At 67.1% G+C, this 56,396-nt stretch carries 51 protein-coding genes, 1 tRNA gene, 3 pseudogenes and 1 other annotated feature (1 of these 56 running past the window's edge); of the genes and pseudogenes, 21 read left to right on the top strand and 34 right to left on the bottom strand.

Annotation, left to right across the window (positions count from 1 at the left end; genetic code table 11):
- The 5 genes from DK26_RS09275 to DK26_RS09255 all read left to right on the top strand — a co-directional run.
- Positions 1–203: the final stretch of a chemotaxis protein CheA gene (locus tag DK26_RS09275; RefSeq protein WP_066470977.1), read on the top strand. 2,392 nt of this gene lie to the left of the window's left edge; the window shows 203 of its 2,595 coding nt (coding positions 2,393–2,595); its start codon lies beyond the left edge, outside the window; the stop codon is at positions 201–203.
- A complete protein-coding gene (locus DK26_RS09270; protein WP_066470974.1) occupies positions 200–700 on the top strand; it encodes a chemotaxis protein CheW in 501 nt (166 codons plus the stop codon). The genes DK26_RS09275 and DK26_RS09270 overlap by 4 nt, the downstream gene beginning before the upstream one ends.
- A 27-nt stretch (positions 701–727) precedes the next feature.
- On the top strand, positions 728–1,093 hold the full coding sequence (locus DK26_RS09265; protein ID WP_066470969.1) for a response regulator: 366 nt from the start codon (positions 728–730) through the stop codon (positions 1,091–1,093).
- Between the two features lie 111 nt (positions 1,094–1,204).
- Positions 1,205–2,272 (top strand): chemotaxis-specific protein-glutamate methyltransferase CheB, encoded by a 1,068-nt coding sequence (gene cheB, locus DK26_RS09260; RefSeq protein ID WP_248309919.1) that lies wholly within the window; start codon positions 1,205–1,207, stop codon positions 2,270–2,272.
- Positions 2,269–3,153 (top strand): protein-glutamate O-methyltransferase CheR, encoded by an 885-nt coding sequence (locus DK26_RS09255; RefSeq protein ID WP_066470964.1) that lies wholly within the window; start codon positions 2,269–2,271, stop codon positions 3,151–3,153. Before cheB ends, DK26_RS09255 begins: the two co-directional genes overlap by 4 nt.
- 172 nt (positions 3,154–3,325) lie before the next feature.
- On the opposite strand, the gene ctrA is transcribed toward DK26_RS09255, so the two are convergent.
- Positions 3,326–4,027, bottom strand: a complete 702-nt coding sequence (gene ctrA, locus DK26_RS09250) for a response regulator transcription factor CtrA (protein WP_066470963.1) — start codon at positions 4,025–4,027, stop codon at positions 3,326–3,328.
- A gap of 345 nt (positions 4,028–4,372) precedes the next feature.
- On the opposite strand from ctrA, the gene fliI reads away from it, so the two are divergent.
- Positions 4,373–5,713, top strand: coding sequence for a flagellar protein export ATPase FliI (gene fliI / locus DK26_RS09245; protein ID WP_066470962.1), 1,341 nt, complete (start codon positions 4,373–4,375; stop codon positions 5,711–5,713).
- A gap of 12 nt (positions 5,714–5,725) precedes the next feature.
- On the opposite strand, the gene DK26_RS09240 is transcribed toward fliI, so the two are convergent.
- Together DK26_RS09240 and DK26_RS09235 are read right to left on the bottom strand one after the other, a co-directional pair.
- Entirely contained in the window at positions 5,726–6,310 is a 585-nt protein-coding gene (locus DK26_RS09240) for a TlpA disulfide reductase family protein (protein WP_066470960.1), read from the bottom strand.
- Positions 6,311–6,455: 145 nt separating this feature from the next.
- Positions 6,456–7,658, bottom strand: coding sequence for an MFS transporter (locus tag DK26_RS09235; RefSeq protein ID WP_184231654.1), 1,203 nt, complete (start codon positions 7,656–7,658; stop codon positions 6,456–6,458).
- Positions 7,659–7,893: 235 nt separating this feature from the next.
- Between DK26_RS09235 and fliJ the strand changes: the two genes are divergently transcribed.
- Complete coding sequence (gene fliJ / locus DK26_RS09230) at positions 7,894–8,307, top strand: flagellar export protein FliJ (protein ID WP_066470947.1); 414 nt, start codon at positions 7,894–7,896, stop codon at positions 8,305–8,307.
- Between the two features lie 13 nt (positions 8,308–8,320).
- Here the strand turns inward: fliJ and DK26_RS09225 are convergent, their stop codons facing one another.
- Positions 8,321–8,935 carry a GNAT family N-acetyltransferase gene (locus DK26_RS09225; protein ID WP_066472524.1) on the bottom strand — a complete coding sequence of 205 codons (615 nt, stop codon included), beginning with the start codon at positions 8,933–8,935 and terminating at the stop codon, positions 8,321–8,323.
- A gap of 167 nt (positions 8,936–9,102) precedes the next feature.
- Between DK26_RS09225 and DK26_RS09220 the strand changes: the two genes are divergently transcribed.
- Together DK26_RS09220 and DK26_RS09215 are read left to right on the top strand one after the other, a co-directional pair.
- The gene (locus DK26_RS09220; RefSeq protein WP_066470945.1) at positions 9,103–9,477 is read left to right on the top strand and encodes a DUF305 domain-containing protein; all 375 of its coding nucleotides are present in this window, start codon (positions 9,103–9,105) and stop codon (positions 9,475–9,477) included.
- Between the two features lie 105 nt (positions 9,478–9,582).
- On the top strand, positions 9,583–10,743 hold the full coding sequence (locus DK26_RS09215) for a YbhN family protein (RefSeq protein WP_248309918.1): 1,161 nt from the start codon (positions 9,583–9,585) through the stop codon (positions 10,741–10,743).
- A 19-nt stretch (positions 10,744–10,762) separates the two neighbouring features.
- On the opposite strand, the gene DK26_RS09210 is transcribed toward DK26_RS09215, so the two are convergent.
- Complete coding sequence (locus DK26_RS09210) at positions 10,763–11,650, bottom strand: EamA family transporter (protein ID WP_066470943.1); 888 nt, start codon at positions 11,648–11,650, stop codon at positions 10,763–10,765.
- 151 nt (positions 11,651–11,801) lie between these two features.
- Here DK26_RS09210 and DK26_RS09205 point away from each other — a divergent pair, with 151 nt between their 5' ends.
- Positions 11,802–12,356, top strand: coding sequence for an XRE family transcriptional regulator (locus DK26_RS09205; RefSeq protein WP_198162316.1), 555 nt, complete (start codon positions 11,802–11,804; stop codon positions 12,354–12,356).
- Between the two features lie 43 nt (positions 12,357–12,399).
- Here the strand turns inward: DK26_RS09205 and flhA are convergent, their stop codons facing one another.
- Positions 12,400–14,523, bottom strand: coding sequence for a flagellar biosynthesis protein FlhA (flhA, locus tag DK26_RS09200; RefSeq protein ID WP_066470942.1), 2,124 nt, complete (start codon positions 14,521–14,523; stop codon positions 12,400–12,402).
- A gap of 225 nt (positions 14,524–14,748) precedes the next feature.
- On the opposite strand from flhA, the gene DK26_RS09195 reads away from it, so the two are divergent.
- From DK26_RS09195 to DK26_RS09185, 3 genes are all read left to right on the top strand, one after another.
- Positions 14,749–15,090, top strand: coding sequence for a hypothetical protein (locus DK26_RS09195; protein ID WP_066470941.1), 342 nt, complete (start codon positions 14,749–14,751; stop codon positions 15,088–15,090).
- Between the two features lie 78 nt (positions 15,091–15,168).
- Positions 15,169–16,602 carry an MFS transporter gene (locus tag DK26_RS09190; RefSeq protein WP_066470938.1) on the top strand — a complete coding sequence of 478 codons (1,434 nt, stop codon included), beginning with the start codon at positions 15,169–15,171 and terminating at the stop codon, positions 16,600–16,602.
- 201 nt (positions 16,603–16,803) lie between these two features.
- Positions 16,804–17,124: a hypothetical protein gene (locus tag DK26_RS09185; protein WP_157089598.1), complete on the top strand. Its 321-nt coding sequence runs from the start codon at positions 16,804–16,806 to the stop codon at positions 17,122–17,124.
- A 54-nt stretch (positions 17,125–17,178) separates the two neighbouring features.
- Here DK26_RS09185 and DK26_RS09180 read toward each other — a convergent pair whose 3' ends face one another.
- The 8 genes from DK26_RS09180 to DK26_RS09145 form a co-directional block, all read right to left on the bottom strand.
- Positions 17,179–18,543, bottom strand: a complete 1,365-nt coding sequence (locus DK26_RS09180; protein ID WP_066470935.1) for a sigma-54 dependent transcriptional regulator — start codon at positions 18,541–18,543, stop codon at positions 17,179–17,181.
- 44 nt (positions 18,544–18,587) lie between these two features.
- Positions 18,588–18,938 (bottom strand): flagellar motor switch protein FliN, encoded by a 351-nt coding sequence (gene fliN, locus DK26_RS09175; protein WP_066470932.1) that lies wholly within the window; start codon positions 18,936–18,938, stop codon positions 18,588–18,590.
- A gap of 5 nt (positions 18,939–18,943) precedes the next feature.
- A complete protein-coding gene (locus DK26_RS09170) occupies positions 18,944–19,546 on the bottom strand; it encodes a FliH/SctL family protein (RefSeq protein ID WP_066470929.1) in 603 nt (200 codons plus the stop codon).
- The gene (gene fliG, locus DK26_RS09165; RefSeq protein ID WP_248309943.1) at positions 19,546–20,535 is read right to left on the bottom strand and encodes a flagellar motor switch protein FliG; all 990 of its coding nucleotides are present in this window, start codon (positions 20,533–20,535) and stop codon (positions 19,546–19,548) included. Before fliG ends, DK26_RS09170 begins: the two co-directional genes overlap by 1 nt.
- A 104-nt stretch (positions 20,536–20,639) precedes the next feature.
- Entirely contained in the window at positions 20,640–22,271 is a 1,632-nt protein-coding gene (gene fliF, locus DK26_RS09160) for a flagellar basal-body MS-ring/collar protein FliF (protein WP_066472518.1), read from the bottom strand.
- Positions 22,272–22,525: 254 nt separating this feature from the next.
- Complete coding sequence (locus DK26_RS09155) at positions 22,526–22,801, bottom strand: DUF1153 domain-containing protein (RefSeq protein ID WP_038359348.1); 276 nt, start codon at positions 22,799–22,801, stop codon at positions 22,526–22,528.
- 103 nt (positions 22,802–22,904) lie between these two features.
- Complete coding sequence (locus DK26_RS09150; protein WP_066470924.1) at positions 22,905–23,585, bottom strand: flagellar hook capping FlgD N-terminal domain-containing protein; 681 nt, start codon at positions 23,583–23,585, stop codon at positions 22,905–22,907.
- A gap of 15 nt (positions 23,586–23,600) precedes the next feature.
- Positions 23,601–25,160 (bottom strand): flagellar hook-length control protein FliK, encoded by a 1,560-nt coding sequence (locus DK26_RS09145; protein WP_157089597.1) that lies wholly within the window; start codon positions 25,158–25,160, stop codon positions 23,601–23,603.
- Positions 25,161–25,412: 252 nt separating this feature from the next.
- Here DK26_RS09145 and mnmA point away from each other — a divergent pair, with 252 nt between their 5' ends.
- The 3 genes from mnmA (at position 25,413) to DK26_RS09130 (ending at position 27,392) form a co-directional block, all read left to right on the top strand.
- Positions 25,413–26,597, top strand: a complete 1,185-nt coding sequence (gene mnmA / locus DK26_RS09140; RefSeq protein WP_066470920.1) for a tRNA 2-thiouridine(34) synthase MnmA — start codon at positions 25,413–25,415, stop codon at positions 26,595–26,597.
- Positions 26,594–27,223 (top strand): class I SAM-dependent methyltransferase, encoded by a 630-nt coding sequence (locus tag DK26_RS09135; RefSeq protein WP_066470918.1) that lies wholly within the window; start codon positions 26,594–26,596, stop codon positions 27,221–27,223. The genes mnmA and DK26_RS09135 overlap by 4 nt, the downstream gene beginning before the upstream one ends.
- Before the next feature lie 92 nt (positions 27,224–27,315).
- A tRNA-Met gene (locus DK26_RS09130) sits at positions 27,316–27,392 on the top strand.
- A gap of 419 nt (positions 27,393–27,811) precedes the next feature.
- Here DK26_RS09130 and DK26_RS09125 read toward each other — a convergent pair.
- Entirely contained in the window at positions 27,812–28,507 is a 696-nt protein-coding gene (locus tag DK26_RS09125) for a response regulator transcription factor (protein ID WP_066470915.1), read from the bottom strand.
- Complete coding sequence (locus tag DK26_RS09120) at positions 28,504–29,952, bottom strand: HAMP domain-containing sensor histidine kinase (RefSeq protein ID WP_066470912.1); 1,449 nt, start codon at positions 29,950–29,952, stop codon at positions 28,504–28,506. The genes DK26_RS09125 and DK26_RS09120 overlap by 4 nt, the downstream gene beginning before the upstream one ends.
- A gap of 90 nt (positions 29,953–30,042) precedes the next feature.
- Here DK26_RS09120 and DK26_RS28940 point away from each other — a divergent pair, with 90 nt between their 5' ends.
- The 3 genes and pseudogenes from DK26_RS28940 to DK26_RS28930 all read left to right on the top strand — a co-directional run.
- Positions 30,043–30,819 (top strand): hypothetical protein, encoded by a 777-nt coding sequence (locus DK26_RS28940; RefSeq protein WP_157089596.1) that lies wholly within the window; start codon positions 30,043–30,045, stop codon positions 30,817–30,819.
- A gap of 210 nt (positions 30,820–31,029) precedes the next feature.
- Positions 31,030–34,632 (top strand): autotransporter outer membrane beta-barrel domain-containing protein, encoded by a 3,603-nt coding sequence (locus DK26_RS29825; RefSeq protein ID WP_282568025.1) that lies wholly within the window; start codon positions 31,030–31,032, stop codon positions 34,630–34,632.
- Positions 34,633–34,690: 58 nt separating this feature from the next.
- Positions 34,691–34,821: pseudogene (locus tag DK26_RS28930) on the top strand (IS3 family transposase); the annotation flags it as partial.
- Positions 34,732–34,829 (top strand) — a sequence feature (AL1L pseudoknot). (Overlaps the previous pseudogene by 90 nt.)
- A 254-nt stretch (positions 34,830–35,083) precedes the next feature.
- Here the strand turns inward: DK26_RS28930 and DK26_RS09110 are convergent.
- Positions 35,084–35,323, bottom strand: a complete 240-nt coding sequence (locus DK26_RS09110) for a hypothetical protein (RefSeq protein WP_066470906.1) — start codon at positions 35,321–35,323, stop codon at positions 35,084–35,086.
- A 136-nt stretch (positions 35,324–35,459) separates the two neighbouring features.
- Positions 35,460–35,996 (bottom strand): hypothetical protein, encoded by a 537-nt coding sequence (locus DK26_RS29630; RefSeq protein ID WP_248309953.1) that lies wholly within the window; start codon positions 35,994–35,996, stop codon positions 35,460–35,462.
- On the opposite strand from DK26_RS29630, the gene DK26_RS29625 reads away from it, so the two are divergent.
- On the top strand, positions 35,901–36,659 hold the full coding sequence (locus tag DK26_RS29625) for an ATP-binding cassette domain-containing protein (protein WP_248309941.1): 759 nt from the start codon (positions 35,901–35,903) through the stop codon (positions 36,657–36,659). The two genes, DK26_RS29630 and DK26_RS29625, sit on opposite strands and share 96 nt — an antisense overlap.
- A 377-nt stretch (positions 36,660–37,036) precedes the next feature.
- On the opposite strand, the gene DK26_RS09095 is transcribed toward DK26_RS29625, so the two are convergent.
- The 9 genes and pseudogenes from DK26_RS09095 to DK26_RS09060 form a co-directional block, all read right to left on the bottom strand.
- Positions 37,037–37,525 (bottom strand): L-2-amino-thiazoline-4-carboxylic acid hydrolase, encoded by a 489-nt coding sequence (locus tag DK26_RS09095; RefSeq protein ID WP_066470900.1) that lies wholly within the window; start codon positions 37,523–37,525, stop codon positions 37,037–37,039.
- 297 nt (positions 37,526–37,822) lie between these two features.
- Positions 37,823–38,319: pseudogene (locus DK26_RS09090) on the bottom strand (RES family NAD+ phosphorylase).
- A gap of 8 nt (positions 38,320–38,327) precedes the next feature.
- A pseudogene (locus DK26_RS28495) lies at positions 38,328–38,456 on the bottom strand (antitoxin Xre/MbcA/ParS toxin-binding domain-containing protein); the annotation flags it as partial.
- Positions 38,457–38,620: 164 nt separating this feature from the next.
- Positions 38,621–39,025: a hypothetical protein gene (locus DK26_RS09085; protein WP_248309917.1), complete on the bottom strand. Its 405-nt coding sequence runs from the start codon at positions 39,023–39,025 to the stop codon at positions 38,621–38,623.
- 11 nt (positions 39,026–39,036) lie between these two features.
- On the bottom strand, positions 39,037–41,226 hold the full coding sequence (locus tag DK26_RS09080; protein WP_184231656.1) for a TonB-dependent receptor: 2,190 nt from the start codon (positions 41,224–41,226) through the stop codon (positions 39,037–39,039).
- 20 nt (positions 41,227–41,246) lie between these two features.
- Entirely contained in the window at positions 41,247–42,491 is a 1,245-nt protein-coding gene (locus DK26_RS09075; protein WP_066470896.1) for an MFS transporter, read from the bottom strand.
- A complete protein-coding gene (locus tag DK26_RS09070) occupies positions 42,491–44,221 on the bottom strand; it encodes an ABC transporter ATP-binding protein (RefSeq protein WP_066470894.1) in 1,731 nt (576 codons plus the stop codon). The genes DK26_RS09075 and DK26_RS09070 overlap by 1 nt, the downstream gene beginning before the upstream one ends.
- Positions 44,218–46,077, bottom strand: a complete 1,860-nt coding sequence (locus tag DK26_RS09065) for an ABC transporter ATP-binding protein (protein WP_066470892.1) — start codon at positions 46,075–46,077, stop codon at positions 44,218–44,220. Before DK26_RS09065 ends, DK26_RS09070 begins: the two co-directional genes overlap by 4 nt.
- A gap of 120 nt (positions 46,078–46,197) precedes the next feature.
- A complete protein-coding gene (locus tag DK26_RS09060; RefSeq protein ID WP_066470886.1) occupies positions 46,198–47,202 on the bottom strand; it encodes an AraC family transcriptional regulator in 1,005 nt (334 codons plus the stop codon).
- Positions 47,203–47,546: 344 nt separating this feature from the next.
- On the opposite strand from DK26_RS09060, the gene DK26_RS09055 reads away from it, so the two are divergent.
- Positions 47,547–48,425: a LysR substrate-binding domain-containing protein gene (locus DK26_RS09055; protein ID WP_083533101.1), complete on the top strand. Its 879-nt coding sequence runs from the start codon at positions 47,547–47,549 to the stop codon at positions 48,423–48,425.
- Between the two features lie 3 nt (positions 48,426–48,428).
- Here DK26_RS09055 and DK26_RS09050 read toward each other — a convergent pair whose 3' ends face one another.
- From DK26_RS09050 to DK26_RS09020, 7 genes are all read right to left on the bottom strand, one after another.
- Entirely contained in the window at positions 48,429–49,274 is an 846-nt protein-coding gene (locus DK26_RS09050) for an EamA family transporter (protein WP_066470882.1), read from the bottom strand.
- A complete protein-coding gene (locus DK26_RS09045) occupies positions 49,271–50,026 on the bottom strand; it encodes a metallophosphoesterase family protein (RefSeq protein WP_066470880.1) in 756 nt (251 codons plus the stop codon). The genes DK26_RS09050 and DK26_RS09045 overlap by 4 nt, the downstream gene beginning before the upstream one ends.
- Before the next feature lie 53 nt (positions 50,027–50,079).
- Positions 50,080–50,625: an RNA pyrophosphohydrolase gene (locus DK26_RS09040; protein ID WP_248309916.1), complete on the bottom strand. Its 546-nt coding sequence runs from the start codon at positions 50,623–50,625 to the stop codon at positions 50,080–50,082.
- A gap of 18 nt (positions 50,626–50,643) precedes the next feature.
- The gene (locus tag DK26_RS09035) at positions 50,644–52,308 is read right to left on the bottom strand and encodes a Na/Pi cotransporter family protein (RefSeq protein ID WP_248309915.1); all 1,665 of its coding nucleotides are present in this window, start codon (positions 52,306–52,308) and stop codon (positions 50,644–50,646) included.
- 22 nt (positions 52,309–52,330) lie between these two features.
- Positions 52,331–54,046, bottom strand: coding sequence for a putative 2-aminoethylphosphonate ABC transporter permease subunit (locus DK26_RS09030; protein ID WP_066470875.1), 1,716 nt, complete (start codon positions 54,044–54,046; stop codon positions 52,331–52,333).
- Complete coding sequence (locus DK26_RS09025) at positions 54,043–55,137, bottom strand: putative 2-aminoethylphosphonate ABC transporter ATP-binding protein (RefSeq protein WP_083533100.1); 1,095 nt, start codon at positions 55,135–55,137, stop codon at positions 54,043–54,045. The genes DK26_RS09030 and DK26_RS09025 overlap by 4 nt, the downstream gene beginning before the upstream one ends.
- A gap of 112 nt (positions 55,138–55,249) precedes the next feature.
- Positions 55,250–56,269, bottom strand: a complete 1,020-nt coding sequence (locus DK26_RS09020) for a putative 2-aminoethylphosphonate ABC transporter substrate-binding protein (protein WP_066470872.1) — start codon at positions 56,267–56,269, stop codon at positions 55,250–55,252.
- Between the last annotated feature and the right edge of the window lie 127 nt (positions 56,270–56,396).

The following is a 56,396-nucleotide window of genomic DNA, read 5'->3' as shown; positions in this document are numbered from 1 at the left end:
CTGCCAGCCTCGCGCTCGCCGCGCGGCTACGCGCCGAGCCGAGACATGCCGGCCTGCGGATCATCGGACTGTCGACCTTGCCGACTCCCGAATTGCATCTCGCGGCGGCGCAGGCCCGTTTCGACGAGGTTGTCACCAAATTCGATCGCCGGGCGTTGATCGCGGAACTGGCCGAGTGCCGGGCACAGAGGCAAGCGGCATGAGCACGGCGATCTCCAGGGACGATACCGACGGATCCGGCTTCGAGGACTCGCTCGACTACGTCACCGTCTTCATCGGTGAGCAACTGCTCGGCCTGCCGATCGGCCGCGTCCAGGACGTCTTCATCGCTACCCGCATCACGCCGGTGCCGCTGGCGCCGCGCGAGATCGTCGGCCTCCTGAACCTGCGTGGCCGCATCGTCACCGCGATCAGCATGCGCGAGCGCATGGGCCAGCCTTCCGTCCCCGCCTCGCCCGACGGCGGCGATTGCGAGCTCGTCTCCGTCGGCATCGACCAGGGCGGCGAGGCCTTCGCGCTCATCGTCGACAAGGTCGGTGAGGTGATGCGCCTCGAACGTTCGACCTTCGAACCCGTACCGATTCACCTCGACCGCAGCTGGGCGGGTCTCGCCAAGGGCGTACACCGGCTCGAAGATCGCTTGTTGGTCGTCCTCGACGTCGATGCCATCCTCAGAATCGAATTGCCGGCCGCCGCTTGAGCAGCTGCGCCTCTCTGGAGAACCGAAATGAAGTATTGCCTCGTGGTCGATGACTCCGCCGTCATCCGCAAGGTCGCCCGCCGGATCCTCGAGGGCCTGCAGTTCCGCATCGCCGAAGCCGAGGACGGCGCTCGCGCGATCGACGCCTGCCGCGGCGAGATGCCCGACGCGGTGCTGCTCGACTGGAACATGCCGATCATGGACGGTTACGACTTCCTGAGGAACCTCCGGCAGATGCCTGGCGGCAAGCGCCCCAAGGTCGTGTTCTGCACCACCGAGAACGACATCGCCCACATCGCCCGCGCCATGCATGCCGGCGCTGACGAGTACATCATGAAGCCGTTCGACAAGGAGATCGTCGCTTCGAAGTTCCATCAGGTCGGGCTGCTCTGACCTGATGTGTCCGCGGCTCGTTGCCGGACGCTGCGAGCCCGTTTCGAACAAGCGTTTTCAATGCTGACCGCGAGCCCGATGCCCCAGCCCAGCGCACGGCCGAGTACCGTGATGATCGTCGACGACTCCGTCGTCGTGCGCGGGCTGTTCGCGCGCTGGCTCGGCGAAAGCGGCAAGTTCAACGTCGTCGCCGTCGCCGGCGACGGCGAGATGGCGATCGAGCATGCCGCCCGCTATCACCCGGACATCGTCGTGCTCGATATCGACATGCCCGGCCTCGACGGCGTCGCCGCCCTGCCCCGCCTCGTCAAGGAGAGCCCCGGCAGCGCCGTCCTGATGACGACGACGCTGACCGAGCGCAATGCCCGCCTCGCCTTGCAATGCATGACGATGGGCGCCGTCGATGTCTTGCCGAAACCGGAAAGCCGCAGCGGCCTGACCCTGTCCCTCGATTTCCGCAGCGAGTTCCTCGGCAAGCTCACCAGCATCGAGCAGTCGCGCGGCCGGCACGCTCTGGTGGAAGCCGAGCCGTCCATGCCGCACACCCCGCCCCCGGTCGGCGTGGTCGATCTCAAGCCCCTCGTCTCGGTCGTGCCGCGCTATCTGGTGATCGGCGCCTCAACCGGCGGCCCCCGTGCCGTGGCCCGCGTGCTGGCAGATCTCGGCGAGGCCGTGCACAATCTGACCACGCTGGTCGTTCAGCACATGCCGCCGCTGTTTACCGCCTCCTTCGCCGACCAGATCGCGACCCAGATCGGAGTTCCCGCACGCGAGCCCTATGATGGCGAGCGGCTGGCGCGCGGCACCGTCTACATCGCGCCCGGCGGGCGTCATCTCGGCATCGAGCGCAAGCTCGGCCATATCGTCGCCAATGTCAGCGACGGGCCGCCGGTGCGCTTCTGCCGCCCGGCGGTGGACGTGCTGTTCAACGAGGCCGCCCGTCATCTCGGCCCCGCCGCGCTCGCCCTGGTGATGACCGGCATGGGCAGCGACGGCACGGAGGGCGCCGCTGCGCTGCGGCGCGCCGGCGCCGCCGTCATCGCCCAGGACGAGGCATCGAGCACCATCTGGGGCATGCCGGGCTCCGTCGTCCGCGCCCGCCATGCCAGCGCCGTCATCTCCCTCGGCAGCATCGGCCCGGCCATCCGCGCCCTCGTCGGCGGAGGCCATGGCGCATGACGGAGCAAGACTTCGACTTCCTGCGCGTCCTGCTCCAGGTCCGTTCCGGCCTGCATCTCCGCGCCGAGAAGGGCTATCTCGTCGAAAGCCGGCTCGGCATGCTCTGCCGGCGGCGCGGCATCGAGAGCATCACTGCGCTCGTCGCGAGCTTGCGCCGCGAGCCCGGCCGCGAGCTGGAGAACGCCGTCGTCGAAGCGATGACGACCAACGAAACCCTTTTCTTCCGGGACAAGACGCCTTTCGACCTGTTCCGGGACGTCATCCTGCCCGAGAAGCTCGCCGCCAATTCCCAGAGCCGGCAGCTGCGCATCTGGTGCGCCGCCGTCTCGAGCGGACAGGAGGCGTATTCGCTGGCGATGATCCTCGACGAGGCGGCCCCGCGCCTCGCCGGCTGGAAGATCGAGATCCTCGGCACCGACATCTCGACCGAGGTGCTCGAGAAGGCTCGCCAGGGTCTCTACAGCCAGTTCGAGGTCCAGCGCGGCCTGCCGATCCAGCTCCTGCTCAAATACTTCCGCCAGGAAGGCGACAAGTGGCGCGTCGATGACCGCATTCGCGCCATGGTCGAGCTCAGGCAGCACAATCTACTGGAATCGAGTGCCCATCTCGGCCAGTTCGACGTCATCTTCTGCCGCAACGTTCTGATCTATTTCGACGTGCCGACCAAGGCGCGTGTAATGGCGGCGCTCTCCCAGCGGCTTTCGCCGAACGGCGCCTTCGTCCTCGGCGCGGCCGAGACGGTGATCGGCATCACGACAACGCTGGTGCCCGACCCTGTCCATCGTGGACTTTACCGCGACGCCGCGAGCCGGGCGACGCAACGACCGGAGACCGCCAGCCCGGCGGCACCTCCCGCGCGCAACTTCGTCCCGCTGAGCTGAAGCGGCCTGCGCCGCGCAGACAACATCCCATCGATGCGACGAACCTCGTCGCGCTAGGCGCCAAAACAAAAACCCCGCCTCTCGGCGGGGTCCCCGTTCACCTGTCGTGTACATCCGACGATCAGGCGACTTAGCTTTAGCGTGCCGGTGATGACACGCTGATGACGAAACCTCAGGCCGGGATGCGTTCCTCGGCTTCGGACGGCTCGCGCAGCACATAGCCGCGTCCCCAGACCGTCTCGATGTAGTTCTTGCCGTCAGACGCGTTCGCCAGCTTCTTGCGCAGCTTGCAGATGAACACGTCGATGATCTTGAGCTCGGGCTCGTCCATGCCGCCATAGAGATGGTTGAGGAACATCTCCTTGGTGAGCGTCGTGCCCTTGCGGAGCGAGAGCAGCTCCAGCATCTGGTATTCCTTGCCCGTCAGGTGAACGCGCTGGGCATCGACCTCGACGGTCTTGGTGTCGAGATTGACGACGAGGTCGCCGGTCGTGATCACCGACTGGGCATGGCCCTTCGAGCGGCGGACGATGGCGTGGATGCGCGCGACCAGCTCGTCCTTGTGGAACGGCTTGGTCAGGTAGTCGTCGGCGCCGAAGCCGAGGCCCTTCACCTTGTCCTCGATGCCGGCGAGGCCGGAGAGGATCAGGATCGGGGTCTTGACCTTGGCGACGCGTAAGGACCGCAGGACCTCGTAGCCGGACATGTCGGGCAGATTGAGGTCCAGCAGGATAATGTCGTAATCGTAGAGCTTGCCGAGATCGACGCCCTCTTCGCCCAGGTCCGTCGTGTAGACGTTGAAGCTCTCTGACTTCAGCATCAGCTCGATGCTTTGGGCGGTTGCGCTATCGTCTTCGATCAGCAGAACCCGCATGTCACGTCCCCAATTTCGCCCCGAGGCCAGCGATCCGAATTGACTCCGTCCCGAACCCCCACGGCCCTGGACGACGAAAGCTTGCCTGATGAAACGCCACGCGACACGCTACGGGGAAATGGTTAACAAACCCTGATTCCCGGGCGCAAGCGCTTCTTCGGAGAAAGCTAACGATCCTTGTCGAGGTGAGTCGAATTTGACACGGATCAGTCTGGCTTCAGCCGCGAAAGCGCCCTTCGCGGAAGCTCGCCCCGAGGATTTGCCCGAAAACGGCACCTCCCAGCGGCATAGCTTCGAAACGCAGTGTTAATCACAGAGGTAAATGAAAGGTTGACGGCAGGCATCATGAGCGGCGCGCAACGCGATCCCGAACGGCTTTCCCACCTCGCCGCGATCATCGGCGGCATCGAGGGCACGACCGTCTATGGCCGGGTCACCGCCGTGCGCGGCCTGATGGTCGAGGTTTCCGGGCCGATCTCGGCGATGAGCCTCGGCGGGCGCGTCGGTATCGAGATCGCGGCCGGCACGCGGATTCCTTGCGAAGTCATCGGCTTTTCCGGCGACAAGGCCCTGGTCATGCCCTTTGGCGGGCTCGACGGCGTCCGGCGCGGCTGCCCCGCCTATGTCGAGCGCACGGTGCCTGGGCTGCGTCCGACATCCGCCTGGCTCGGCCGCGTCGTCGATGCGCTCGGCCGGCCTGTGGATGGCGGCCCGCCCCTGCCGCTAGGCGAAAGGACGATCCCCTTCCGCAACGACCCGCCGCCGGCCCATGCCAGGCGCCGCGTCGGCCCGCCGCTAGATCTCGGCGTGCGGGCGCTCAACACCTTCCTGACCTGCTGTCTTGGCCAGCGCATGGGCATCTTCGCCGGCTCCGGCGTCGGCAAATCGGTGCTGCTCTCGATGCTGGCGCGCTATGCGCGCGCCGACGTCAACATCATCGGCCTCGTCGGCGAGCGCGGTCGTGAGGTCCAGGAATTCCTTCAGGACGATCTCGGGCCGGACGGGCTCGCCCGCTCGGTCGTCGTCGTCGCGACCTCGGACGAGCCGGCGCTGATGCGCAAGCAGGCGGCGTTGACGACGCTGGCGCTGGCCGAGTTCTTCCGCGACCAGGATCTGCAGGTGATGTGCCTGATGGACTCGGTCACCCGCTTCGCCATGGCGATGCGCGAGATCGGCCTCGCCGCCGGCGAGCCGCCGACCACCAAGGGCTATACGCCCACCGTCTTCGCCGAATTGCCGCGCCTGCTCGAACGCGCTGGCCCGGGCACCGGCGACGGCGCGATCACCGGCCTGTTCACGGTTCTGGTCGATGGCGGCGACCATGACGAACCGGTCGCCGACGCCGTGCGCGGCATTCTCGACGGCCATATCGTGATGGAACGCGGCATCGCCGAACGTGGCCGCTATCCGGCGGTGAACGTGCTGAAATCGGTGTCGCGCACCATGCCGCGCTCCTGCGACCCCGCCTACTATCCGGTCGTGCAGAAGGCCCGTGCCACGCTCGCGACCTATGCCGACATGGAGGAGCTGATTCGCCTCGGCGCCTATCGCCAGGGCGCCTCCGCCGAGGTCGACGAGGCGATCCGCCTCAACCCCGAGCTCGAAGCCTTCCTGAAGCAGGCCAAGGACGAGGCGACGGGGCTCGGCGACGGCTATGCGAGGCTCGCTCGCATCATGGGAATGTGAAGCCTCGTCTCATCATGCCCTGGCGAAATAGCCGAGCAGCGCCTGTGCCTGCGGCGAGGACCAGTCGGCCTCCCCGAGCAGATAGCCGCGCACCCCGCCGTTGGGATCGACGGCGTAGGTGATCGGCTGGCCTTCGGCGAGCGAGAACGGCGACTCGCTACCGTCCTCGCGCTGCGCCGAAAGCCGTTTCCCGCCATGGTCGAGGAAGACCGGAAGCTGCTTGACACCGAGCCGGGCGAGATAGGCCCGAACATACGCCGGCTCGCGCTCGTCCGTGGCTATCGTCAACAGGTCGACACCGTCCTGCCGGAGCTGCGCCAGCTGGCGCTCGAAGCGCGGCAGCTCGACCCGGCAGACCGGGCACCAGGTCGCCCAGAGATAGATCAAGGTGACCTTCCCGCTTGTCGGGTTCGCCAGCGCCGGCTTGCCGTCGAGCCGGGCCAGCTTCAACGCCGTCATGGTAACGATCGGATCGAGCTCCCGAAACTGATAGCGCGAGGTGCGAAAGACCGGCGGGCGCTCGCCAGCGAACGCCGGGATGGCGAGGCCTCCCAGCAAGGTCTGCAAAGCGAGGCGACGGGTCGGAGACGTAGGCATGGGGCTGGGAATTCTCATTCTGGATGGCGCGCATCGCACCAGCGACGGCGCGCTCGCCCGGGGAACCAGACGACTGCGCTCGCACCGTTCCCGCGCTAGCATGGCGAGCCCAAGGCACGGACCGCGGCATTTGCGCCCGCCGGGGTCAGGCCCTCAGCCGGCGCACAAGCGCGAACATCGCCAGCAAAGCCATGAACTGGATCGCCGCCGACATGTAGAGCGTTCCGGAAGGGCCGATCCGCTCGATCATCAGCGCGAACAGTACCGGCGACGCCGCGAAGGTCAGGTTCTGTGGAACCGCCAGGCGCCCGAGCATGCTGCCGAAGCCGTGCCGGCCGAACAGTGCCAGCGGCAAGGTCGCACGCGCGACCGCAATCACCCCCATCGCGGCGTTGAACAGCAGGATAAAGGCGACTGCGACCGGGGCCGATCCAGGGGCGAGTGCCATCAGCAGGCAGGACAGCGGTCCGAGTGCGAGCCCGCCGAGCGCGACGCGCTCGACCGGCAGCCTGTGGCCTGCAACTGCATCGATGGCCCGCGCGACCAGCGTCGCCGGGCCGCTGAGCGTCGCGATCGCCACCGCCGTCGCATTGCTGAGCCCGGCCTCCTGCATCAGGCCGATCACATGCAGCGGCAGCCCCCAGGAAACCAGGCCGCTGGCGGAGAAGCTCAGTGCCATCAGCCAGAAGGTGGCGCGCCGCGCCGATGGCGGAACCCGGCCTTCATCGGCTTTCACCTGCCCTGGCTCCGCCGTCTCGCTCGCCGGCTTCATCCGATAGCGCGGAATGGCGAGATGGATCGGCAGGACGACAAAGAGCTGGATCGCCGCAAAGATTAAAAGGCAGACGCGCCAGCCATAGGCCGCCGCGAGCGCCGCCGTCAGCGGCCAGAACACGCTGGAGGCGAGCCCGGTCACCAGCATCATCAGGCCGATGACCCGGCGCGTGCGCTCGCCCATCAATTGCGCGACCGTGACATTGCCGGTGTTGGCGAGTTGCATCGCATGGCCGATGCCGATGACAAACCAGGTCGCGAGATAGCTCACCGGCCCCTGCGCCTGCGAGAGCAGCGCGAGCCCGATCGCGGCGATCACCGCGCCGACACACATCGCCTGTCGCGTGCCGCGCTGGTCGAGATGGCGCCCGAGGGCTGGCGAGAGCGCAGCGCCAGTGACCAAGAGGATGGTCACGCCGCTGAACACCACCGCCGGGCCCAGGCCAAGATCGCGGTCGAGATAGGCCGCCAGCACCGAGGGCGAATAGTATATCGATCCCCAGCCGATGATCCGGGTGAGGGCAAGGCCCGCGAGCAGCGGCCCATGTTGGGGAAGGCGGAAGGGGCGAGGCAAGACGATGGTCCGGCAGCGCTTTTGCTGCTGATTCTTGATGTCACCGAGAATAGGCGAGGCCACGCCCTGTCGGCAGGCTCCATGGCGCAGATGCAACATGCGTCAAATGCGGCCATTGCCGGTAAGGAACGGTCAACCTCCTTGCGCCATTGTCCTTTTCGTCTCGCGTAAGTCGTTCGGGTGCCGCGCCGAGGGGTCGGCGCACCACCATGCGTAATCAGGAGTAAGAGCCGACATGAAGTCGCGAGAGACCCTTTTGCGTCTCAAACGGTTCCAGGTGGACGAAAAGCGCCGCCGCGTGAGCCAGATCGAGATGATGATCGCAGAGTTTCACCGCATGGCGGGCGATCTGGATCGCGAGATCCAGAACGAGGAAAGCCGCGCCGGCATCTCGGATCCCGCCCATTTCGCCTACCCGACCTATGCCAAGGCAGCGCTCGGCCGCCGGGACAATCTGCGCCAGTCGGCCGACAACCTGCAGGGCCAGCTCGAAGAGGCCAAGGGCGAGCTGCAGGAGGCCTTCGAGGAGATGAAGAAGGTCGAGATCCTCGAGGACCGCGAGCGCGCCACCGAGCGTGCCGCCGACGCTGCGCGCGATCAGGCGATGATGGACTCGATCGGCCTGCGCTCCTCGCGCCCCGGTATGTGAACCCACAGCCGCATCATTCGATCACCGGATGATGCGGCACGGCAGCTCGCGGCATGTGGCCCGCGAGCCTTGGATCGTCGACCACCTCGACGCTGCGCTTGAACGCCTTGAAGCCGGAGCGCTGGTAGAATTCCGGCGCGCCCTGATGGTCGAGCGTGCAGGTGTGCACCCAGAAGCGCCCGATCGGCCAGGCCCAGGCCAGTTCCAGAGCCCGGTTCATCAGCCAGCGCCCAGCGCCCTTGCCGAGCACGCTTTCCTCCAGGCCGAAAAAGGCGAGCTCCCCCTCGCCCGCCTCGCGGAAATCCAGCTCCAGCAATCCGACATCCCGCCCATCCAAGCGCACGACGAAGCAGAGCACCGCCGCGTCGCCGAGGATCGCCTCGCTATGGGCTGCCGGCTTGACCAGGCGGCTGAACCACATCCAGCGCTCGCCCAGCACGCGGTACATGGCGAGATAGCGCGCCGTGTCGGCCGCGCCGATCGGCTCCAGCGTCAACTCCTCGGTTCCCGGCGGGTCCTGCCTCGCTGGCGGCGCCGCGGTCATTTCGAGCGAGGTGACGATGGCGGCGACCTTGCCCGGCGGCAGGTCGGTGACGCCGTTGAGGCTGATGGAAAGGGTCTCGGACATGGGGCTCCGCCGGACGATGCCGGGCTCGATTCGCTTCGCCGCGATCATGACATGATCCCGGCCCAACTGGACCGGGCCGGCTGTTCGCCCGGCAGCCTGCCCACAGGCAATGCCGGGCTCGGCCCGGCACGCCCCGATGGCGGCCTAGTGCTTCGAAAGGATATCCGATGACCATCGACCGCAGGCTTTTCGCCGGTCTTGCCCTGTCCGGCGCCCTCGCCTCCGCCGGCTCCGCCCTTGCCCAGAGCCATCAGGGTCACGGCAGCCATGGCGCCAGCACCGCGGACAGCGCCTCGACCGCCGCCTACAAGGCGGTCAACGACAAGATGCACAAGGATATGATGGTCGCCTTCACCGGCGACGCCGATGCCGATTTCGTCCGCGGCATGATCCCGCACCACCAGGGTGCGATCGACATGGCCAAGGTCGTGCTCGCCCATGGCAAGGACCCGGAGCTGCGCAAGCTCGCGAATGCGATCATCACCGAGCAGGAGAAGGAAATCGCCTTCATGCGGGACTGGCTCAAGAAGAACGGCCACTGACGACCTTGTGGCGAGCGGCGCGGCTGAAACGAAACATCATCGCGCCGCTTGCCCTCTCTGCCGGCCGCTGGCAGAGAGGACGAACGCGACCCGCGCGGATATCGCATGCGCCGGCTGCAGACTGCGCATAGCCTCGATACCTCCCTCGCCGTCCGGCCGCCTGCGGGTTTCATGAAGAAGTATCTCGACTATCTCTGGCCGCTGATCGGCCTCGTCGCTGTCATCTGGTCCGTCGAGCTGCTCTGGGACAAGCTCAAGGCCGAGGCTCTGACCAACGAGGCGATGAGCGCGCGCCTCGAGCATGCCGGGCTTTGGGACAGCGTCGCCATCGTCGCCGGCGGCATCGGCCAGAAGATCGCGCTGATCCCGCCCGCCGCCTTCTTCCATGCCGGCCTCGCGACATTGGTCGCCTATGCCGCACTCGCCTGGTACGACCGCATCGCGCTTCTCCATCTCGGCAAGGAGAAGGGCATTTCCTGGCCCTATATCTCGCTCTGCTCCTTCGTCACTTATGCGCTGTCGCACAATATCGGCGCCTCGGTGTTCTCCGGCGGGATGGTGCGCTACCGCGCCTATCACGCGAAGGGGCTGACCGCGGCAGAAATCGCGGTCCTCGTCGCGCTCTGCTCCTTCACCTTCGCCTTCGGTACCATCCTGCTGCTCGGCCTCGTCCTCGTCGGCGAGCCGCAGATCCTGCGGCCCCTGCACCGCCTCTCGCAATGGTTCGGCATCGGCGACACGCAGGCGCGGTTGATCGGCTTCGGCCTGCTCGCCTTCTGCGTTCTCTATACGATCGGCTCGTGGCTGCGCTTCAAGCCGCTCAGGATCGGCAAGTTCGAGCTGGTCTATCCCCGTCTGCCGATCGTCGCACGGCAGTATCTCGCCGCGCCGCTGGAGCTGATGGGGGCGGCCGGCATCATCTATTTCGCCCTGCCGGACCAGGGCAATCCCGGCTTCTTCATCGTGCTCGGCGCCTTCCTGATCTCGTTCTCGGCCGGCCTGCTCAGCCAGGTTCCGGGCGGCGTCGGGGTGATGGAGGCGGTCTTCCTTGCCGTCATGCCGGGCGTGCCCGCCCCCGCCGTCTTCGCCGCGCTGCTGATCTGGCGCCTGTTCTATCTCATCCTGCCGCTGGTGCTCTCACTGCCGATCGTGCTCGCCTTCGAGCGCGCCCAGCTGCGCAAAGCGATGGCGCATGAGACGCAGGTGAAGGCGCAGGAGCAGGCGGCCGCCAAGGCCGCGGCCCTGCACATCGACAAGCCGGATTGAGGCTTCAGCGCAGGCGCGCTCAGCGCTTGAGCGCGATCGCCGCTGCACCGAACATCAAAAGGCTGCCGACCGCCTCGCTCCAGCCGAACGGCTCGGACAGCACGAGCACGCCCGCCGCGACGGCGACCGCCGGACTGATGAAGGCATAGAGCCCTGCCCGGAACGCCCCCCAGTCGCGCACCAGCCGCATATAGACGGTGAAGCCGATCAGCGAGCCGCCGACCACGAGGAAGCCGAGCGCCGGCAGCGTCGGCCACGCCACAAGCGCCCGGAAATGCGCGGCCGTCACGGTCTCGAAGCTGGCCGAGACGATGCTGAGGCCGATCCCGCCGATCAGCGTCTGGCAGCCTGCGAGGGCCAGCGTCGGCATGCGGCTGGCGATCGGGCGCGCCAGGACGGCGCCGAAGCAGTAGAGCAGCGTTCCCAGGGCGATCGCGGCCAGACCCCAGATCTCCAGCGGATTGCCGCTCGCCGCCTCGAGCCCGCCGAGTGTGCGGGTCGCGAACAGGAAGCCGAGCCCGAGCGTGCCAAGACCGATGGCCGCGAGCTTGCGCGCGCCCATCTCATGGCCTTCGATCATTCGGCTGGCGATGATGGTGAAGATCGGGATCGTCGCGAAGTTGACGATTGCCGCAAGCCCGCTCGGTGCCTGCGCCGCCCCCCAGAACAGCAGCGAGTAATTGCCGGTGTTGAGCAGCAGTGCCGTCACGATCAGCCGCGGCCAGGCATCCGCCGGCACCTTCCTGAGGTCCCGCCCGGCCCAGGCGAGCATCAGCATGCCGGCAATGGTGAAGCGGGCCGCGGCCAGGAAGACCGGCGGCACATGCTGCGCCCCGACCTTGATCGGCAGCCAGGTCAGCCCCCAGACGAGGCACATCAGCGCGAAGAGGGCGGCGTTTCTGGACATGGGCTGCGCTTAGCTAGGGCGACGGGGAAGAGCCAATGCCGGCCGGGCATGCAGCCATGGCGGCAATGCAGGGCGCTTGGCAGGGCGCCCGCCGCGCCATCTGGCCAATGCCATTGCCGCAGTCTATTATATGAGAAAGAAGGGTATGATGATGGACGATCTCGCGTCAAGACTGGCAGAGAGGCTGCGCGGCGAGCGCGAGGCGCGGGGCTGGAGCCTCAACGATCTCGCCGAGCGCTCTGGCGTCTCGCGCGCCATGATCAGCCGGATCGAGCGCGGCGAGGCCAGCCCGACGGCAGTCCTGCTCGGCCGGCTATCCGGCGCCTTCGGCCTGACCCTATCCAATCTGCTCGCCCGCATCGAGAGCGCCGGCGAGCGCCTGCGGCGCGCGGCCGATCAACCCAGCTGGCGCGACCCCGAGACCGGCTTCGTCCGCCGCGCCATCTCGCCGGCCGGCAATGGCGACCTCGAGCTCGTCGCCGGCGAGCTTCCTGCCGGCGCGGCCATCGCCTACCCCGCCAGCTCCTACGCCTTCATCCGCCAGCAGATCTGGATGCAGTCGGGCCGGCTCGATTTCCACGAGGGCGAGACCGTGACCCGGCTGGAACCCGGCGACTGCCTGGAGCTCGGCCCGCCCAGCGATTGCCGCTTCAGCAATCCCGGGCCCGAGCCTGCGCGCTATCTCGTGGTGCTGGCGCGGCGGTAAGGTCTACTGCCTTTCCGAAGCCGAGCCCTCATCCTGAGGCCCGTCAGACGCTTCCTACCGTCCTGAGCTTCGCCCGCGGGTGTATCTCGCCCTGCGAGAGCACCGGCGTCTCGCGCCGGAAGCGCTCGACGATCTGGCGCACGAAGGGCCGCGCCATGCCGGAGGTGACGAGCGCCGGCATCTCGCCCATGCGCGCCGCATCCTCGAACTTGTCGCGGACCGCATGGACGAACTCCTGCAGGCGCGAGGGCTGCATGGCGAGATGGCGATCCTCGCCCTGGCCGACGATCGACTCGGCGAAGACGCTCTCCCAGGCCGGCGAGAGGGTGATGATCGGCAACTGCCCGTGCTGGTTGGAGAACTGGGCGCAGATCTGGCGGGCGAGCCGGACGCGGACATGCTCGGCGATGTCGCGCGGGTTCTTGATGCCACCGGCGACCTCGGCGATGCCCTCGACGATGGTCGCAAGGTCGCGGATCGAGATCCGCTCGGCGAGCAGGAGCTGCAGCACGCGCTGGATGCCGGTGGTCGAGATCTGGTTCGGCACGATCTCCTTGACGAGGTCGGCATGGTCCTTGGGCAATTCGCGCAGCAGCTTCTGGACCTCGCCATGTGAAAGCAGCTCTGGCATGTGCGACTTCAGCACCTCGGTGAGGTGGGTCGAGATCACGGTCGCCGCGTCGACGACCGTGAAGCCGCGCAGCTGCGCCTCGTCCTGAAGCGCAGCATCGATCCAGGTCGCCGGCAGGCCGAAGGTCGGCTCCAGCACATTGTGGCCAGGCAGGTTCACGCTGCCGCCCATCGGATCCATCGCCATGTACTGGCCGGCGTAGACGACGCCGTGGCCGGCATCGATCTCCTTGATCTTGATGTAGTAGTTGTTCGCCTCGAGCTGGACGTTGTCGACTATGCGCACCGCCGGCATGACGAAGCCGAGCTCGGCGGCGAGCTGGCGCCTGAGCGCCCGGACCTGGTCGGTCAGGCGGTCGGCCCCGCCCGGTGCATTGACCAGCGGCAAGAGCCCGTAGCCGATCTCGATCTTGAGCTCGTCGAGCTTGAGCAAGTCGTTCAGGGTCTCTTCCTTCGGCGTGCCGTCGGCGGCCAGCGGCGAAGCGTCCTGCGCCGCCTGCGCGGTCTCCACCGCACGCTCCTTGGCGAGTCGTCCGAAATGCCGGGCGAGCCAGGCCGAGCCGCCCGCCAGAACCAGGAAGGGCAGCATGGGAATGCCCGGCAGGACCGCGATCAGCGCCATCACCGCTGCCGACATGCCGAGCGCCTTGGGATAGCCCGAGAGCTGCTTGCCGAGCGCCTTGTCGGCGGCGCCGCGCACGCCGGACTTCGAGACGAGCAGGCCGGCCGCCGTCGAGACGATCAGCGCCGGGATCTGGCTGACCAGGCCGTCGCCGACCGTCAGCTGCGTGTAGTTGGTGGCGGCAGCGCCGAAGCTCATGCCCTGCTGCGCGACGCCGATGATGATGCCGCCGATCACGTTGATGAAGGTGATCAGGAGGCCGGCGATGGCGTCGCCGCGCACGAATTTCGAGGCGCCGTCCATCGAGCCGAAGAAAGACGCTTCGTCCTCCAGCGCCTTCCGGCGGGTCTTGGCGACCTCCTGGTCGATCAGCCCGGCCGAGAGGTCGGCGTCGATCGCCATCTGTTTTCCCGGCAGGGCATCGAGCGCGAAGCGCGCCGCGACCTCGGCGATACGGCCCGAACCCTTTGTGATGACAACGAAATTCACAATGATCAGGATGGTGAAGACGATCACCCCGATCACGAAATTGCCGCTCATCACGAAATTGGCGAAGGCCTCGATGACATGGCCGGCAGCCGCGCTGCCCTCATGGCCATGCGACAGGATCAGGCGCGTCGAGGCGAGGTTGAGCGCCAGCCGGAACATGGTGACGATCAGCAGCACCGTCGGGAAGGCAGAGAATTCCAGCGGCTCCTCGATGAACAGGGCCGTCATCAGAACGAGCACCGAGAGGATGATCGACAGCGCCAGCATCAGGTCGAGCAGCACGGCCGGCAGCGGGAAGATCAGCACCACGAGGATGCCCATCACACCGATGGCGAGGAACAGGTCCGGACGGTTCAGCAGGCTGCCCATCTGGCCGCGCGTCGGCATGGTCATGCCACCGCCAGCGCCCGCCGTCACATCGCTCATAGCCTAGCCCGCTCCATGTATGGCCCGTCACGACGCGCGACCCACACCCGGCAATTCTTGCCGGGTGTATGGTGAACGAGTGGTTAAGAAAGGCGAAAAAATCCCGTTTGGAACCTTTCCCTGAACAGACCGTTATCGAATGGCCCCTTTGCGGCCGCATTCGGCCAGCCAACTCGGCGCGGGTCGACAAGATTGGCTTTCGGGCCTGGATTATTGGAGGAAATCTTGGATAGACGTTCGTTTGTACTGAGCCTGTTCGGTGGCATCGCCGCGACCGCCATCGGTGGCGCGAGCCTGGCTCAGGCGGCAGCGCCGGCGGCGGCCAGCCCGGTTCCCAGCCCCGAGGATCTCGCACCTGAACTGAAAGCAGGGCTCGACAAGGCCGAGGCCGATTTCAGCCAGGCCGTCGTCCGCCGCACCACCGTGGTGCGCCGCCCCGCCGGCTATGGCCGCCCCGTCGTCGTCCGGCGCACCACTGTCGTCCGCAGGCCGCCGCGCTATTACCGCCGCCCGGTCGTGGTCCGGCGTACCACCGTCGTTAGGCCGCGCCGCGTCTACGTGCGCTGACGCCGAACGGGCCGGCGCGAAGGCGCCGGCCTTTTCCTTCCTCGCGGCCGCCGGCCGCCCTGTGATGGAACGGGAGCCGTGAACGAAGCGCGCGACCTGCCCCGCGAAATCGTCACCGATATTCCCGCCAGGCTGGACCGGCTGCCCTGGTCACGCTTCCACACGCTCGTCGTCGTCGCCCTCGGCGTCACCTGGATTCTCGACGGGCTCGAGGTCACCCTCGCCGCCTCCGTTTCCGGCGCGCTGAAGGAAAGCCCGGTCCTCAAATTCACCAATACCGAGGTCGGCCTCGCCGGCGCCGCCTATCTCGCCGGCGCGGTGATCGGGGCCGTGCTCTTCGGCTGGCTGACCGACCGGCTCGGCCGCAAGCGCCTCTTCACCATCACCCTGCTGCTCTATCTCGCCGCGACCGCCGCGACCGCGTTCTCCTGGAACCTCTGGAGCTTCCTGCTCTTCCGCTTCCTGACCGGCATGGGCATCGGCGGCGAGTACACCGCGATCAACTCGACCATCCAGGAACTGATCCCGGCGCGCGTCCGCGGCTGGACAGACCTCGTCATCAACGGCTCTTTCTGGGTTGGCGCCGCCATGGGCGGCATCGGCGCGATCGTCTTGCTCGACCCCAGGGTGATCGATCCCGAACTCGGCTGGCGGCTCGCCTTCTTCATCGGCGCCGCGCTCGGCCTGATCATCCTCTTCCTGCGCCGCTGGATACCCGAGAGCCCGCGCTGGCTGATGAGCCATGGCCGCCTCGCCGAGGCCGAGGCCATCGTGGCGCGGATCGAGGCTTTCGCCCCTGCTCCGGCGTCGCAGGCTCCGCTCCCGACGCTGACGCTGCGGCCACGCCACTTCACCCCGATGCGCGAGGTCGGCCACACCTTGTTCGTCACCCACCGGCCGCGCACGCTGGTGGCGCTGGCGCTGATGTCGTCGCAGGCCTTCTTCTACAACGCCATCTTCTTCAGCTACGCGCTGATCCTCACCGATTTCTACAAGGTGCCGTCCAACGCGATCGGCTGGTTCATCCTGCCCTTCGCCGCCGGCAATTTCCTCGGACCGCTGCTGCTCGGCCGGCTCTTCGACAGCCTCGGACGCCGCACGATGATTGCCTCGACCTATGTGCTGTCGGGGCTCCTCCTCGCCGGCACCGGCCTGCTCTTCGAGCGCGACCTGCTCAGCGCCGCACAGCTCACGGCCTGCTGGAGCGTCGTCTTCTTCTTCGCATCCGCCGCGGCGAGCTCGGCGTATCTGACGGTGAGCGAGACCTATCCGCTCGAGATCCGGGCGCTCGCCATCGCCGTCTTCTATGCGCTCGGCACCGGCCTCGGCGGCGTCGCCGGCCCCTGGGTTTTCGGCGCCCTGATCGACACCGGCTCGCGCACCAGCGTGCTCGGCGGCTACCTGTTCGGCGCCGTGCTGATGATCGGCGCCGGCTTGATCGCCTGGAAGTTCGCGGTCAGGGCAGAGCGCCGCTCGCTGGAGGACATCAGCCGGCCGCTGGGGGCGCAATGACTCCCGTAGGCCGCAATATTCGGGATGCCGACGAGGCCGGGCGATTTCGCCTCAGACCATCCCAAAGCGCTAACGGCCGGCCCCCCGCGCCGTCAGCTCCTGCAGGCCCTCGCCACGCCCCCGACGTGACGATTGGTCAGCCGGAGACTAGAGTGGCCTCGCGGAAACGCGGCGCTCGGATCGAACCCGATGGAGGAATGCATGGATAGACGTTCATTCGTGATGGCGCTGTTCGGCGGTCTCGCCGCTGCCAGCGTCGGTGGCATCGCCGCCGCCGAGGCGACCCAGCCCAAGCCCGTTCCGACGCCGACACCGACGCCAGAGCCGAAGGCGTCCGAAGCGCTCGATGCCGATACCAGCGCTGCGCTCGACAAGGCCGACGCCGATTTCAGCCAGTATTATTATCGCCGTCCCTATTATCGCCGCCCGTATTATCGTCCGCGCTATTATCGGCGTCCCTATTATCGCCCGCGTTACTATTACCGCCCGCGGCCCTATTATCGCCGCCGCTACTACTACTGAGCGGCTGTCGACGGGCCGGAGCCTTCGCTCCGGCCCGCTTCGTTTAAGCGTCGGTCAGAGTGACTGCGTCCGCGCCTGCCCCGGCTCGGCCACCGGAATCCCGGCGGAGACATATTCGCCGAGCTTGTTGCGCAAGGTCCGGATCGAGATGCCGAGGATCTTCGCCGCATGGGTGCGGTTGCCGAGGCAATGGTCGAGCGTGTCGAGGATCAGGTCGCGCTCGACATCGGCGACGGTGCGCCCGACGAGACCGCGCGTCAGCGCCTCCGCCGTCTGGGCCGCCCGCGAGGCGACGTCGCGGCCGGCAGCCGGCCCGAGCGTCTCGCCCTCCGGCGTCAGCATCGCATCCGTGCCGATCTCGACGCCCTGCGCCAGCAACACCGCGCGGTGGACGGTATTCTCGAGCTCGCGGACATTGCCGCGCCAGCCATTGCCGAGCAGCAGCTTGCGGGCCTCGGCGGCGATCGGGCGCTGCGGCAGCCCGTTGAGCTCGGCGTACTTCCGAGCGAAATGGTCGGCCAGCGCCAGGATGTCGCCGGGGCGCTCGCGCAATGCCGGCAGGCGCAGATGCACGACGTTGAGGCGGTAGAACAGGTCCTCGCGGAACGAGCCCTCGCGCACGGCGTCGCCGAGATTACGGTTCGAGGTCGCGATGATGCGCAGGTCGACCTTGACCGGCTGCGTGCCGCCCACCCGGTCGATCATCCGCTCCTGCAGGGCCCGCAGCAGCTTGGCCTGCAGGCGCACGTCCATCTCCGAGATCTCGTCGAGCAGCAGCGTGCCGCCGCTGGCTTCCTCGAACTTGCCGATGCGCCGGGCGACTGCCCCGGTGAAGGCGCCCTTCTCATGGCCGAACAATTCGGATTCGAGCAGGTTGTCGGGGATCGCCGCGCAGTTCACCGCGACGAAGGGCTTGTCCTTGCGCAGCGACTTCTGGTGCAGGTGCTGAGCGATCATCTCCTTGCCGGTGCCGCTCTCGCCGGTGACCAGCACCGGAGCGTCGGAGCGGGCGATCTGGTTGGCGAGCTGAACGACCCGCTCCATCGCCGGGTCCCGCCAGATCAGGCTCGCCTTGTCGGAGGCGACGGCGGCGAGCACCGCCGCGATGAGCTCCGGATCGGGCGGCAGCGGCACATATTCGCGCGCGCCAGCCTGGATCGCCGCCACTGCGGCCCGGGCATCGGTCGAGGTGCCGCAGGCGACGAGCGGGGTGCGAATGCGCTCGGCTTCGAGAGCCGCGATCAGCTTGGCGATCGGCTGCTCGACATCGACCATCAGGAGGTCGCCGCCCTTCGCGCGCAGCACGGCGAGCGCCTGCTCGGCGCTCTCGGCATGGGTCACGGCGGCGCCATGCGAGACGGCGATCTTGGCCGCGGTGATGAGCTGGCCCTTGAGGCTGCCGACGATGATGAGGCGCATGGGTCAGGGCTTCCTTGCGTGATCCGCTTTGGCCGTCCGGTTCGTCACCGGTCGGCCTTGATGATTTCCGTCATGGTGACGCCGAGGCGTTCCTCGACCACCACCACCTCGCCGCGCGCCACCAAGCGCTCGTTGACGAAGATGTCGATAGCCTCGCCTACTCGCCGGTCGAGCTCGAGCACGGCGCCGGGCGTGATCCGCAGGAGGTCACCGACCGCGATGCGCGAGGAGCCGAGCACGGCCGAGACCGTCACCGGTACGTCGAAGACCTGCTCGAGATCCTCGGCCGTCTTCACCGGCACCGGGCCGGAACGGGCGACCGAGCCGTCGTTGTTGTGGTCGAAGGAAAGGTCGGCCGGGTTGAGCGGAGGCAGGTTGAGGTCGTTGTCGGCCATGTCTGTCACCTCGTTCCCTGGCCGGACGATCCGGCCGGGCCAAATACGCTTCTGATCGCCGCCTCGATCGCGCCGTCGCGCTGCGCGCTGTCGATGGCGAGGCCGCCATCCGCCCATTCGATGCGCCCGTCGCCGGGCGCGATATCGGGCTCGCCGAGCACGACGACGCGGCCGGCGAAGCCGGTCTCGCGCGCCAGGCCCGCGAGCTTGCTCTCGACGGTTTCGACCAGGCTCTCATGCACATGGACCACCAGATGCGGCGCCTGCCGGGCATGGCCGAAGCATTCGCGGGCGGCGGCCAGGAGCTGGACCAGCGGCTTGTCCGCCAGCGCCGCGCCGGCGAGGCCGCGCGCCGCGGCCACCGCGAGGTGCGCCGCCTGCTCCTCGATCGCGGCGAGCCGGGCATCCTGCTGCGCCAGCAATTGCTGGCAGGACCTGGCGAGTTGCGACAGCAGCGTCGCGGTCTGCTGGTCGGAATCGCGACGCGCCTGGTCGAGGCCGCTGTGGAACCCCTCGGCCCGGGCGGCATCCAGCGCCCCCTCGTCGACCGCCTTGCGGCTGTTGCCGCTGAAGTCGGTGTCGAACATGAACTTCTTCGCGGGGGCCATCAGTAAACCAGCTCGTCCTCGGAATTGCCCTTGGAGATGACGATCTCACCCTTCTCCGAGAGATCCTTGGTCAGCGTCACCATCTTCATCTGCGCCTCGTCGACCTCCTTCAGGCGCAGCGGGCCGAGCCCCTGCATGTCGTCGAGCAGGTTCTTGGCGGCGCGCTGCGACATGGCGCCGAGGAAGAAGGTGCGCATCTCCTCGCCGGCGCCCTTGAGCGCCCTTGCCAGCGTATCCTTGTCGACCTGGCGCATCAGCGTCTGCAGCCCGGCGGAATCGAGCTTGCCGAGATCCTCGAAGGTGAACATCAGCGCCCGGATGCGCTCGGCCGACTCCTGGTTGGTGGCATCGAGCGCCGCGAGGAAGCGGGTTTCGGTCTGGCGGTCGAAGCCGTTGAAGATCTCGGCCATCATCTCGTGCGGGTCGCGCCGGCGCGTCTGCGTCAGGGTCGAGACGAACTCGGTGCGCAGCGTGTTCTCGATATGGTCGAGCGCTTCCTTCTGCACCGACTCCATCCGCAGCATGCGGCTGACCACCTCGATCGAGAGCTCTCCCGGCAGGTTGCGCAGCACATTGGCGGAATGCTCGGGCCGGATGCGCGAGAGGATGACGGCGATGGTCTGCGGGTACTCGTTCTTCAGAAAGTTGGCGAGTACGACCGCGTCGATATTGCCGAGCTTCTGCCACATGTTGCGGCCGGCCGGACCACGGATCTCCTCCATGATCAGGGCGACCTGATCGGTCGGCAGGATCTTCTCGAGCAGCGAGATCGTCCGGTCGAAGGAGCCGGTGATCGCGCCGGCGCTGGAGAGCTTGCCGACGAATTCCAGCATCAGCCGCTCGACTTGGTCGGAATCGACCGTGCCGAGCTCGGCCATCGCCCGGGTGATGATCCGGATTTCCTCGTCGTCGAACTCCTGCCAGATCACCCGGCCATGATCCTCGCCGAGAACCAGCAAGATGACGGCGGCCCGCTGCGGGCCGGTCATGCCTTCGAGCGAAACCGCCTGCTGGAACCCGCCGCCAGCCTCGGCCAGGTCGCTATCGCCGGCGCTTCTGGTGGCTATGGAGCGCGTGGCCATCGTTCAGCCCCTCACGCCGGTGCTTTTTCGTGGATCCAGCCGCGCAGCACCGCAACCGAATCCGCGGGGTTCTGCGAGACCATGGCGCCGATCTTCTCGACCGACTGCGCCTTGAGCTGGCCCTTGACCTGCGCGATCGCGAGCATCCGCTCGGACGGGGCCACGACATCGCCATCGCCGCCATCGCCGGCGCCTCCGCCGGTGACGGCGGGCAGGTTCGCGGGATCACCCGTGCCCTGCTCGGCCGTGGTGACGATCACGCCATTGCGCATGAAGGTCGGGATGGCCCGGAAGTCGTGTTCGGGCGCCAGCACCTGCTTGAGCAGCGGACGCACCACCACCATCAGCACGATCAGGATCAAGAGCGAGATCACGGCGATCTCGGCGAAGCGGACCATGTCCTCCTTGGTGAAGGAGAGCAGCTGCTGCATCAGGCTCTGCTCGACGAGATCGGTCTGCGCCTGCGGCCCTTCGGCGAAGCGCAGATTCACGACCTCGACCTGGTCGCCGCGCTGCCGGTCGAAGCCGATGGCGGTGCGCACCAGCTGGCCGATCCGCTCAAGTTCCTCCTGGCTCCGCGGCTGGTAGCCCGCCTCGGCGCCCTGGCCGCGGGCATAGGTGCCGTCGACCAGCACCGCGACCGAAAGCTTGCGGACGCGCCCGCCCTCGAGCACCTCGGTGCGCGTGGTGCGCGAGATCTCGTAGTTGACCACTTCCTCGTTCTTGTTGGTGGCGTCCTTCTGCACCCCCTGCTGGGCCTGGTTCGGCTGCTGCGCGCCCGGCAGCTCGTTGCCGACAGTGACGCCCTCGCGCGCCTCGTTGGTGGTCGAGGTCTCGTTGCGGTTCTGGCTCGAACGGATGACCTTGCTCTCGGGATCGAAGGTCTCCGAGCGGCTTTCGATGCGGTTGCTGTCGAGCGAGGCCGAGACCTGGACGCGCGCCCGGCCGGGACCGACGATGCTCGCGACGATATCCTCGACCTGCGACTTGATGCGCCGCTCGATCGCGCCCTGGCGCTCGTCGAGGCCGACGCCGGCGAGACCCTGCTCGCCCTGCGCGCCGTCAGCCAGCAGGCGGCCGCGCTCGTCGACGATCGAGACCCGCTCCGGCTTCAGGCCGTCCACCGCCGACGCCACGAGATGGCGCACCGCCCGGACCTGGGCGGCGTCGAGATCACCGGCGAGCTTGAGTGCGATCGAGGCGCGCGGCGGCTCGCGGTCGCGCTCGAACAGGCGTCGCTCGGGAATGACGAGATGGACGCGCGCGGCCTGGACCCGGCCGATCGAGCGGATGGTGCGCGACAGCTCGCCCTCGAGCGCGCGCAGATGGTTGATGTTCTGGACGAAGCTGGTCGAGGAGAAGGCGTCGCCCTTGTCGAAGATCTCATAGCCGACGCCGCCGCCGGACGGGATGCCCTTGCCGGCGAGATCGAGCCGCAGGCGCGGCACGTCGGCGCGCGGCGCGAGAATGGTCTGGCCGTCGCCGCGCAGCTCATACTTGACGCCACGCGCATCGAGATCCTTGAGGATCGCGCTGACATCCTGGCTCGACAGATCGGCGAAGAGCACGCCCATCGCCGGCTGCGACATGCGCAACATGACGAAGGCGAAGAAGCCGATCAGCGCCAGCGTCACCGCCAGCATCGCCGCCAGCCGCGCCGCGCCAAATCTCCGGAACTGATCGACCAAGCCGTTCACGCCGCCATCCGATGCCCACTGCCGACGCGGACCAATCCGCACAGCTATCGCTAGGCAAGTTTTTCCCAGTGGATGGTTAGCGCCCGGTTAACGGCGGGATGATCGGAGCGTTTCAAGATGGAATTCAGTGGGCATAAACGCCGAGAGGCGCCGGTCCCTTCCGGGACCGGCGCCTCTGAGAACGCGAAATGCAGCAACGCCTACTGGCGATAATGCTGGATACGGGTGGTACGCAGGCCGGCAAGGCCATGCTGGTCGATCGACATCTGCCAGCTCAGGAACTCATCCACCGTCAGCGTGTAGCGCTGGCAGGCCTCCTCCAGGCTGAGCAGACCGCCGCGCACGGCGGCGACGACTTCGGCCTTGCGCCGGATCACCCAGCGGCGGGTGTTCATCGGGGGCAGATCGGCGATGGTCAGCGGGCTCCCGTCGGGGCCGATGACATACTTCACGCGCGGTCGCAGCGGCTCGGTCATGGTACACTCACACAACTCAACAGACCTACTTCTTCCCGACCGTACCCCTCCGGACTTAAATTTTGCCTAAAGCAACCGCGCAGGCTTTCAGTATGCCGCGCCGTCAGGAACTGCTCTTCACCGACTTCACCCGATCGAGCGGCACCTTGATCGCGCCGATCAGCAGGGTCGGCACGGCGGTCGAGAAATCAACGCCGTCAACGACGCCGCGCACCTCGGTCTTGACGGTGATCGCGGCTCCCGCGAGGTCCCTGGCGTCGACGGTGATGGTGTACTCGCCGTCAGGAGCGGCCGTCCCGGTCGAGGTCTTGCCGTCCCAGCTATAGCTCTGGTCGCCGGCCGTCAGCGTCGTCGTGCCGGTCTGCACGACCTTGCCGTTCGCATCCTTGATCGTGATGGTCGCCGTGCCGCCCTTGGAGGCGTTGAGCTTCCATTCGGCCTTGCCTTCCTTGAGCTGCGTCGCCGCCCCGTCCGCTGTCACGCTCTGCCCGACGAAGCCGATCGCGCTCGCCCCGGTCGTCGCCTTGCTGACCCCGAGCAGCGCGGTCAGCGTCTCGTTCTGCTTGAGCTGCTGCTCGACGCCCGCGAACTGCACCAGCTGCTGGGTGAACTGGTTGGTGTCGAGCGGGTCGAGCGGGTTCTGGTTCTTGAGCTGCGTCGTCAGCAGCGTCAGGAACTGGTCGAAATTATTGGCGATCGAGGTGCCGCCGCCGCTGGCATTGGTGCCGTTCTGCGCGGCGGTGACAGCTGAATTGCTCAAGGCGGGGGTGTTGGAGATGCTCATCCTGTCGCCTCTCTATCAAATGCTGAGGTCGACGCCGCCGAGCCTTGCGGCCCGGCGCAGCGGCGCCGTCTCGGTCACGGGCACGCCCTCTTCGGCAGTCTCGACCCAGGTCCGGCGCGTGCGTGCGCCTTCATCGTCCTGCCGGTGCTGGCGCGAGCTCTGATCGGCGGAGTCGCGCAGGCTCATCTCGACCCCGCCTTCGGACGGTTTCAGCCCGGCCTGCTCGAAGGCCCGTTCCAGCGTCCGCGCATCGCGCTGCAAAAGATGCAGCGTCTCGACCCGGTCTACCGTCAGCTTGGCGCTGACTTCGCCCTTGTCGGAGATCTCCAGGCGAACATCGACGCGGCCGAGCTCGGCCGGATCGAGCCTGATGTCGAAGCGCTTGTTGCCGGCGAGCGCCCGCGCGCCGATCTCGACCGGCACGACATGCAGCGGCGTCGGCCGCGTCGTCTCGACGGGCGCCCGGGCGTTCCCCTCGGCCTGCGCCTGCGCATTGGCCTGGGCGGCAGCATCGAGCGGCGTCGGAGCCAGCTCGGGCTTCTGAAGCTGCGGGCTGGCAACCGGGATCGCCTGCGGCACCGACGGCGCGGCCTGCTGCGGTGCATCCGCCTTGCCACCATCCGGGGCCGCCGGAACCTGCCCGACACCTGCAGGACGCTCGGCGACCTTGCCTTCGGTGCTGGCCGTGGCAGCGGTGGCGTTGCCCGCAGTCGCGCCGACCTCGTCGGTCGTCTGGGGATCGGCCTTGACGGCCTCGGCCGGCAGCATGGCCCCCGCCACAGCCGGCTTGACCGCGGCCTTGGCCTCACCGGCAACGCCTTCGGCACCGGCGCTCGCCTCGCCTTCGACCTTGACCGGAGCGACCGGAGCCGGCGCGACGGCGGCGACCGCCGGCAGCGCGCTCACGGTCTCCGCCTTGCCGTCAGGCACAGCGCCCGCCTCTTTGTCCGCGGCGTCGTCGGGCTCGACAGCGTTACCGGGCTGCTGCGTCGCAGCGACAAGCGCCAGGAATTGCGTCGCGATCTCGCCTGGCCCGGTTGCGGGCTTGGCAGCCTCCGGCGGCGTCTCAGCCGCCGTTGCGACGGCGTCCGGAACAGGCTGAGCCGCCCCCTCGAACGGCGCTTCGAGCACTGGCTTTGCCTGTTCGGCCGGAACCGCTGGCGGCACCGGCTGCGGCAGGACGACGATCATCTCCTCGCCGGTCGCCGGCTTCTCGGCTGGCGCGGCCGTCTCGGCCACCGCCTCGCCACCCTGCTTGCCGGCTTCAGCCAGAGCTTCGCCTGCTTTCGCGGACTCTGTCGTCTTGTCCCCGCCCTCGGCCTTAGCCACTGCGCCAGAATTGGTCGTCTCGGCTGCCTCCTTAGCGCCTGCGCGCTCGCTCCCCCTCGCCGTGGTTTCGCTGGCGCCGCGCCCCTGCTCGGCGCGCGGGCGCGGGCGGTTCGCGGTATCGTTTGCCTCCCGTTTCTCGACCGCCGGCAGCGTGAAGACCTCATCGCTGCCGCGCGCCCTGCCGGGATCGCGGCGCACCAGTGGCGCAGTCTCGTATGGAGAACGCGAGATCGACGCGGTGGACATGGAGGACTCCGGAACGGCGAAACGGCGAAGGGCGCCAGCCTCGCCACAGCAAGAGCCGGGCCAGATAAATAAAATCGCAAAATCAGTTACTTGCCCGATCACACCTGGTCAGATCCCGGCAGGAAGCGCCGCATCGACGTTCCGTCCCGGCAGTATTTGCCGGGCGGATGCTGGTCCAGACCCGGCAAAGCCGGTATAGAACGCGCCAGGAGGGCACCCCCGCCCTCGTTTCACCTTGCGCCAGACATTGCCATGACCGCCCCGCTCAACTCGCTGGACATCGCCAAGCCGCCTGCGGCGACGCGCGTCGTCGCCGCGATGTCGGGTGGCGTCGATTCCTCTGTGGTGGCGGCGCTGCTGAAGCGCCAGGGCTATGACGTCGTCGGCGTCACGCTCCAGCTCTACGATCATGGCGCTGCCGTGCACCGCGCCGGAGCCTGCTGCGCCGGACAGGACATTCACGACGCCCGCCGCGTCGCCGAGGCGATCGGCATCCCGCATTACGTGCTCGACTATGAGAGCCGCTTCCGCGATGCGGTGATCGAGCGCTTCGCCGAGAGCTACCTCGCCGGCGAGACGCCGATCCCTTGCGTCGAGTGCAACCGCACCGTGAAGTTCCGCGACCTGCTCGGCCTCGCCCGCGAGCTCGGGGCTGACGCGCTCGCCACCGGCCACTATGTCGCCAGCCGCGATCTCGGCAACGGCCATCGCGGCCTGTTCCGCGCCGCCGACGAGAACCGCGACCAGAGCTATTTTCTCTACGCCACCACGCAGGAGCAGCTCGATCTGCTGCGCTTCCCGCTCGGCGAGATGGAGAAGGCCGAGACCCGAGCGCTTGCCGCCGAATTCGGCCTCGCCATCGCCGACAAGCCCGACAGCCAGGACATCTGCTTCGTGCCGAACGGCCGCTATGCCGACGTCATCGAGCGACTGAAGCCAGGCGCCGCCCGCCCCGGCCAGATCGTGCATCTCGACGGGCGCGTGCTCGGCCAGCATGAAGGCGTGCTGCGCTACACGGTCGGCCAGCGCAAGGGCCTGGGCATTAGCGGCGCCGAGCCGCTCTATGTCGTCGCTCTCGACGCGCAGAACGCCCGCGTCATCGTCGGCCCGCGCGAGGCCCTCAGCGTCAGCCGCGTCGACCTGCGCGATCTCAACTGGATCGGCGACATAGCCCTCGCTGCACTGCCGCCCGAAGGCCTCGAAGTCGCGGTCCGCGTGCGCTCGACGCGGGCGCCGCGCGAAGCGCGTCTCCTCGTCGACGAGAGGGGCGTGCACGTCCTGCTCGCCCAGGGCGAGGAAGGCGTCTCGCCCGGCCAAGCCTGCGTGATCTACGATCATGCCGGCGCAGGTGCGCGCGTCCTCGGCGGCGGCGTCATCCTGCCTGAAAAGACCCGCCATATTCCCGACACTCCGGAACTTTCGCTCGCGACATCATGACGGCTGGCAAGGGTCTCGACGCGCAGAAGCGCGTCTATGCGGTCTGGGCGAAATTCTACGACCGGATCTATCAAGGGCTGCTCTCGCGCGCCCAGCGCGAGGCGGTGGCGGCGGCCTGCGCCTGCGGCCGCGACATCCTCGAGATCGGCGTCGGCACCGGGCTGACCCTGCCCTATTTCGAGCCCGACCGGCAGGTGGTCGGCGCCGATCTCTCGCTCGACATGCTGCGCGTCGCCAAGGCCAAGGTCGAGAGCCAGGGCCTGGGCCATGTCCGCGGCCTGCTCGTCATGGATGCCTGCCGCCTCGGCTTCGCCGATCGCTCCTTCGACGCGGTCACCGCGCAGTTCGTGATCACGCTGGTGCCGGATCCCGAGCAGGCGCTGAGCGAAATGGACCGTGTGCTGCGGCCGGGCGGCGAGATCGTTATCTCCAGCCGCCTTGTCGGTGAAGGCGGGCTTGCCGCGCCGCTCTGGTCGCTGGTGGCCCCGCTGGCCAAGGCGGTCGGCTGGAGCAGCGATTTCAAGGTCAGCCGGCTGACCGATTGGGCAGCCGCGACGGGCCGCTATGAGACCGTCCATGTCGGCCAAGGCTACTTCAAGGTCGTGCGCCTGAAAAAATTGCGGTGAATGCCTACGCGAGGAAGGCTTGACGCGCCCCCCCGCAAAACCCTATATCCGCGCCGTCGCGATTGAGCGTCTTCTGAGACGCGGCGCATCGGGGCGGGGTAGCTCAGCTGGTTAGAGCAGCGGAATCATAATCCGCGTGTCGGGGGTTCAAGTCCCTCTCCCGCTACCATTTCTCTCGGCAGCCAGCCCGAGCGATTTCAAGCACTTTGAACCGATCGGCGATGGAAGCTCATGCGTTTCGCGCGGGTTTCGTGATGCTGCCCTGCCGTCACGACTCGGCCCAGAACGAGAGCAAGTCACCTCTGCCCGGCCCCCGCCCGTACGGCCCCCTACGACGAGAGATAGCGCGGGGCCTCCTTGATCGCTGAGAGCATTTTCATCATCGAAGCCAAACCGCCCGCGCCCCTCGTGACCGCAGCCGTGCCGGCATCGCGGTAGCGGGCAACTTGCCGAGAACTCTGCGCGGCAGCTTTTCGTGCCCCATTTTCTAGCTTGCGCGGAAAGCACGGTCGCTCGTCGCCGGCGATCGCGTTCGCAGCCAGCCCAGGTGACCGATGCGGACATCCGGCACCATCGCTCAGCCGATGCTCATTCCAAGATGGTCGTCGCCGTGAACGTATAGCCGACGCCGTAGACGACCCTGATCGGAGCCGGCAGGCTCGTGCGCTCCTCGATCTTCCGGCGCAGCCGGCTGACGATAGCGTCGAGATGCCGATTGCCGAAATTCGCCCTGGGGCGAGCCAGCGTTTCCATCAGCAACTCGCGCGGGCAGGTGCTGCCGCCGCGGCTGCAGAGCACGCTCATGAAGGCAAATTCGGTCGCTGTCAGCTTGAGCGACCGGTGATTGGGAGCGACCAGCGTCCAGTTGGCGCCGTTCAGCGCCCATTGATCCCCGCTGCCATTCGCCGAGTTGGACGAGTTCACACTTCTTCGCAGCAGGCTGCGGATCGCGGCCTCGATCTCGCGCAGCGTGCTGTGCTTGACGAGATAGATGTCGGCGCCGCTCTCGAAGCCTCGAATGCGGTCTTCGCTGTCGCCGAGCGCCGTCAGCATGATGATCCCGCAGCGTTGGGCTTTGCGAAGTTCGCTCGCGAGTTCGAAGCCGTCACCGTCCGGCAGGCCGACATCGAGCACGATGACGTCCGGCGAAAGGCCTTCCGCCAGGACCTGACGCAGCTCATGCGCCGTGGCGACCCCGCTGGCAGCGAATCCGCAGAGCCCCAGGAAATCGACCAGATCCTTGCGCAGCCTCTTCTCGTCCTCGACGATCAGAATATGCGTCACGCTGTCATCTCCTCTCGCAGATCGGCAGGGCGCGCCCCAGATGACGACGGCACGCGCACGATGGCCGTCGTGCCATCTCCACCGTTCGAAACGAGCTGCAACCTTCCGCCGTGATAGGCTAGGAACTTACGGGCCGCGTAGAGCCCGAGACCGGTACCCGCGCTCGCCTTGGCATTGGAGGCCCGAAAGAAGCGGCGGCCGATCTTGCTTGCTTCGGCGCCGGGAATGCCGATGCCCCGATCACGGACGCAGATCACGACAGAACCCTGTTCTTCCCAGGCTTCGACGCGGATCGACGGGTCGTCCGGCGCATATTTCAGCGCGTTGTCGATCAGGTTGATAAGCACCGTTCCGAGCATATCCGGGTCGGCATGGAGAGAGACCGCTTCGTCGGCCAGGCTGAAATGCAGACGATCGCCGCGCTCCGTCATCTCAAAATGCAGCCGCACGTCCCCGATCAGCGAGCCGAGCTGCAGCGGCTCGGGTTGAAAGCCGTTTTCCCGGTCGTCCGCCATGAACCTGTCAATCAGAGAGAAGAGTCGATTGAGCGCCTCTCCGATGCCGGCGAGCCGCTCTCGGTTCGCGCCGGATGATGTTTCGCCGACAAGGCCGATCATGTCGGCAGCGTTGCGGATAATCGCGAGCGGTGTGCGAAATTCATGGCTGACGACGCGCATGAAGTCCGCCTGCTCGTCGCGCAAGGCACGCTCGGTCTCGAGGCTGGCACTCAGTCTGCTCTCTAGCTTTCGCCGCTCTTCGACCTCCCGCAGCAGGGCATCGTGCTTCCTGCGCAGATCGGCGGAAAGCCTCGCGCTGACCATGAAGAGGAGGCACGCGAAGAACGCGATCAGGAAGAGCGTGCCTTGCAACAGGTACCAGGCATTGCGGTCGGCCAGGATCGGGCCGCCGTCGAAATCGGCCGGCAATCGATACTCGATGACGCTCTGCAGCAGGCTCGCCGCCATGTACTCGACGAGAATGCCGATGGTAATCCAGCGCAGGAGCTTCGGCTGGGTTCTGTCGCGCACGAGACCCAGGCACATCACCGACATCATGACCACGGTGAAAGCGGTCGAGCTGTAAATGCGGATCGCGATGTCGCCGGGGTCGATCGCGACTGCGGCACTCCAGATCGCAATCTGGCAGACGAGGAGCGAGACGCCAACCCAAGTATAGCGCGGTTGTCCCAGGAAGCGGGCAAGGCCTTCGGCAAGCAGGACGAGGCCCAGCTTGATGACGGTATTGTGCAGCACGATGGCCAGAGGCTCGGGCTCCGCGCCGCGAAGGATCATCAGGAGAAGACCGGCGGCAATGGCACCGAAGCCAGCGGCGATGAACTTGAGCTCGTAGAGATGGCGCCATGCCTGCCATACGAAGACCCAGGCGGCAGCCTGCAGGCTTGCGGTCGCCAGCGCGACGACCAGAACCGTCTTCAGATCAAGCATCGCGTTGCATTTTCCCGAATCTCATTCACATCAATGCCCGAGACCGATTGATGCCGTATCGCGAGAATGATGGCTTCTCAAGAACGTCTGTTGCTAGATTTCGATGCAATTGATCTGTTTTCATCGCTAGCACTCTCCTCCCAACTCGGCTTATGCGAGCAGCATTACTTCTGTCATTTCTGGTGCCGGTATCACTCGTTGATCGCAGCTGATCAACGACTCGATCCCTGCACAGAAAGGCCGTTTGCCGACGCCGATTTCACAGGGGGGGAGTTACGGATGCATGTTCGCTCGCTGTTCGAGGCGGTTGAAGTCTTGGCGTCCAGGGTGCTTCAGTCTTGGACGGCCGGCTGGTCGGTCCCCACCGACGAGGTCTTCGTCTCGGCTCGCCTGCCGCTGCGGCATGTCGATGCAAGCGGCGGCGTGGCGGAGCGGTGGTTGCTCAAGGTGGCACGGTCCACGGCCGCCAAATGGCGCGGCGAGGTCTGTGGGATTCACCGTGGCCGGGTTCAGAGCGTCGTGATCGCTCGAGCCGGGCTGTCGCAACTGACGCCAACCAGGATGCACGGCGCCGTGCATGTGACGGCCCGCTATTGCGGTCGCCTGCCGGATGGGGGCTTCTGCTTTCGGCATGGTCTCTTTGACAGGAGCGGCTCCGAAATCCTGCATTTCGTATCCCAAATCTATTTCAGCCCAGAACCAGAACTTCCCGCCTATCCAGCCATTCAAATCAATTCAGACAACGGCACCGAGCGCTTATATCAATCCGATATGTGTTCAAAGGCAAACAAATTACCGTCGCCTGGTAGAATTATTGTCAATAATTCGAAAAATAGAACCGAAAATGCACAGCATCACGTGATTTAACTAACAGATTTGTAATATTTTGTCAGGATTCAACAGAATTAAGCAGTAGTCTCGCCGAGAGCGGAATTCTAACCTGCGTTTGGGTTGGATTCGCGCTTCGCCGTGCCGGCCCCCGGAACAGCCGATGCAGCGCCGAGCGGGACGTCGTGGACATCTTGCGAGACGAGGGGGGAGCGGGTCTTCGGCCCCTGTCCGGCAGAAGAGGGTTCGATGACGGTTCGCAGCCGCGGTTCGCTGATGCGTCCGCTCGCCCCCCGCAGCGCCACGGCGTCGATGGGCTTCCTGCCGGGATCGATCGGCGCCTCCCCCGGCAGTGCCGGCCGCGACATCCGCGCGGCCTCGGATTCCCTTGCGCGGCGGCCCAAGAGCCTGTGCACGACCACGTCGCTGATCTGCCTGGCCTTGGCGCTTGGAGCGGGACTGCCGCTATGGCCGCAAGCCGTGGCTGCTCAGCAGATCCTCCAGGGGGGCGGCAACGGCTCGGGCGCTTCCTTCGGACGCGGCGGCATTGCAGGTGGCGGCGGCATTGCGGGTGGCGGCGGTGGTGGCGGCGATCCCAGTAGTTTCGATTCTTGGGGCGGTGCAGGCGGTTCGGGGGCACGGACGCCCGGCGGATCGGCTTCGACAGGGATGCCCGGCGACACCGCCCCTGGCGGGTCCGGCGGAGCAGGCGGGCTGCCAGGCGCCCCCAACGATCTGGCCGCTGGCGGTGGTGGCGGTGGTGGTAGTGGCGCGGCCTTCCTTGATCCCACATTCCCGGGCGATGGCGGAGGGGGTGGAGCCGGCGGCGGCGGTAACCTCCTCACGACGACTGCCCCGCTATCGCTTGGTGCAGCCTATGCCGGTGGCGCGGGAAGCGGCGGCTCGCTGAATGGCCTCTATGCCGGAAACGGCGGCGGCGGTGGCGGAGGTGGCGGTCTCGCCCTGACCGGCACCGGAGTTGCCATGGATACGAACGGCTTTGCCGTCTCGGGTGGCGCCGGTGGCGGCGGTCCGGGCACCGCTGGCGCTGGGGGCGGTGGCGCCGGGCTGGTACTGCTCGACGGCGGCACGATCACCGTCGCGGCTGGGGCCGGCGGCACCAGCGTCATTGCCGGCGGCCAGGGCGGTAACAGTTACAACGGCGGCAACGGCGGTGCCGGACTGTTCCTGTACAATGGCGGCAGCTTGTCCCATCAGGCCGGTTCGATCACCGGTGGCGCAGGCGGGAAGCAGGCCTTCCCCGGCTCCGGTGGTGCCGGCGTGCTGAGCAATCTCGGCTTCATCGACAACCGAGCCGCGATCACAGGCGGCAAGGGAGGCGATTCGAACGCAGGCGGGACCGGCTACGGCCGAGGCGGTGCCGGCATGGAAGCCTGGGGCGGCTCGATCGGCAACACGACGAGCGGCAGCATCACAGGCGGAGCGGGCGGAAACCAGTCCAACATCGACCCTTACTTTGTCGCGGGTGTCGGCGGGGCCGGCATCGTCTTCCGAAGCGGCCAGATCGCGAGTCTGGACAATGCCGGAACGATTTCCGGCGGCAATGGCGGCAGCGCCGCTTCCGGTATCAGCCATGGCGTCGGCGGCGTCGGTATCGTCGGCGCGGCGAGCGGCGGCATCTCGATCGTCAATTCGGGGATGATCGCTGGCGGGCGGGCCGGGGACAGCGTGACGCGGGCCAACGCGGTCGAGCTCTTCGGCAGCAATAACCGCTTCGAGATCCGGTCCGGTTCGACGACCTACGGCAATGTCGTGGTTCAGAGCGGCGGCACCAACAATGTGCTGGCACTGGGCGGGGCGGCGAACGGCACCATCGATATCGGCAATCTCGTGGCTTCGCATACCGGCTTCACGGCGTTCGAGAAAACGGGCTCGTCGAGCTGGACGCTGTCGGGCAGCGGCAGTCAGCATTGGACGATCCGGGAGGGGACGCTCAGCGGCAATTCCTCCAGCCTGGCCGGGGATCTGACGTTCGGTACGGGAAGCGGCACGCGCGGCGTCGTCTTCAGCCAAGGGGCCGGCGGCACCTATTCCGGGACGATCTCGGGGGATGGCAGCTTCACTCTGGCAGCCGGCACCCTCAGTCTGGCCGGTACCCAGGGCTATACTGGCACAACGAACGTCGCAGGCGGCACACTGATCGTGAACGGGTCGATCGCAACGTCCTCCGGTGCGACGGTGGCAGCGGGCGCGACGCTCGGCGGCACGGGCATCGTCCCGACGACGGTGGTCAGCGGGACCCTGTCGCCCGGCAACTCGCCGGGCAGGCTGACCGTTCATGGCAACCTGACCTTCAATCCCGGCTCGGCCTATCTCGTCGAAATCCAGGGCGCGGTCGCCGATCGCGTCGACGTCGCCGGCGCCGCCACGCTGGCGGGGACGCTACGGCTGGTGCCGCTAGGGGGCGCCTACACCTTCAACAGTCCCTATACGCTGCTCTCGGCGGCGGGAGGGCGGACCGGCGCGTTCAGCCCGGTGGACACGGCAGGGACCTTCGGCGACGGCGTCACCACGACGGTGAGCTATACGGCCAAGGACGTTCAGCTAACCCTGACTCCGAAGCCGTTGACCCCGAGCGAGCCCGAGGTCCCGGTCACTCCGCCCGAGCCGTCGCCGCCCGCCGTCGACCCGACGCCTCCGCCTGCCGGGCCGCAGATCATCGGCGTGACCGCGCCAGCCAACGCCTATGCAATTGCGAAATCCATCGACAAGGCCATCGCCAATGGCGGCGACCCGTCCTCGCTGTTCGGCATCTACAACCTGCCGGCGGCGTCGATCCCGGCTGCGGTGAACAGCCTGTCGGGCGAGATCCACAGCGCCGCGCCGGCGATGGCCCATATCGCCACCGACCAGTTCCTGCGGACGATGCTCGACCCGATGGCCGCCGGGCGGCTGGAGACCGGCAGCGCCGGACCGGGCGGCGCCGCTTTCTCCGGCCTCGTGCGCAAGGGCGTCGACCAGTCCGCCGCCCCTTCCCGGCTCGACGCCCCCTTCTATTCGGTCTGGGGCTCGGCCTATGGCTCCTATGGCGCAACCGACGGCAATGCCGCGATCGGCGCCGCCAAGCGCACCATCGACAGCGCACATCTGGCGACCGGCCTCGACATCCGGCTGATGCCGGGCACGGTGGCCGGCATCGCGGTGTCCGGCGGCAAGGCGCGCGCCTCGCTGCCGGGCGTGCTCGGCAGCATGGATGCCGATGTGTTCCAGGCCGGCCTCTATGGCGTGACCCGGCTCGGCCCGGTCAAGCTCGGTGGAGCGCTGAGCTATGCAAGGCTCGACAACGATGTCCGGCGCAGCATTCCCGCGCTCGGCTCCAGCCTCGGCTCCTCCTATGACACCACGGCCTGGAGCGGGCGGCTGCAGGCGAGCACCGCCCTCTTCGCCTGGAACGGACTTGCGCTTTCGCCGCTGGCCGCGCTGCAGGCGACCCGCGCACGCAGCCCGGCTGTGGCCGAGGCGAACTGGGCCGGCGCCAGCAATGGCGCGCTCGCGCTGGCAAGGCGCAGCGATGTCACCAGCCGCAGCGAGCTCGGCCTGCAGCTCGATGCTGACAGCGTGCTCGCGGGCGTGCTGGTCACCGGCTATGTCCGCGCCGCCTGGGCGCATTACTTCCAGCGCGACGCCGGGCTGACCGCGAGCCTGACCGGGTTGCCGGGCGCGAGCTTCGCGGTGACCGGCGCCGAGATCGGCCGCAACAGCGCGCTCGTCAGCGCTGGTGTCGCGGCAAAGCTCAGCGAGCGCGTCTCACTCGGCCTGAACCTCGACGGCGAACTTTCCGATCGCGGCAGCCGCATCGGTGGGTCGGCCCAGCTCAGGGTCAGCTTCTGACGGTCTCAACGGCACGAGGGACCGTCTCGCGATGACGGCGTCCTTGTTGTTGTCGATCCGAGAGCTGCGCCAAGCCGATGAGGTCCTCCGCAAGGCATCGGCGCATTTTGCCGAGGCGGAGCTCGGCCGTCGGCACCAGTCATGATCGCGTCGATCGACCATCGCCGCGCGGCTGAGGGGGGCGAACCGCGGCTCCCCGTGTGAACGGCCGGCTTGCCGGCGACGGCCAGAGCCTCCCTTGGCGAAGAGAGACATCGTCGCGCGGGAGCTGTACCCATTCGTCGCGCCAGCCAGGCAATGCCCTGTCGAGGATCCGGAACCCTTGGCTGCGGCGCTGGCTGAAGTCGCCGCCAGCGCTGGTTCTGCTCGACGCCAATGGCTGGCTCGGGCGGACAGGTCCTGCGACCTCAAGCTCGCCCTCTCGCCCCGAGCAGCTCGGCGGCAAAGCTCTTCACGAGCCGGGCCTTCTGCATATCGGGGCGAACATCAGAATGCTGTTGAAATAGATCGGCTGCTCGAACGGGCGAAAGATCGCCCCCAACTCGGCAAAGCCTTCGGCCGCTGCCGGATTGGTCAGGCCAACGCCGACACCGCGCAGTGCGAGAGCGCAGATCGTCGCCGAACTCGGCGTTTCGACGACGACCTTGAGCCGAACCCCGGCCGGCAAGTTCTTTTCATTCTTCAGCGCCATCGCTTCGGACAACCGAGAAGACCAATCTAGAAAACGTCTAAAACATTGATATTGAACCGATATTATCGACTGTATAAGGATCGCAGGGTCGTCGCGGCATCGATCGGGTTGCGCCCTATTTATGAGCCCCCCAGCCTCAGAATCCCCATCTCGGCTGGTCGAGGCCTGCTATGCCGAACTGCTTCGCTTCGCACGCCGGCGTCTTGGCGGCGGACATGTCGCGGATGATCTCGTGCAGGAAGCATGTCTGCGCTTTGCCAGCACGCCCAGGCCGACGATCGCCAAGCCGCGTGCCTTTCTCCATCGCATTCTGGCGAATCTCGTCATCGACCATCAGCGCCGGAAGGCGCGGCAGCCGGTTGTCGCCGACGATTTTGAAGCTATCGATCCTGCGGCCAGTGCGCAGCTCGGGCCGTCCGGTCGAGTTCGCCCTTTTCGACGGCGAGACACACATGTCCGTGCTCCCCATCGCGATCAACCGGGCGATCCGCTTCGCCTTCGGTCCCGAGGGCGAGGCGTGACCGCCGGCGCTCAACTGCCCGTGCACGAAGCCGGGGATGCCAACGCTCTCTTCGCCATCGAGGCGGCCTCCTTCGCGGTCGGCGGGCGCACCCTGTTGCATCCGCTCGACCTCACCCTGCCTCAGGGGCGTGTGACCGGCCTGATCGGTCACAACGGCTCCGGGAAGTCTACCTTGATCAAGCTGCTCGGCCGCCAGCAGGCGCCCACGAAAGGCGTCATCCGCTTTCTCGGCAATCCGCTCGTCACCTGGCGGGCGCGCGACTTCGCACGACATGTCGCCTATCTCCCGCAGCAGCCGGCAGCGGCAACGGGCCTGAGCGTGCGCGAGCTGGTCGCGTTCGGGCGCTATCCCTGGCACGGCGCGCTCGGCCGCTTCGGAGCAGCCGATCGGCAAAAGGTCGGCGAGGCACTGAAGCTCACCGACATGGCGTCCTTCGCGGATCGCCTCGTCGATACGCTGTCCGGCGGCGAGCGTCAGCGTGCCTGGCTCGCCATGCTGATCGCGCAGGACGCTCAGTGCCTGCTGCTCGACGAACCGATCTCGGCCTTCGACATCGCCCATCAGATCGAGGTGCTGGCGCTGGTGCGACAGCTGAGCGACGAGCGTGGGATGAGTGTCGTCGTCGTTCTCCACGACATCAACATGACCGCCAGATATTGCGACGACATCGTCGCCCTGCATTCTGGACGATTGATCGACGCCGGTACGCCGGAGGAGATCATGACAGCGGTTCGTCTCGAAGCGATCTATGGCCGACCCATGGCCGTTCTCGCCCATCCCGACACGGCCAAGCCACTGGCTGTACCCCGTTGACCAATTTGCCGACGCCGGGCTTCAAGGTTCCGTGCAAGCGTCCTCCATCAGCCAGGGCGCTCGGCGGGCGCGCACCGGCACCCGTCGATCCGCTGCGCGAGCGCCGTGACCTCTCCTGTCCCGGCCACCATGGCGCCTTCAGACGCCCGACGAGTTCCTCCGCAAGCGAGGCGTAACCGAGCCAGACCGGTTCAATCATGGTCCGGTTCATCAAATACCGGCACAGAACGCCCAGATCATCTGCTGCCGAAGGCGGCTGGGCGGCTCCGAAACGCTAGAGCGCTCACAGGCAAGCGCCCGCCTTGGGCGTCCCGCAGAAGCTTGCCCAAGCAGATGCAGGCCGGCCAACGAGGACGACCTGCCGTTGAAGAACGGCGCTATTTGGCGTTCTCCTGCGGCGCTCCATGAAAGCGATACTTGAAGTCGCAGTGGGAGGCGCCTTCCATGATTGTCTGAGTACGTTCGAGCGAGATCCGCGGATCGTAGCCGACGCAGAAGACGCTGTCGCGGTTGCACGACAATAGATGGCCGATCTGACCGAGCCCCATTTCCTTGTAGCTCTCGGCATACCGACAGCGCTTGACGGTATAGTGGAACTCCTCGTCAGTCGCTTTCGTGACGTCGATCAGCAGAGCGTCGTCCTGCGTCCAGAGATCCTGCAATTCCTGGAAAGTACGGAGTGAGGTGCCACCGGGCGTCCTGGCGGCGAAGCTCTCGCCGGCCTTGATCGCCGCTTGGCGAATGGCGGTGTCGAGGATGGATCGGGCTTTTTCCTCGCCGACTTGCTTGCACATTTCCGCATAAATTGGCGCGATGATGCCAGCCTCGATCTTTCGTCGAGCGAGGATGCCGATCTCGCCGTCCATCGCGGCTCTGGAATCGGAAGGTCCATTCTCTTTCGGCACGGCATTTCTCCTGCGCATCGCAATACCGGCCCGGTCGCTGCCGCACGCGATCGCGATGCTCGTCTCCAACCCTTCAGGCCAGAGTGGCGGAATCAGCGCTGACCCAGTGGTGACCATCTACAACAGGTCGTCTCAATATTCAGATGCGGCTCGGCATCCCATCCCGTAGCCCCAATCGGGATATCCCCGGCCAGAAGCCCTTCGAGCATATTCGCTACCCTCGGCCAAAGCGAGGACACCTGTGCCATTGGTTCGGAATCAACGGGTCAGGCAGCCTTCATCATCAATCAATTCCAGGTAAGCCGGGGGTACCGCCCGCCAGCGCCATAGGACGAGGTTGAGATCCTGTGGCGTCGAGCCGGACGCAAAACTACGGACGAGCAACCCGTCATAGCCCGCCTGATGCAGCTCGTTCGCGAAGCTCTGCGTCTTCGCCGTGCCGTTCGCTTTCATCTGATCACGCCAGTTGGTGTCTGCCAACGCTGCTGCGTCCATCGATGGACGAACAAGGCGCATTCATCGCGAGTGTCGAAGACGCGCTCGAAGTCGGCATTGTAGGACACCAGCGTCGTTGGCTGCAGATTGCCGATCTGGTTGGCTTCCCACAACGCCGTGATGATTGACAATGATGTATAGAGGGCCGGCATCCCTTTTCGGTTGAAACGCCCGCCATAAAGTTCCGCACCACGGCCCGAGAGCGGTTCGCGGGCATAGATCGGCTTCAGCGCACGATAGAGCTGGCCGTGGTCGTGCAGCGTCACGGTCAGGCATGCACGCCGGCATCGACGGCATCGATGTAGTCGAGAACGTCGTCGGCCCGCCCCTCGCGAACGAGGCGCATCGCTGTCAGGCCTGAAAATCCTGGCAAGGGCTCTGAGCGATACCAAGCATACCATTGAACCATTGCTCAGCCACAGAAACCGGCCGGGCCGACCACCGACTTCGGGAAATGCAGCCCGAAACGCCCGCTTTCCGCCGAGTTCCAAGGTCCGCTCGCGGCGCGGCTGCGCGCTCTTTCTCCGCAGCAATGAGGGCCTGCTTCGCAAACTTGCGTCGCTACGGGATTTGTACCTTGCCGCGAAGCCACGCGCTGGCAGTCCGCTGCGCCTCCGCCTCCGATCCGACGATCTTGAGCGGATAGGGAATGAACGCAGCCAGCGCCACATTAAGCAGCTTGCCGAGCAGCGCCTGGCGCTTGGTGTCGTCCGGCTCGACCCGGACCGCCCCCGCGACGAGGCGAGCGAGATTCTTGCGCCTGCGCTTCGACCAGTCCTTGTAGAGCCGGTTGAAGCGCCCCGCCTCTGCCGGTCGCTCGACGCCTTCGAAGATCAGCACGAAGCGTTCGCCGCGGTCGAGCAGCGCGTCGAACGCGGCGAGCAGATCGTCAGCCTCGGCGTCCGGGATCGCGGCCGGCATGGTCCAGCGCACGACCGGCCAGGAGGAGGCGTCGATGATGCTCACCGCGCCGCCCCTCAGAACTTCAGGCTGGCGCCGGCGCCCAGGGTCGCGCCGCGGGCATAGATCGCGCCGAAGACCGGAGCGCCGGTCAGCACGCTCGCGCCATAGGGCTGGGCGAACGTGACATAGCGCTTGTCGAGCAGGTTCTCGCCGAAGAGATAGGCCTCGCCCTTCTCCCACTCGACGCCCAGACGGGCCGAAAGCAGGTGCACGGGGTTGAGCTTGGCGAGGTTTCCGGCCTCCGCATAGCGCGGACCGATATAGTTGTAGCCGACGCGGGCGAGCAGGTTCGCCGGGCCGAAGGCGGCGATGCCGAGCGTGCCCAGCGGGGCGCGATAGGTCACCGAGGCCTTGCCGGCCCATTCCGGCACCTGCGGCAGCTGGTTGCCCTTCTTCAGGCCGGGTTGCGCGGCGGCTGCGGCAGCCGGCACATCGGTGATTTCGGTCGCGGTGTAGGTGATGCCGCCGGCGAGTTCCCAGTTGTCGTTGACGCGCCAGTTCGCATCGAGCTCGACGCCGTAGGCGTCGGTGTCGAGATTGAGCGATTTCTGGGCGAAGTTCTGCAGGTCGTAGGCGAGGATCTGCTCCTTGCTGACATCGTTGTAGAACAGCGCCGCCGAGACCTTCAGCCGATCGTCGAGGAAGGAGCCGCGGCTGCCGATCTCATAGGCGATCGTGCTGGAGGAATCATAGGGCGTGCGCGGCACGCCGGCCCACATCAGCGAGTTGAAGGTGCCGAAGCCGCCGCTCTTGTAGCCGCGCGAGACGCTGGCATAGCTGATGAGCTTGTCGCTCCACTCATAGGAGAGCGAGGCGCGGCCGGTCCAGAAATTATAGTCCTTCTTGCCGGTCTCGACGAAGACCGGAACGGTGCCGGGCGTGCCGTCGCTGTAGAACTCGCCATCATACGCCTTCTGCTCGCGGGTGTAGCGGCCGCCGAGCGAGAGCTTCAGCCGGTCGATCACGGGATAGGTCGCCTCGCCGAAGACCGCCTGGCCGGTCGTGGTCTGGTGCAGGTTGTCGAAGCCGGAGACGGCCGGCCCGTACATGAAGATGTTGCGCATCGAGAAAAGCTTCGACTGATCCCGGTAGTAGGAGACGCCGGCGACCCATTGCAGCTTGTCGCCGGGATTGGAGTTCAGGCGCAGCTCCTGGGTGAAGCGGCTCTGATCGGTGTTCCGGTCGAAGTAGTTGCCGGCGGTGTTGGCGAAGGCGCCGGTCGGCAGTCCGGAGATCCGGCTGCCGAGGAAGAAGTCGACGCCGTTATAAGTCAGGTCGGCGCGGATCGCGTTGTAGGAGGTCTGCGAGGTGAAGCTGAAATGCTCGAAACTGTGCTCGAACTTCGACTGCAAGGCATAGTTCCTGGTCACTTCGCGGGCGAGGTTCTGCGCCGCCAGGATCGGGAAGCCGTCGCCCTTGAGGGTGTAGTAGACCGGCACGCCGTCCGAGGAATCGATGCTGCCGCTGAGCGTCCAGGTCGTCCGGTCGGTCGGCGTGAAGCGTAGCGTCAGGCGTCCGGTGGCGCTCTGCTCGCGGCCGAGATCGGGCCCGACGACGTTGTTGACGTAGCCGTCGATGCCGCGCAGGCGGAAGGCAAGGCGTGCGCCGAGCTTGTCCTTGATCAGCGGGCCGCCGATGGCGCCTTCGAGCATGCGGTGATTCTGCGTGCCGTATTCGGTACGCAGATGGCCTTTCCAGGTCTCGTCCGGCTGCACCGGCACGAGGTTGACGGCGCCGCCGGTGGTGTTGCGGCCGAACAGTGTGCTCTGCGGCCCCTTCAGCACCTCGACTCGCTCCAGGTCGAGATAGTTGGCGTTGGAGGACCCTATCGGCAACGGCGCGCCATCGATGAAGGTCAGCACAGAGGAATCGTCGGGGCCGAGCGGGAACAGGATCGGCCCGACGCCGCGCATGATCAGGAAAGAGGTGGAACGGTCGCCAAAGCCCGGCATGTAGACGCCGGCTACATCCTTAAGCGCGGACGGTGCGTCATAGGCCCGCTTCTCGTCGAGCTGCTGGCCGGTCTGGACATCGACTGTGAAGGGCACGTCCCAGAGTCGCTCATTGCGTTTGCGCGCGGTGACGGTGATCTCGTCGAGTTCGATCGTGCTCTGGGCCAAGGCGATGTCGGCGGTCGGAAGCGTAGCGGAAGCGGCGAGCGCCGTGGTCGCGAGCAGGCGGAAAGCACGAATAGGGCGGCCCATTTGGGTCTTGCTCCGGTTGGTCATGGCGTCATGTCGGTTTCGTCGGCGCTCCGCCCGGCGCCGAAAGCGAGGACGGCGCCGGCTGCACAAAGCAGGGCGGAGAGCGACAGCAGGGTCGGTAGGCCGAAACGGCCGATCACCAGCCCGGCCAGGATCGCAAAGACGGTCGAGACGAAAGCGTCGAGGCTCGACAGGCTGGCGGCCTGGGTCGCGCCGCGCGGGCCGCCGCAGCTCTTCAGGACGAGAGCACGGAAGACGACGAAAAAGGCGTAGCCGAGCGCCATCACGAGCAGCGACAGCGCGATCGCGGCGGTGGCACCGACCTTGGGCGCCGCGAATGCGATCGCGCCGAATCCGAGTGCCGAGGCGAGGCCGACGATAGCCGCCATCTGCCAGGCCCCGATGCGTCGCAGGGCAAGGCCCGTCGCCCAGGCGGCCAACAGGCCCACGCCATTGGCACCCGCCGCCGAGACCAGCGCGATCTGGCCCAGCGTCAGGCCGGCATCGACCTGCAGGACCGGCAGCATGCCGCCGGCGAGCGCGAGCCCGCCATGCAACGTCAGCGCGAGGCCGATCCGCCGTCGCGACGGGGGCCCGATCAGGAAGCACCAGAGGCCGCGCCGTGTGATCTCATGCGCATCGGGGACGAAGGCGCGCGGCGGCGTGGCCGGCATCGCCAGGGCCGGCAGGGCCAGCGCCGCCATGGTGCCCATCAGCAGCCAGATCACGACATGCCAGTCGCCCCCGTCGCAGGCGAGGATGCCAAGGCCCATGACGAGCCCGCCGAGCGCGAAGCCACCGCCCTGGAGCGCGGCGCTGCGCGCCCGCTCCGGCGCCGGCAGCATCGCCATCAGATAGCCGTCGAGGGCGATCGTCGCGGTCGCGATCAGGACGATCAGCGCCGTCGCGGCGAGCGTGATCGAGACGGCGCCCGTCGCCGGCGAGAATGCAAGCAGAGAGACGATGCCGAGGACGGCGATGCCGAGGCAGGCCAGCACGACGCGGCGGTAGACCGGTGCGCGCTGCCGGCCCAGCCGGTCGACCAGCGGCGCCCAAATCGCCCGGAGCGCGAAGGGCAGATAGGCGAGGAAGACGAGATTGGCGATCTCGGGCGGCTGCCCGGCCTGGCGCAGGCTAGCCGGCAGCATGTTGTAGATGAAGAAAAGCGGCACGGCCGCGGCGGCATAGACCGCGCCGATCCCGAGCCGCAGTGCCGTGCCGGGGCCGAGCAGCCCTGCTCGTACGCTTTCCGATGCCACAGTCATCAGCGCAGCCTCCAACCGGCGGCGCGGTCCTGGGCCTGCCAGAGCCGGGCATAGAGGCCGTCCAGGGCGAGCAAGTCCTCGTGGCGGCCGCGCTCGACGATCCGGCCGGCCTGCATCACCAGGATCTGGTCGGCCCCGGCGATGCTGCGCAGGCGATGCGCGACGACGACGACGGTACGCCCGTCCTCCAGCGCCGCGATCGCCTGCTGGATGGCGCGCTCGTTGAGCGGATCCATCGCCGAGGAGGCCTCGTCGAGCAGCAGGATCGGCGCGTCCTTCAGCAGGGCGCGGGCGACGGTGACACGCTGGCGCTCACCGCCGGAGAGCGTGCGACCACCCTCGCCGATGCGGGTCTCGAGCCCGTCGGGCAGCGCAGCGATGAGGTCGTCCAGCCGGGCGGCGCGGATCGCGGATTGCAGTTTCTCCTCGCTCGCCTGCGGGTCACCGAGCAGGAGATTGGCCCGCAGGGTGTCACGGAAGAGGTGGACATCCTGATTGACGAAGCCGGTCAGCGCCTGCACCCGGGCTGGATCGAGCGTCGAGAGATCGGTGCTACCAAGCGACACGCGCCCGCTCGTCGGATCGAGGTAGCGCAGCATCAGCGCGAGCAGGCTCGACTTGCCGGCGCCGCTCGGGCCGACGATGGCGACGGTCGCGCCCGGCCTGACGTCGAAGCTGACATCGCTGACGACGTCCGGCTTGTCCGCGCCATAGCGCAGATGCGCGCCGTCGAGCTTCAACGCCAGCGGCCGCCCGGGTTCGGTCACCTGCCCGCCCAGCACTGGCTCGGCCAGAAAGCGCGAGATATTGGCCTCGGCCTGGATGCCGAGCATGACGACCAGCGCCTGCGGCAACACGGCCGTAGCCAGCGCCTGGCTGGCGGCCAGCAACAGGAAGAAGGCCGGGACCAGGACAAGCGACAGCTCCGCTTCGCCGCGCCAGGCGAAGGCAAGGAGCGCGAGCGGCAAGGCGAGCGTCATCGCGAAGGCGGCGAGCCCTTGCAATGAGACGAGCTGCGGTGTCGAGCCGATCATCAGCTCGCGCATGCGCTTGGTCGCGCCGGCAAGGCGGCCGAAGGCGCTGTCGCCGGCGCAGAAGGAGCGGAACACGGCGATGCCCTCGCCATACTCGCCGATCAGCTGGTTCAGACCGGCGATTTCGGCATTGCGAGCCGAGAGCAGCCGCTTCAGCAGACGAGCCGCGACCGGCATTGCCGCAAGGCCGAGTGCGAAGGCGAGAATGACGCAGAGTGCGGTGACGGCATCGAAGACGACGACGCAGGCGAGCAGGCAGGCGCCGGCAGCAAGCCCGCCGAACAGCCGGTTCAGGCTGAAGGTTGAGACTTCGTTGATCCAGCGACCATCCTCGCTGAACAGCGTGGCGAGACGGGCGGCGCTCCAGCGCTGCAAGGCGCCGATCGGCACGGCGCGCATCCGGTCGAGCAGGCGGTTGCGGATGGTCTCGGTGACGACATTGCCGGCATGGAAGCCTTTGGCCCAGGCGCGGCGGATCAGCAGCATGCGCAGCGCGACGGCAGCCGGGACGGCGAGCGCGTAGGGCAGCATCGCCACGACATCGGCGCCACCCTGCTGGAGCCGCACCAGGCCGAGCGCGACCGCGAGCGCCGGCAATGCGGCCGCGAGCCCTTCGAGGAAGGTCAGCAGCATGGCGCGCAGGAAGGCCGCGCGCGCCGGGCCGAGATGGGCGAGGAGCAAGGCGAGGAGCTTCATGCCAGGTTCTCCTCCCAGGTACCGGCCGGCGTATCGACCCCACCGGAGGCGTGGCGGTGCCGGCGGACCTCCTCCTGTGCACGCCACATCGCGGCGTAGAGCCCGTCGCGGTCGAGGAGCTCGGCATGCGAGCCCTGCTCGGCGACGCGGCCCGCATCGAGAACGGCGATCAGGTCGGCATGCGCGATGGTGTGCAGGCGATGGGCGATCACGATCAGGGTGCGCCGGCTGGCGAGCGCGGCGATCGCATCCTGGATCAGCGCCTCGTTCTCCGGATCGGCAAAGGCGGTAGCTTCGTCGAGGACGAGGATCGGCGCGTCCTTGAGGATGGCGCGGGCGATCGAGATTCGCTGGCGCTCGCCACCGGAGAGCCCGAAGCCGCGCTCGCCGACGGGCGTGCCGTATCCCTGCGGCAACGCCGAGATGAAACCGTGGGCCTGCGCTGCCCGCGCGGCGGCGATCACCGCCTCGTCGGAGGCGTCCGGCCTTGCCAGGCGGATGTTCTCCGCCACCGTGCCGGCGAACAGGAAGACGTCCTGGAAGACATAGGCAATGTGGGCGTTGAGGACGTCGGGCGCGATCTCGCGGACATCGACGCCGCCGATCTCGATGGCGCCGGCCTCGGCATCGTGGAAGCGGGCGATCAGGCGCGCCAGCGTCGACTTGCCCGAGCCGCTCGGCCCGACAAGGGCAAGGCAGCGTCCGGGCGCGACCTCGAGCTCGATCCCGTCGAGCACACGACGATTGCCATAGCTGAAGGTCGCTCCGGCGAAGCGGACGGAGGCGTCGGCGGGTGTCCTGGGTTCGGCGGGCGCCGGCAATTCCGGCGCAGCGAGAACAGCGTCGATCCGGTCGAGCAATTCGACCTGCTTCATCAGACGATGGCTGATGCCCTGCAGAGAGGAGAAGACGTCGCCAAGCCCATAAGTCACCGCCAGGAAAGCGGCGAGCGCACCGGTGCCGATCCAGCCGGCCGCCGCCATCAGCAGCCCCGCCGGTGCGGCGAAGAGCAGATGGCTGGTCAGGAGCACCTGTGCGACCGAGCCCGGAACGACCGCATGACGCGCCCAGTTCTCGGAGAGTTCGCTGATCTCGGCGAAGGTGCGCCGTGCCCGGGCCGTCGCCTGGCCGTCCTGGTTGAAGGCGCGCACGGTTGGCAGCCCGTCGGCCATCTCGGCCACGGTCTCGGCCATCCGCGCCTGGATCTGGAGATAGTCGCGCGTGACGCCTTCGCCCTGGCGCATGACCCGGCCGATCAGAACCATGCCGAGACCGAGCGGCAGCAACGCCAGCATGGTCAGGCGCCAGTCGATCAGCGCGAGCAGGAGGATCGCCACGACCGGCGCGACGATCGCCGCGCTGAGCTCCGGCACGATATGCGCCATACCGTCCTCGACGCCCTCGACATCGTCGAGCAGAACGGTGCGCAGTTCGCCCTTGGAGCGATCGTCGAAGAAGCCGAGCGGTACCCGCGCCAGCTTGGCCGCGAGTTCGACGCGCAATTCTTCCTGCGTCGCGAAGGCGATGCGGTGCGACAGCCCGGTCGAGAGAGCGAAGAACGCCTGGCGGCCGGCGACGCCGGCGAGCGCGGCGAGGCCGAGCGAGGTCAGCCAGCCAGTGCTCGCGTTTCCGTCGAGAAGCGCAGCGAGCGCCAGCGCGGCTGCGACATAGGGCGAGAGCGAGAGCAGAGCCGCAGCCGTGCCGCAGAGAACGGACAGCAGGAGGAGGCCACGGCGCCGGCGCATCAACGCCAGCAAGCGTCCGGCGACAGCGCCAAGCGAGACAGGGGCGTCCACCGCCACCTTGCCTTGTTCCCCGGCGCCGCCGGTCTTCTTGATCGAATGCGCTGCCGACACAGGGAAAACTTCGAGCCGCTGGACCTGTGGCCGTTCTAGGGCGCGGCCGTGATGGGCTCCACGCATCCGGCCTTTGCGGCCCGGTGTTTTTCCTTTGCGGACGCGAACGCCCTGGAAGCCTTAAAAATCCTGGGATGGCGGCCGGCCGAAACGACGGCGATAGGCAGTGGCGAAATTGGCCGGGCTGGCGAAGCCGACGCGATAGGCGATGCTCGCGACCGAAAGCTCCCGCCGCAGCACCAGCACGCGTGCGACCTCAAGCCTGCGGTCGCGCAGATAGTCGATGATCGTGGTGCCGAAGGCGGCCTTGAAGCTTCGGCGCAGATCGGTCTCGTTGAGGCCGATCGTCCGGGCGAGCTCGGGCACGCTCGGCGGATCGGCTAGGCGCACATCGAGCAGCAGCCGGGCCTGTTCGGCATGATCGCGATGCGGCCGCGACAGGGCCAGGATGCTGCTGTCTTCCGCATCGTGCAGCAACCCGGCCAATTCGACCAGGGCCGAGAGGATGCGGCTCTCGGCATAGATCTGCCCCAGCGTGCCGGAATAAGGGTTGCCAGCGAGCTGGCCGAGCAGGATCCGCAACGTGACGCTGTGCTCGATTTCGTGGAAGGCAAAACCCTCGTCGAGCAGGCGCACAAGGCCGGTGCAGCCGGCCGACCCATCATCGGCGAGCCCGCGCAGGAAGTCCGCGCCGATATGGAAACCGCTCATCCGGCAGATCTGGCCGCGCCGCTGGTTCGAGGTGATCTCGACCTCGCTGCCGACGCCGAGCAGGGTCGGCACGCCGATGCGCTGGCTGGCGATCGAGCGACCACCGACGAATCCGGTGTGCTCGCCGGCGCTCAGCATGCCGACGAACAGGCTCGGGCGGTAGCAGCCGGCGACGCGGTCCTCGTTGAGGTACTCGAGGTCGCAGCCGGTGACGTGGACATCGGGCCGGACCGGCTCCATCCAGTAGCTGCCACGCGCGAAAGGCAGCGTCGGCTGGGCCTGCCGCGATGTGCCGCTCAAATCGAGATAGCGCGTGCTGTCCATATAGGCCGCGACATCGTCGTAGGTGATCTGGTCGCTGGCCTGGAGGACGCCAGCGCCAGCAGCCGATTGCCCGTTGATCGTGAATGCCATTGCGAACCCGGCTGAAGATGTGGTCCGAACAGGTAGGATACAGCGATGGACTCACGCAATACTCTGCAAACAAACAAGAAATGGAATAATATCGAACGGTCGAAGGCCGCCATTTCCTTTTGGCACTGAACAGAGGAGGAGGGTCGGACCGTTAGCGCGATCGCGCGGCCGCGGCCGGCACTCCCCTTCAAACGCGCCCGAACGGACTGCGGCCTACGCCTGAAGCCACCGCAAGACGAAGAGCGCCGCCGGCATCGAGGCTCCGACCTTTCGCCGACCGTATTGATATTGAACTTGCCGTGATAAATAGTTCCTAGCTCCGCCATAGATGGGGTCTATGAAACGTGGCAGTCAGCTATTCTGGAATCGCAGCGTTTCATGCCGTCGCCGAGGCTGGGAGCTTCACGGGCGCAGCCAGGGCGCGGAACCTCAGCCAACCGACCTTGTCCTCGCAGGTTCGCGGGCTCGAGGAGGCCTATGGCGTCAGGTTGTTCGATCGCGCCGGCCGGCAGGTCAAGCTGACCCCGCTCGGTCAGAGCCTGTTCGTGATCACGTCACGCCTGTTCACCGCCCAGGACGAGGCGCAATCCCTGCTGGCCGGCACGCGCACGCTTCAGCGCGGCCATCTGCGCATCGCCGCCGACAGCGCGACCCATGTGATGAGGGCGCTCGCCCGCATGCGGGAGAAGTATCCGGGGCTCACATTCTCGATGACGATCGGCAATTCGTCACAGGTCGTCGATCAGATCATGGACTTCGCCGCCGACGTCGCGATCACTGCGCGACAGAGCTCCGATCCGAGGCTCCATACGGTCAAGCTCCGCTCGGACAGATTGGTTGCCTTCGTGGCGACGAGCCACACTCTGGCAGCCTATGACGCCATTCCCATAGAGGCGTTCGCCGGCCAGGATATCGTCCTGCGGGAAAGGGGCTCGATAACCCGAGAGGTTTTCGAGAGGCGGCTCTTCGAGGCCGCCGTGCGGCCTGCGAACCTGCTCGAAGTGCAGTCGCGCGAGGCAGTGCGCGAAGCGGTCGCCGCCGGCTTCGGGATCGGTGTGATTTTCAGCGCCGAGTTTCGCCCCGACGAACTGGTCAAGCGGCTTGCGATCACCGGCGCCGATTTCTCGGTCGGTGAGTACGCCGCGTGCCGCGCGGAACGGCGCCGCATCCCGCTCGTTCGCAGCTTTTTCGAGACCGTCCAGGAACTCGCGGCGCAGGGCTGACGGTCAGGCGATGCGCATCAGCACCAGCGAGAGCACGATCAGGCAGCAGGCCAGCAGGCGCGAAGGCTGCAGCGGCTCCTTCAGCCAGAGATAGGCGATGGCCGCGGCGAACAGGACCGAACTCTCGCGCAGCGCTGCGACCAGCGGGATGGGTGCGACCGTCATCGCCCAGATCGCGATCCAGTAGGCGCCGAGCGCGAGCGCGCCGCCGACGCTGCCCTGCAGCCAGAACGGCTTCATGGCCGCCCAGGCGGACCGGCCGCGGCGCAGCGCGACGTAGATCGTCAACGGCAGTGCGTCGATCACGAACAGCGTGGCGGAATATGCATGCGGATCCCCCGCGGCGCGCGCGCCGAGCCCATCGACGAGCGTGTATCCGCAGATCATGATCGCGGCGAGCGCTGCGTAGCCGATTGCGCCCTGGTCGAAGCGGCTGCCGCGTCGGCGGCCGAGCAGCGAGATCAGCATGATGCCGCATCCGAGCAGGGCGACGGCCCCGAGCTGGAGGGGGACGAGCCGCTCGCCGAGGAAGGCGACGCCGATCACCGTCGTCAGCAACGGGGCGCTGCCGCGAGCCAGAGGATAGATCTGGCTCATCTCGGCGCGCCGATAGGCCTCGGACAGCCCGATATAATAGCCGAGATGAAACAGGAGCGACGCGACCAGCCAGGGCCAGGCCTCGCCCCGCGGAAGTCCGGTGACCGCAAGGGCCGGCAAGGCGAACAGGCCGGCGGTGAGCGAGATCATCGTCATCGCCAGGATCGGCTCCAGCCGGAGCTTGACGAAGGCGTTCCAGCCGGCGTGCATCGCGGCGGCAGCCAGCACCGCCAGGAAGGTCGTGAGACTCATGCCGGCCTGCCGGCCTTCGAAAGCGCCCTGCCCGTCCGCAGTGCATGGGCCCAGTCCGGCCGCCCGTTACGCTCCGCCTGTTGCGCTGCCGCCGCCCAGTCATAGGCGACGGCATAGTGCTCCACCGTCACCTGATCAGCCAGGCTTATCAGGGCGAAGCGGGCATGGGGCGAGCCGCTTTCCGAGACATGCGGCGGCTCGGTCGAGTCATCATAGGCGGGGCAACCGACACTGCCGGGATTGACGACGAGCGTGCCGTCGGCCACCCGCAGCAGGCGTGCCTGGTGACTGTGCCCGCACAGGACCAGCCCGGCATTGCCAGGCCCCAGCCGCGCGGCCACCTCGTCGGCATCGGCCGGTAGCAGGCGCCCGGCGACGACCTGCTCCATCAGATAGGTTTCGTCACTACCGGGGCTGGCGTGGAAACACCTGACCTGTGTCGCCGGCTCGGCCTCAGCGGGCAGGCTGGCGAGCCAATGACGGTCCTCATCGCTCAGTCTCTCCCAGGCGAAGCGATCGGACGCCCCGAGCTTTTCCGGCGAGGCTGTGCCGAGCGCCCGGTCGTGATTGCCACGGATGTGGAGCGGGGTCGCTTCGCGTAGCAACCGCACCGTCTCCGCCGGCCAAAGAGGACCTGAAGCGCAATCGCCGAGATTGACGAGCAGGTCGATTGTCTCCAGACGCAGCCGCGCCAGGACGGCTTCGAGAGCGGCGGCGTTTCCATGGACATCGGCGATGACTGCAATGCGCATATCGAACTCGGTGAAGGCAAGGGATCGCGGTCGGTCATCAAGGACGACAGCGCCTAGCGCTGGCCGTCCGTCGCTTCGGAAGTCGGCACCGCCCATTCCGAAAAGGCCAGGGCGACCCGCCGATAGATCTCGCGCTTGAAGGAAACGACGCGCGCGGGCATCTCCGCGAGCGGCAGCCAGGACCATTCGGAGAACTCCGGGGGCTCGTCGCCATTCGGGCCGGAAATGTCGAACTCCGCGGCCGAGCCTTCGAAGCGGAACGCCACCCAGCGCTGCCGCTGGCCTTTGAAGGCTGCCAGCTTGTGCGGCGGCCCGGCATAGGGCGGAAAATCGTAGGCCCACCAATCCTCGGTCACCGCGAGGAGCGAAACAGTGGTGGCGCCGGTCTCCTCAGCGAGCTCGCGGCGCGCGGCCGCGACGATGTCCTCGTCCGGGTCGATGCCGCCCTGCGGCAGCTGCCAGTCGAAGCCCGGCTCGACGATCTCCGGCCCCGCGCTGCGGCCACGCCCCGCGAAGACGAGCCCCTGCCGGTTGAACAGCGCGATGCCGACATTCGGCCGATAAGGCAGGGCGGAACTGTCACGCGGCGATCCGATCACAGAATGCTCCGTCAAATCCTACTCCGCCGCATCGAGCAGGCGCGTCGCCTGCAGCAGGCCGCGATGCTCCAGCAGACCATGCACCGTCGCCGCGATATGCGCCTCGATGCGCTTGAGGTCGCGGATGATGTCCAGCCTCAGGGCGCTGAGCACCAATGCCTCACGGTCGCCCTTGCGCATCTCGTCGAGATGATCCTCGATCGCCTCGCGCTCGAGTTCGCGGAAGGTCTCCTTCGCCCGTACGAGCCTGCGGGCCGTCGTCTCGTCCTGCGAGATGAAGACGGTCACCGCCAGTCGCAAATGATTGCGGAGACGATCATGCATGTCGGCGAGCAGGCCAAGCGTCGCGGGCGGCAGCCGGCGCTGGTCGCGAATGCGTTTGCCGGCCATCTGCATCAGGTTCTTTTCGACGATGTCGCCGATATGCTCGAGGTTGATCGCGAGTGCCAGCAGAGTGGAAAGGCGCCGTTCCTCGGCCTCCGAGAGCGCCTCATGCGCGATCGCGCCGACATAGAGCTGGACCTGGTCGTAGAGACTGTCGAGCACGTCGTCGGCGCGCCGGACGGCCGCGACGCAGCGCGCATCGTCGCTCCCCATAGCCTTCTGCGAGGCCTTCAGCATGTCGTCGACAACATCGGCCATGCGCAGCACCTCGCGCGTCGCATGCGACAGCGCGACGGTCGGTGTGGCGAGCGCAGTCTCGTCGAGGTAGCGCGAGCGCGCAGGGTCGGATTCCGGACCCGGCTCCGGCAGAAGCCGGACGAGGAGGCGGGCTATCGCCGGCAGCGGCGGCAGGAACAGCGCTGCCATCACGAGATTGAACGCGAAATGGAGCGCGGCCGCGGCTTGTGCCGGATCGAGCGGCAACCCGGCCAGCAGCTTCACGATCAGAGGCAGGGCAAGGAGCCCCAAAGCGCAGCCGACGAGGCGGTTCGCGAGGTTGCCGAGGGGGACACGCAGCGCCGTGTTACCGTTGCTTCGGGCCTGCACCACCGGATTGATCGCGGTGCCGAGATTGCAGCCGAGGACCATGGCGACCATCGCCTCCGGGGCGATCGCGCCAGCGCTGGCGAGGCTCATCACGACGAGGATGGCGGCCAGCGAGGAATGAGCGGCGAAGCTTAGCGCGGCGGCGAGCAGGAGCGTGACCAAGGGATCGCCCGACAACGCTGACAGCACCGTGCGCAGCAGATCCGAGTGCTCCACCGGCTGCATGGTCGCCTGCATCAGCTTCAGCGCGAGCAGCATCAGGCCGAGACCGAAGGCAGCCCTGGCGCCTTCGTGGAGGGTTATCCGCTGCGAGCGGCGCATGCCGACATAACCGCAGAGCAGGAGAACCGGCACGGCGGCACCGATATCGAAGCTGACGAGCTGCACCAGCAGCGTGGTGCCGACATTGGCTCCGAGCATCATCGCCAGGCCGGTGGGCAATGCGACGAGGCCGGCTCCGGCGAAGGAGCCGATCATCATCGCGGTGGCGGTGCTGGACTGTAGGACCGCCGTCACCGCGCCCCCCGCGAGGAAGGCGCGCCAGCGGCTCGCGAGCCCCGATGCCACCAGGGCCCGCAGGCGCGCACCCAGCGCCGCCGAGACGCTCGCGGTGACGAGCTGGACGCTCCACAGCAGCAGCGCGACCTCGCCGGCAAGGGCGAGCAGCGTCTGCGTCGGGGTCTGCATGGGCATGGCCGGACCGCCCGCGCGTTTCCTAGCGCTGCCGCCAGCGCTGGAGGCGACCGAAAACCAGTCGATCGAGGGCGATATGCGCGAGCTTGACTGCGATCGCGGTCGCCATGATGACCGCCGCCATGCCGGCGGCGGGAGCGACCGCACCGGCCTCGTCCATATGGACGATTGCGATCGAGGCGAGCTTGGTGTCGGCGCCGTACAGGAAGATCACGGCCGAGACGGTGGTCATCGCGTTGACGAAGACATAGACGGCGATGTTGAGCACGGCCGGCATGCAGATCGGCGCCGTCACGCGCCGGAACGTCGCCCAGAACGGCACCTTGAGCGAAGCCGAGACGGCTTCGAATTCGGGGTCGATCTGCTTGAGGCTGGTCACGGCCGTAATGTGCCCGACCGTATAGAAATGCGCGATCGTGTTGATCACGAGGATCGCCAGCGTCCCGTAGAGGAAGCCGAGCGGGTTCCAGCCGGCATTGAAGAAGAAGACGTAGCCGAGGCCAAGCACGAGGCCCGGGACGGCCATGGGCAGCATGGCGAGGAACTGCGCGAAGCCACGAAGGCGCGGGGCGATCTTGAGCTTCTCGATGAGATAGGCGCCGCAGAAGATTAGAGCCGTGCCGATGACCGCGGTCAGCGAGGCCAGCATGAGAGAGTTCCAGTAAGGCTCCCAACCGCTCGGCTCGACGGTGGAGAAATCGTAGTTCGCGAGCGTCAGCGACAGGTTGTACGGCCAGTAGCGCACGAACGAACCCCAGACCGCCACCGCATAGGGGCCGACGATCGCCAGCGCGACCAGGGCTGCAAAGATCAGCAGCGCGAGATCGCGCCGCCGCTCCGGCTTCGGCTCATAGGGGACCGCCCGCGCCGAGAGCATCGCGCTCTGGCGCTTCTGGACCGCCCTGTCGGCAAAGAAGGCGAGCACTGCCGGGACCAGAAGGATGATGCCGACGACGGCGCCCATCGGGAAATTCTGCTGGCCGACCACCTGCCGATAGGCATCCGTCGCGAGCACGCTGAACTGGCCGCCGATCACCTTCGGGATGCCGAAATCGGTGACGACGAGCGTGAACACGACGAAGGCGGCGCTGATCACGCCATAGCGCGCGGCAGGCAGGGTGATGGTACGGAAAATGCGCCAGCGGCTCGTGCCCATGGCCTCGGCCGCCTCGCGCAAGCGTCCGTCCGAGAGCGCGAGCGCCGTTACGAGGATCAGCACCGCATGCGGGAAGCTGTAGAGGCTCTCGGCCGCGATGATGCCGATCGGCCCATAGAGCGACGCGCCCATCATCCAGGATTTCAGCAGGCCCTGATTGCCGAACAGATAGATCAGCGCGAGCCCGGACAGGAGCGATGGCGCGAACACCGGCACCATGGCCGCGGCGTAGAACAGGCCCTTGGCGGGGATCGTGCTGCGACAGAGAGCGTAGGCATAGAAGAAGGCGAGCGGCACGACGATCGCCGTCGTCAGCCCGGCCACGAACAGGCTGTTCGTCAGCGAGGCGAGAAGCGTCGGTGTCGTGGCGTAGGTGACGAAGTTCGCAAGCCCGACGAACTGGCCGTCGACGTTTTCGACGCTTTTGGACAGCAGCGCCCAGAGCGGCAGCGCGATGATGACGATGAGGACGACGCAAAGTGCCGCGATCAGCGCGGTCCCGACCTGGCGTTCGCTGAGCCGCATCGGCTTGAGCTTCACGGCGAGCGCACTCCGGGGATAGGGCTGCGCAGCAATGGTCATCGTGCGGCCCCGGCAAAGACGTGAAGCGCTTCGGGCGGGAAGGCGACGCTGCGCGTCTGCCCCGGCGCAAGGCCGAGGTCGCGCATCGCATTGGCCGAGAAATCGGCAGCGATACGGGTCGAGCGCGAATTCGTCGGCTCCAGATGCGCCCGGCAGAACGAGCCGAGGAAGGACAAATCCCCGATCGTCGCATCGAACCGGTTCGGCGTGTCGGCGGTAATGCTGCGGGTGCGCACCTCCTCGGGGCGCATGGCGAGCCGGACCGGCGTTCCCACCGCGAAGGGCGTGGCGTTGGCGACGATGAGATCGAGTTCGCCGACTTTCACCCTGCCCGGCCCCGTGACGACGGCGTCCAGGAAGGTCATGTGCCCGACGAAATCCGCGACGAACGGCGTGGCGGGGCGCCGGTAGATCTCTTCCGGCGAGCCAACCTGCTCGACCCTGCCGTCGCTCATGACGACGATGCGATCGGCCAGCGCCAGAGCCTCCTCCTGGTCGTGCGTGACCATGATGGTGGTGACGCCGAGGCGCTGCTGCAACGAGCGCATCTCGTCGCGCAGCCGCAGCCGAACCTTGGCATCCAGCGCCGAAAGCGGCTCGTCGAGCAATAGAAGCTCGGGCGAAGTGGCGATCGCACGGGCGAGCGCGACGCGCTGCTGCTGGCCGCCAGAAAGCTGGATCGGGTATTTGCGGCCCTGGTCGGGCAGCCCGACGAGCGCGAGCAGTTCCTCGACGCGTTCGGCGATCTCGCGCGCGGGACGGCGCAGGTTGACGAGGCCGTAGCCGATATTGTCCGCGACCGTCAGATTGGGGAAGAGCGCGTAGGATTGGAAGACGATGCCGAAATCGCGCTCGAACGGAGCGGCATGCGAGACATCGCGCCCGCCCATCTCGATCGTGCCGCCGTTCTGCAGGTCGAGACCGGCGATGGCGCGAAGCAGGGTCGTCTTGCCGCAGCCGGATGGTCCGAGGAAACAGACGAATTCGCCGCGCGAAATGTCGAGATCGATGCCCTTCAGGGCCTGGAAGCTTCCGAAGCTCTTGGTCAGGCCGCGAATGCTGATGAACGAAGGCGACGTCTGAATCGTCATGGCGAACGGCCTTTTCCGGGCGAAGGGCTCGCAGCGTTGCTAAGCTCTAACGCGACGTGCTTTGCAGGATGCGTGCCGTCCGGCGCCGGACCGGGCGCCGGACGGCGAGGCGTCAGTTCTTCGGGGCGGCCTTGGATTCGTAGCGCTTCGACCATTCGGCGAGGACGCGATCGCGATTGTCGGCCATCCAGGACAGGTCGTTCCTGATCATCCCGGCCTCGGCGTTGGCGGGATAGTTGGCCGGCTTGTTCTCGATGCCCCGTGCCGCGACGATCGCGTATGTCTTGGAGTAGATCACGTTCGCATCGGCGCTCGCGGTCCAATCGGCGATCTTCTTGGCAACGGCGAGATTCTTCGAGCCCTTGACGATCGCGCTCGCCTCCATCTCCCAGCCGACCCCCTCCTTCGGAATCACGACCTCGATCGGGGCGCCCTTCGATTTCTCCGCCGCGCCGCGCATGTCGAGGGCGAGGCCTACGGTGCGCTCGCCGCGTGCGGCCTGAACGCAGGGCGCCGAGCCTGAATGGAGATAGGCGGCGATGTTCTCGTGCAGGCCGTCCATGAACTTCCAGCCCTCGGTCTCGCCCATGCTCTGCAGCCAGCCGGCGACCATGAGATAGCCGGTGCCGGACGAAGCCGGGTGCGGCATGACGATCTTGCCCTTGAGCGCCGGGTTGAGCAGGTCCTTCCAGGAGGTCGGCACCGCGACGCCCTTGGCCTCGGCGGTGTTGAAGCAGACGACACCGAGATAGGCATCCATGCCGGTCCAGGTGTAGGGCTCCTTGCCGTCGCGGAACACCGGCTTCAGCGCATCGGCATTGGCGGGCTTGTAGGTTTCGAGCAGGCCTGCCTTCTCGAACATCAGCAGGCTCGAAGCGGCGAGCCCCATCACCATGTCGGCCCGCGGATTGTCCTTCTCGGCCAAGAAGCGGGCGGTGATCACGCCGGTCGAGTCGCGCACCCAGACGACTTCCGCTTCCGGCACGGACTTTTCGATCGAGGCCTTGAACGGTCCGAGCTGATCGTTCTCCAGCGCGGTATAGATTGTCACCTTGGTCTTCTGCGCCTGGGCGACGCCGGGCAGTACGAGCGCGAAGGCGCCGATGACGCAGGAAGCAAGCCAGGTCTTCATGATCTCATCCCCTCATTATTGATCGGTTCGAACGCTCTTTCGACGTTTCTTTCCCCTGACATACGAAAACGCAGGCGGATCGCTCCGCCTGCGTTGGTTTTTGTGGTCACGCGTTCCAGGGCATTGA

This window comes from Allobosea sp. WAO (genome assembly GCF_001509835.1).
Classification (GTDB): Bacteria; Pseudomonadota; Alphaproteobacteria; order Rhizobiales; family Beijerinckiaceae; genus Allobosea.
Note: the sequence above shows the minus strand (reverse complement) of the source record. Positions and strands in the feature narration are given on the sequence as shown.

Excerpts from the sequence above, each read along its gene's own strand:
- DK26_RS09170 (WP_066470929.1), bottom strand. The coding sequence starts at position 19,546 with ATGGCCCCCGCGAAGAAGTTCATGTTCGACACCGACTTCAGCGGCAAC.
- ctrA (WP_066470963.1), bottom strand. The coding sequence starts at position 4,027 with ATGCGGGTTCTGCTGATCGAAGACGATAGCGCAACCGCCCAAAGCATC.
- DK26_RS09215 (WP_248309918.1), top strand. The coding sequence starts at position 9,583 with ATGCGCCGGCTGCAGACTGCGCATAGCCTCGATACCTCCCTCGCCGTC.
- DK26_RS09030 (WP_066470875.1), bottom strand. The coding sequence starts at position 54,046 with ATGACCATTGCTGCGCAGCCCTATCCCCGGAGTGCGCTCGCCGTGAAG.
- fliG (WP_248309943.1), bottom strand. The coding sequence starts at position 20,535 with ATGACCGGCCCGCAGCGGGCCGCCGTCATCTTGCTGGTTCTCGGCGAG.
- DK26_RS09255 (WP_066470964.1), top strand. The coding sequence starts at position 2,269 with ATGACGGAGCAAGACTTCGACTTCCTGCGCGTCCTGCTCCAGGTCCGT.
- DK26_RS09080 (WP_184231656.1), bottom strand. The coding sequence starts at position 41,226 with ATGGGCCGCCCTATTCGTGCTTTCCGCCTGCTCGCGACCACGGCGCTC.
- flhA (WP_066470942.1), bottom strand. The coding sequence starts at position 14,523 with ATGAGCGATGTGACGGCGGGCGCTGGCGGTGGCATGACCATGCCGACG.
- mnmA (WP_066470920.1), top strand. The coding sequence starts at position 25,413 with ATGACCGCCCCGCTCAACTCGCTGGACATCGCCAAGCCGCCTGCGGCG.
- DK26_RS29825 (WP_282568025.1), top strand. The coding sequence starts at position 31,030 with ATGACGGTTCGCAGCCGCGGTTCGCTGATGCGTCCGCTCGCCCCCCGC.
- DK26_RS09075 (WP_066470896.1), bottom strand. The coding sequence starts at position 42,491 with ATGACTGTGGCATCGGAAAGCGTACGAGCAGGGCTGCTCGGCCCCGGC.
- DK26_RS09020 (WP_066470872.1), bottom strand. The coding sequence starts at position 56,269 with ATGAAGACCTGGCTTGCTTCCTGCGTCATCGGCGCCTTCGCGCTCGTA.
- DK26_RS09240 (WP_066470960.1), bottom strand. The coding sequence starts at position 6,310 with ATGCCTACGTCTCCGACCCGTCGCCTCGCTTTGCAGACCTTGCTGGGA.
- DK26_RS09145 (WP_157089597.1), bottom strand. The coding sequence starts at position 25,160 with ATGTCCACCGCGTCGATCTCGCGTTCTCCATACGAGACTGCGCCACTG.
- DK26_RS09035 (WP_248309915.1), bottom strand. The coding sequence starts at position 52,308 with ATGCCCATGCAGACCCCGACGCAGACGCTGCTCGCCCTTGCCGGCGAG.
- DK26_RS09095 (WP_066470900.1), bottom strand. The coding sequence starts at position 37,525 with ATGGACGGCGAGATCGGCATCCTCGCTCGACGAAAGATCGAGGCTGGC.
- cheB (WP_248309919.1), top strand. The coding sequence starts at position 1,205 with ATGATCGTCGACGACTCCGTCGTCGTGCGCGGGCTGTTCGCGCGCTGG.
- DK26_RS09070 (WP_066470894.1), bottom strand. The coding sequence starts at position 44,221 with ATGAAGCTCCTCGCCTTGCTCCTCGCCCATCTCGGCCCGGCGCGCGCG.
- DK26_RS09210 (WP_066470943.1), bottom strand. The coding sequence starts at position 11,650 with ATGTCCAGAAACGCCGCCCTCTTCGCGCTGATGTGCCTCGTCTGGGGG.
- DK26_RS09270 (WP_066470974.1), top strand. The coding sequence starts at position 200 with ATGAGCACGGCGATCTCCAGGGACGATACCGACGGATCCGGCTTCGAG.
- DK26_RS09185 (WP_157089598.1), top strand. The coding sequence starts at position 16,804 with ATGGATAGACGTTCATTCGTGATGGCGCTGTTCGGCGGTCTCGCCGCT.
- fliI (WP_066470962.1), top strand. The coding sequence starts at position 4,373 with ATGAGCGGCGCGCAACGCGATCCCGAACGGCTTTCCCACCTCGCCGCG.
- DK26_RS09045 (WP_066470880.1), bottom strand. The coding sequence starts at position 50,026 with ATGCGCATTGCAGTCATCGCCGATGTCCATGGAAACGCCGCCGCTCTC.
- DK26_RS09120 (WP_066470912.1), bottom strand. The coding sequence starts at position 29,952 with ATGCTTGATCTGAAGACGGTTCTGGTCGTCGCGCTGGCGACCGCAAGC.
- DK26_RS09025 (WP_083533100.1), bottom strand. The coding sequence starts at position 55,137 with ATGACGATTCAGACGTCGCCTTCGTTCATCAGCATTCGCGGCCTGACC.
- DK26_RS09155 (WP_038359348.1), bottom strand. The coding sequence starts at position 22,801 with ATGACCGAGCCGCTGCGACCGCGCGTGAAGTATGTCATCGGCCCCGAC.
- DK26_RS09150 (WP_066470924.1), bottom strand. The coding sequence starts at position 23,585 with ATGAGCATCTCCAACACCCCCGCCTTGAGCAATTCAGCTGTCACCGCC.
- DK26_RS09220 (WP_066470945.1), top strand. The coding sequence starts at position 9,103 with ATGACCATCGACCGCAGGCTTTTCGCCGGTCTTGCCCTGTCCGGCGCC.
- DK26_RS09205 (WP_198162316.1), top strand. The coding sequence starts at position 11,802 with ATGGACGATCTCGCGTCAAGACTGGCAGAGAGGCTGCGCGGCGAGCGC.
- fliF (WP_066472518.1), bottom strand. The coding sequence starts at position 22,271 with ATGCTGGCGGTGACGCTGGCGCTGATCGGCTTCTTCGCCTTCGTCATG.
- DK26_RS09225 (WP_066472524.1), bottom strand. The coding sequence starts at position 8,935 with ATGTCCGAGACCCTTTCCATCAGCCTCAACGGCGTCACCGACCTGCCG.
- fliN (WP_066470932.1), bottom strand. The coding sequence starts at position 18,938 with ATGGCCGACAACGACCTCAACCTGCCTCCGCTCAACCCGGCCGACCTT.
- fliJ (WP_066470947.1), top strand. The coding sequence starts at position 7,894 with ATGAAGTCGCGAGAGACCCTTTTGCGTCTCAAACGGTTCCAGGTGGAC.
- DK26_RS09110 (WP_066470906.1), bottom strand. The coding sequence starts at position 35,323 with ATGGCGCTGAAGAATGAAAAGAACTTGCCGGCCGGGGTTCGGCTCAAG.
- DK26_RS09265 (WP_066470969.1), top strand. The coding sequence starts at position 728 with ATGAAGTATTGCCTCGTGGTCGATGACTCCGCCGTCATCCGCAAGGTC.
- DK26_RS09135 (WP_066470918.1), top strand. The coding sequence starts at position 26,594 with ATGACGGCTGGCAAGGGTCTCGACGCGCAGAAGCGCGTCTATGCGGTC.
- DK26_RS09180 (WP_066470935.1), bottom strand. The coding sequence starts at position 18,543 with ATGCGCCTCATCATCGTCGGCAGCCTCAAGGGCCAGCTCATCACCGCG.
- DK26_RS09050 (WP_066470882.1), bottom strand. The coding sequence starts at position 49,274 with ATGAGTCTCACGACCTTCCTGGCGGTGCTGGCTGCCGCCGCGATGCAC.
- DK26_RS09060 (WP_066470886.1), bottom strand. The coding sequence starts at position 47,202 with ATGGCATTCACGATCAACGGGCAATCGGCTGCTGGCGCTGGCGTCCTC.